Here is a 54,900-nt window from a genome sequence, read left to right as displayed (position 1 = left end):
ACCCCGGAGGAGTTCCGGAATCAGGCCCTCGCGGCCTAGTCGCTATTTAGGGCGTCCAAGATTTGGGACGCAGTTCAGTAGGGGATCGGGCTTATAGGGCTCAGTTAAACCAAACCTACACGGTCAAATGACCCGCAGGTTACATCTGCTCGGGCGCGGAAACGCCAACGAGGGTGAGCACCAGGGCGAGCGTCACGCGGACGGCATCGCAAGCGGCCAGACGGGCACGCGAAAGCTCGGGGTCGACGGGACGGCCCTCGCTCGGCAGCACCTGGCAGGCAGCGTAGAAGCTGTGGAAGTCACCGGCGAGTTCCTCGGCAAAGTGGGTCAGACGGAACGGGGCGCGATCGCGAGCACAGCTGGCGATCAGGTCGGTGAGCTCGTTGAGCTTGCGCGAAAGGGCGAGCTCGGTCGGGTCGGTCAGCAGCGAGTAATCGACGTTCTCACCGATGGCCTTGGCGGCAACGGCCTTCATGCCCATCTCGTCGGCCTGCTCGGCGGTAACGTCGGCGGCACGGCGCAGGATGGAGCACACGCGGGCGTGAGCATACTGCACGTAATAGACCGGGTTGGAGTTGTCGCGCTTCTTAACGGCCTCGATGTCGAAGTCGACCATCTGGTTGGAGCTCTTGGAGATGAGCGTGTAGCGAGCGGCATCGGAGCCAACCTCGTCGACGAGCTCCTGAAGGGTCACCATGGTGCCCTTGCGCTTGGACATACGGACGGGCTTGCCGTTACGCAGCAGGTTGACGAGCTGGCCCAGTAGAACCTCGAACTTGCCGGGGTAACCCAGAGCGTCGCAGACGCAGCGGACGCGCTCGATGTAACCGTGGTGGTCGGCGCCCCAGATGTCGATGACGTGGTCGACGCGCTGGAACTTATCCCAGTGATAGGCGACGTCGGAGGCGAAGTAGGTGTACTCGCCGTCGGACTTGATCAGGACGCGGTCCTTGTCGTCGCCCAGATCGGTGGAGCGGAACCACAGGGCGCCGTCCTTGGTGTAGAGGTAGCCCATCTTGTCGAGCTTCTCAAAAGCGCGGTCGACGGCGGAGGTGCCGGCGGTCTCGCCCTCGGTGTCCTTCACATACAGCGAGCGCTCGGAGTACCAACGGTCAAAGTCGCAGTTGACGGCGTGGCAGAGGTCGCGCATGTTGTCGACCATCTTCACGTAGCCGCGCTCACGGAAGCTCTCCATACGCTCCTGCGGATCGGCGTCGACCCACTTGTCGCCGTCGGTGCGCCAGAACTCGGCGGCCTCGTCGATGATGTAGTCGCCGCCGTAAGAGTCCTTGCCCAAGGTCTCGGCAAAGTTGTCCTGATACGGATGGGTCTCGGGGTGCTCGTCGTTCTCGTCGGCAACAAAGGCGTCACGGTCGGCGATCAGCAGCTTGTGAGCCTCGTCGATATCAACGCCCTGCTTGGCGATGATGTCGGCAAGCTGCATATAGCGCGTGCTGATGGAGTTGCCGAAGGTGTTCATCTGAGAGCCGTGGTCATTGATGTAGAACTCACGCTGGATGTCGTAACCGGCGTGGTCCATGACGCGGCAAAGGGAGTCGCCCAGAGCGGCCCAGCGGCCGTGACCAATGTGCATGGGGCCGACGGGGTTGGCGGAAACGAACTCGACCTGGGTCTTCAGGCCACCACCGACGTTGGACTTAGCGAAGTCCATGCCCTTCTCGCGAGCCTCGCCAAAGATGGCATTCTTGACGGCAACGGAGAGGTAGAAGTTGATGAAACCGGGGCCTGCGATCTCAACCTTCTCGATCGCGGGATCCTCGGGCATATGGGCAACGATGGCCTCGGCGATCTTGCGCGGGGCGCAGTGGGCCAGCTTGGCGGACTTCAGGGCCATGGTAGAGGTCCACTCGCCATGAGAAGTGTCAGCCGGTCGCTCGATAGCGCAATCGTCAAGTTCAAATGCGGAAAGGTCGCCGGCCTCCTGGGCCGCAGCAAGCGCAGCGCGTACCAGCTCTTCAATCTTCTCGGGCATAGATCCTCCTTGTGTTAAAGCCCCCCGAGCTCTTGGTCACTCGTAGGGCAAAAGCCAGAGTTTGTAGCACTCTATCACAAGCGAGGGGCACTGTCGCAGGGTAAAGCCAATCGAAATTGCATATGCACAAAATTGACTACAGCTTGTATGGAGTCACTCAAAGATGCCGGTCTGCCTGCAGATTATGCACGCGTTGAAAATGCATAAAGGTGTGAATGAGCTGTGTCTTTTATCGAATACTCTTACCTATCAGAGTTGTGTGCTTTTCCTGCATAAAGCGAGGATTTGCGCACGTCAGCGTGTTATTCTAGACATACGTAAATTCGTATAAGTTGGAGGTAGCATGTTCTCAATCGGTCAACACGTCATTCATCCGGGTCAGGGAGTCTGCACCGTCGTCGGTTTTAGGGACGACACGCCGCAGCCCATGTTGTTGCTCGAGGCCAAGCAAGGGCATGCGCAGACGATCCTTATGTACCCCGTGGCGCAGGCCGACCGTCTGCATGCCGCCATCTCTCAGCAAGATGCCGAGCATCTGCTGAGCCACTATGACGAGCTGGAGTGCGACACCTTTACCGAGCGCAACAGCTCGCTTGAAGAGACACACTTTAAGCAGCAGCTCAAGCTGGGCGCGCCCGAGACGGTCCGCGTGGCAAAGACCATGATGCACCGCATTCGCCAGGCCGAGGAAGCCGATAAAAAGCCCAGCTCTTACTATATGCGTGTACTCAAGGAAGCCAAGCGCCGCTCCATCGAGGAGTTCGCCGTGGCATTGGGCGTCACCGAGGAGGCCGCCGAAGCCCGCCTAGCCCAAGCCGCCCTCAACTAACCCATCCGCGCCAAAAACCACCACAAAGGGGACAGGCACCTTTGTGGTGGTTTTTTCGTTCTAGTCGTTCTAGTAGTATTCATTCTTAGCGATACCTGCGAGCACAAGGAGTCTTTTATGGCAGAGCCACTTTCCGCCGGAATCACCCGCGACCGTGCGTTCGAATTGCTCAACGAGCACAATAAGGACCCGTTCCACATCACCCACGGCGAAACGGTCGAGGGCACCATGCGCTACTTTGCGCGCGAGTTCGACCCCGAGAACGAGGAGTTTTGGGGCATCGTCGGTCTGCTGCACGACCTAGATTGGGAGGAGCATGAGGACGACCCCATGAACCACACCATCTATGCGGCCGAGATCCTTGAAGGCGAGGGCGCCTCTCCCGATCTCATTCGCGCCATTCAGACGCACACGTCGGACTTCAACACCTCGCTGCCCAAGCCCGAGCTGCAGATGGAAAAGATCCTGTTTGCCTGCGACGAGCTCACCGGCTTGATCGGTGCTGCCGTCATCATGCGTCCGAGTAAGAGCGTCATGGACTTTACGACCAAGTCGCTCAAGAAGAAATTCAAGGACAAGCGCTTTGCCGCCGGCTGCTCGCGCGATGTGATTACGCAGGGTGCCGAGATGCTGGGTTGGGAGCTCCCCGAGCTCTTCGACCGTACCATCGCGGCCATGCAGTCCTTCGCCCCCGACCGCGATACCTTCCAGGCCTAACCGCCCACGCCACCTAAAACCGTCACAAAGGGGACAGACACCTTTGTGGCGGTTTTCGTTTACGAGGGGTTAGGGGCGGACCTGACCGGTGCCGCGGAGCTTGTATTTGTAGGTGGTGAGGGCCTCGGCGGCAAAGGGGCCACGGGCGTGGAGCTTTTGGGTCGAGATGCCGATCTCGGCGCCCAGGCCAAACTCGCCGCCGTCGGTAAAGCGCGTGCTGGCGTTGGCGTACACGGCCGAGGCATCGACCGCGTCCAGGAAGCACTCGCAAGCATCCGTGTCCTCGGCAACGATGGCCTCGGAGTGCATCGTGCCGTAGCGATTGATGTGTGCGATGGCGTCGTCCTCGTTTGCCACGACTTTCACGCTCATCTCGAGCGCCAGATACTCGCGACCCCAGTCCTCCTCAGTCGCGGCAACGTAGTCATCGCCCTCGGCAAGCCCGGCGTCGGCGCATGCGGCGCACGTGGCCTCGTCGCCGTGAATGAGCACGCCGTGGTCATGCAGCACGGCCACGACCGCGGGCAAAAACGCATCGGCCACGGCACGGTCGACCAGCAGCGACTCGGCGGCATTGCACACGCCCACGCGCTGCGTCTTAGCGTTGACGATAATATTGAGCGCTTTATCGAAGTCGGCGGATTCATGCACGTAGATGTGGCAGTTACCCGTGCCCGTCTCGATCACCGGAACGAGCGACTCGCGCACGCAGCGCTGGATCAGGCCCGCACCGCCACGCGGAATGAGCACATCGACGACGCCGCGGAGCTTCATGAGCTCGCCGGTGGCCTCGCGGTCGGTAGACTCGATCATCGACACGGCCTCGCGCGGGAAGCCCTTGGCCTCGAGCGCATCGGCCAGCAGTTCGGCAATCATGGCACACGAGTGATAGGCCAGCGAGCCGCCGCGCAGAATGCAGGCGTTGCCGGTGCGGATGCAGATGCCCGCGGCGTCGGCCGTCACGTTGGGGCGCGCCTCGTACACCATGGCGACCAGGCCCAACGGCACGCTCACGCGGGTGAGGTCCACGCCGCTTGCGAGCACGCGGTGGTCGAGCACGCGGCCGACAGAATCGGGCAGCTCGGCGAGCTTCTCCAGGCCGGCGACCATACCCTCAACGCGCTCGGGCGTCAGCAGCAGACGGTCGAGGAGCCCCGCCGAGGTCCCCGCATCGCGCGCGGCGGACATATCGAGCTCGTTGGCGGCGACGATGGAGTCGATACCGTTGCGCAGCGCTGCGGCCATGGCGCGCACGGCCTCCTGGCGCTGCTCGTCGCTCGCCGTGGCAAGCGAGGCCGACGCTGCCTTAGCGGCAACGGCAAGATCGTGGACATACGTGGCTATATCGACCGACATGGGCGGCCCTTTCTCCTAGAAGTTTGCAACCATGGTAGCCGATTTGCGCATGGCCTCGCCCGCGGCGGTAGAATTGGTCAACCCGAAACACCGCAACGAACGGAAGACTCACATGGCCCTCATCACTTCGTACCACGTCCCCGGCCTGTATGTCGAGGACCACAGCATCGACGTCCCCCTCGACTGGCGCGGCCTGGAGCCGATGCTCCTGGCCGTCGGCAGCACCATGCGCCGCGGCGCTATACCGACACCCATCGCCGGCGCGCCCGAGAGCATCAAGCTCTTCTACCGCGTGGTTTGCGCACCCGACCGCATCAACGACGACCTGCCGCTCCTTCTCTTTTTGCAGGGTGGCCCCGGTGGCGAGAGCCCGCGTCCGCTGTCGCCCACAAGCGATGGCTGGATCGAAGAGGCCGTCAAGCATTTCCGCGTCGTGCTGCCCGACCAGCGCGGTACCGGGCGCAGCAGCTGTGTAGACGGGCGCACGATTGCCGCACTGGGCGAGCGCGCCGAGGCGGCCGGCTCCGATGCTGCCCGCTCGCAGGCGGACTTCCTCAAGCGCCACCTCGCCAGCTCCATCGTGCGCGATTTTGAGTACCTGCGCCTGGTGGGCTTTGGCGGCAGGCCCTGGGTCACGCTCGGGCAGAGCTACGGCGGCTTTTTGACGCTGAGCTACCTGTCGCTCTTCCCCGAGGGCGTGGCGGCAAGCTTTACCTGCGGCGGCATCCCCCACGTACCGGCGAGCGCAAGCGAGGTCTACGCGCACACCTTCCCGCGCATGGCCGCCAAGACGCAGCAGTATTACAACCGCTACCCCGCCGACGTCGAGCGCGTGGCGGCCCTGGCAGATGCCCTCGAGGAGCAAAAGCCCGTGCTACCCGACGGCTCGCCGATGACGGTCGAACGCCTACAGCTCATGGGCAGCGACTTTGGCATGAAGCCGAGCTTTGAGCGCATGCATTGGATTATCGATCACGCTTTTGTTGACGGCGACGGCACGCTGGCCTGCGGCGCCTCGGTATCTGACAGCTTTTTGATGCGCGCCTTCGAGCGCACCAACACGCGCACGAATCCGCTGTACTGGACGCTTCAGGAGTTCATCTACGCCGACGGCGACACCATGCCCATTCGCTGGGCCGCGGCAGAAGAGAAGGCCCGTCGTGCCGAGTTCGACACGCTCACGCGACCGCTCATGTTTACCGGCGAGGCCATGTTCCCGTGGATGTTTGAGCAGATGCCCGAACTTAAGCCCTTCAAGCCGGCGATGGATCTGCTTATGGAAGACACAAGCTGGGACAAGATCTACGACCCGCAGCGCCTGGCGTGCAACGAGGTGCCCCTGCAGGCCGCGGTGTACTTCGATGACATGTACGTGGACTCGGGCATGCAGCTCGATACGCTCAGTCGCGTGGGCAACTCGCATGCCTGGGTGACCAACGAGTTCGAGCACGACGGCTTGCACGGCAGCGTGGTGTTCAAGCACCTCTTCGACGAAGCCCTCAACCGCGGAGACCTGCGCCAGATCTTCTAGCAAAGGAGTGTCCCAAAGTGCCGGCACATAAGGAACGTCCCCAAGTGCCGGAAAAGGAGAGGCAGCACTGCTGGCAAAACGAGCCGCAGCGCTGCCTCTCTTTATGCAAACACTATCAAGTTGTCCCTATGGATCGCGGGCTTCTCGGCCAGGTCTGCGAGCAGGTGGTTGCTGGCAATCTGGTCCTGGCGGCGGCCGGCGGCAAGCTCCAGCACGTCCGAATCGGCCTCGGCGATACCACGGGCGACAACCATGCCGCTCGGGTCGCACACGTCGAGCACATCGCCCTCGGAAAACACGCCATCGACCTCGCGAATACCCACCGCGAGCAGCGACGAACCGCGGCTGACCAGCGCCTTCGCGGCGCCGTCATCGACCGTCACCGAGCCGTGCGCCTTGTCGCCCAGTGCGATCCACAGCTTGCGCGGCGCAATGTCCAGGCGCTCCGCCGGCGGATCGAACAGCGTACCCACGCTCTCGCAGCGGGCCAGACGCACGAGCGCATCGGGCTCCTCGCCCGAGCAAATCACGCTCTGAATGCCCGCCGTCATGAGAATGCGGCTCGCGCGGATCTTGGTAATCATGCCGCCCGTGCCCACCGATGTGGAAGAATCGCCCGCCGAGGCGATGATCTTGGCGTCGATCTTATGCACGACCGGGACGAACTCGGCCGTGGGATCCTCGTGCGGATTGGCGGTGTAGAGGCCATCGATGTCCGAGAGCGTCACGCACAGATCGGCAGAAACCAGGCAGCTCACAAGCGCCGCCAGCGTGTCGTTGTCGCCAAACTTGATCTCATCGACGGTGACGGTATCGTTCTCGTTGACGACCGGCACCACACCCAGCTCCACAAGGCGCAGCAGGGCGTCGCGCGCGTGCAGGTAGGACGTGCGGCGCGCCGTGTCGTGACGCGTGAGCAGCACGAGCGAGGTGAGCAGGTCGCGCGCATGGAACTCCTCGTCGTAGGCCGACGAGATGATGCACTGACCGGCCGAGGCGCAGGCCTGCAGGCTCGGCAGGTCACCGACCGGCTTACGGTCGAAGCCCAGCACGGGATAGCCGCAGGCAATGGCGCCCGAGCTCACCACGACCAGGCGCCAGCCAAGCTCGCGCAGCGCTGCGGCCTGATCGGCAAGCCCGCCGATAAAGGCGCGGTTGACCTTGCCGTCGGCGCCCACCACCGTGGACGAACCGATCTTTACCACCATCGTTTTATAAGAAGTCGTCATACGTCAAACCAATCAACTGTTCAGCGAACGGCCGAGCCGGCGGCCAGGGAAGCGTGACTCGCCCCTACCGCCCAAGGAATTAGTGAGCCCAGGGAAAGGCAGAGGCCGCGGCCATGTTCTTACGCACGAGCTCGTCGCGCACCTGAGCCAGGCCCTGCTCCATACCCACCACATAGGTCTGCGGGTACAGAAAGCGCTTGAAAGCTGCGTCCAGATGGTCGAGCGCCCAAGCACAGCGCTCGCGCGCGTCCTGGATGCTCTCACGCGGAGCCACCGCACTGCCATCGCGCACGATCGGCACCAGCAGCTCGCGATACTCGAGTTCGGACACGTCGGTCACCAGGGCGGCATCGTTCACGGCCACAAGGGTATTGCCGCGCGCGGCGCCCTCCCCCGCCAGATGGTCCTCGTCGTAGATCATGTCGCAGACCGGGCCGCCAAAGCCGTCGTAATAACGGCGCACGCGTTGCACACCCGGGATCGTGCGCTTGTATGGCTGCTCAGAGAGCTTGACCACCGGCGTCCATGGATCTGCCTCGCTCGCACGGCGGGCGGAAAGCTTGTACACGCCGCCCAGCGCCGGCTGGTCATAGCAGGTCGCAAGCTTGGTACCCACGCCAAAGCTATCGATGGGCGCGCCCTGGTCGAGCAGCGACTGAATCGTGTACTCATCCAGATCGTTAGAAACCGAGATCCCCACATAGGGCAGGCCCTCGGCATCAAAACGGCCACGAACATACTTGGAGAGCTTGGCGAGGTCGCCCGAGTCAATGCGAATAGCCGACAGACGCTCGCCCACCGCCTCCATCTCCTTGGCAACCGTAATGGCATGCTCGCAACCCTCGCGTACGTCGTAGGTGTCGATGAGCAGCGTGCAGTTCTTGGGACTCGACTTAGCAAAAGCCCGGAATGCCTCGAGCTCGGAGTCGAAGCTCATCACCCAGCTGTGCGCATGCGTGCCAAAGACGGGAATACCGTAGCGGCGGCCGGCGAGCACATTGGACGTAGAGGAGCAGCCGGCAACGTAGCTCGCGCGCGCGACGGCCAAGCCGCCATCGGGACCCTGAGCGCGGCGCAGGCCAAACTCGGCAACGGGACGGCCGTCCGCCGCCAGCACCACGCGCGCCGTCTTGGTGGCGACAAGCGTCTGGAACCCAACGATGTTGAGCAGCGCCGTCTCAAGCAGCTGGCACTCCAGCGCGGGGCCGGTGACGCGAACCATGGGCTCGCGCGGAAAGACGAGCTCGCCCTCGGGCACGGCGTCGATGTTCACATGCGCGCGGAAATTGCGCAGGTAGTCGAGGAATCCAGGCTTGAACATCGCGCCGCCGGCCGGGGCCTGGAGCGAGGCGAGGTAGTCGATGTCCTCGGGCGTAAAGCGCAGATTCTCGACCAGCTCGGACAGTTCGGCGGTGCCGCACATGACGGCATAGGCGCTGCCAAAAGGATGGTCGCGGTAAAACGCGGTAAAACAACCCTGCTCATTGGCCTTGCCGCTCTCCCACAGGCCCTGGGCCATAGTGAGCTCGTACAGATCGGTGAGCATTGCAATGTCGGTGGGATGCGAGATGTCGGTCAAAGCCATGGGGCGACCTTTCGGATGCGTTGTGCAGAGGTTGAGGGTTGGAAAAGGGCAGAGTGTTCGGGCATGGCACCCAGCGCGAATGGGCTAGAGCAGGCCCATGCTGGTCAGGATCGTGTAGCCCATAAAGATGACAAACGCGATGAGGGCAAGGACAATGATGATTTTTTGAGCCGGCGCCATGCCAGGGATCTCGTTCTCGCCCGTAGGCTCCTTGGAGGTGACCATGCGCTGGGCAAAGGTCATCTCGTCACGGCTCGGCTTGGGCTCGACGGACTTGGAACGAGCGACCTTTTTAGGCTGAGGTTTAGGTGCGGTGGGCGCGGGCTTCGCGGCGGCGGGCTTGGGCGCGGGGGCGACGTTCGCGGCGGCCTCCTCGGCCTTCGCACGCTCGGCACGCAGGGCGGCCAGCTCCTCACGCTCGCGGCGTGCCTCTTCCTGGGCCTCGCGACGAGCTTTCTCGGCGCGGAGCTCTTCCAACTCGGCGCGTTCCTCGGCAGACAGTGGTTGGGACTCAAGCTTGGCCATGGTACAGCCCTTTCTTTTAAAAAAAGCCGCCGACACAATGTCAGCGGCTTATCAAATCCAAGGGTGGAGACGAAGGGAGTCGAACCCTCGGCCTCTGCCATGCGACGGCAGCGCTCTCCCAACTGAGCTACGTCCCCAAGACAAGTTGATATTTTACCTACGGCTCGCCAACTGTCAACGCCCAATACCCAGTCTTTTTGGGACGCGGCTATTTTGACAACTTTTCGAGCAGGCGATCCTCTCGATGATTTTTTAATCCCCGTCCCAGAAAAATCATCGGCGAGCGCACTACTTTGCGCTGGTGAGGACGCCGGTGGTGTCGAACGCCGGTGTGAAGCTCTCGTCTACCGCTCCACCTTCTTGCCAAAACATCGTCGTAAAGCCCAGGTCGTCGGCATGGTCGAGCACCTGCTCGTACTCCTCGCGCGTCACGGCGCGCGCCAGGTCGCCGCCTTGTTCGCGCATGAGGGCATTGGGCGTGTACTGGTTCATGACCGAGATCGGCACGTCGCCCATCGTCTGCCACACCAGGTCCAACACGCGGCACGAATCGTCCGCATGCCCCGGCAGCACCAGATGACGCACGATTATGCCGCGCTTCATGAGCCCGTCCCCGTCTACCAGCTCTCCCCCGCGGCGCTCAATTTCGCGCGCCATCTGGGCCAGACCCGACACAGCCACGCGCGGGTAGTCCTTAATATGAGAGAGTGACTGCGCAAGCGCCGCATTGGCATACTTAAAGTCGGTAAGCCACACGTCGACCAAATCGCCGAGCGCCGCCACGGCACTCGCACGCTCATAACCGCTCGTGTTGTAGACGATTGGAATGACCAGTCCGCGCTCCCGAGCTGCGGCAATCGCGGCCGGCAGCAGGTGAGCATAATGCGTCGCCGTCACCAGATTGATGTTATTGGCACCTTGGTCCTGCAGCTCCAGCATAATCTCGACCAGGCGCTCGGGCGAAATCTCAAGCCCAAAATTGCCCGTCGAGATCTCGTGGTTCTGGCAATAGATACATTTGAGCGAACAGCCGCTAAAGAAAATCGTACCCGAGCCGGCCTCGCCCGAAATGGGCGGCTCCTCCCACATATGGAGCGCCGCGCGGGCCACCTTGAGCGTGTCATCGGCACCGCATACGCCGTGCGCACCCTCGTCGCGCACCGCACCGCAACGGCGCGGACACAAATGGCAGGCGGGCGAAAAAAGTTCGGTCAACGGCGTCGACATAAAAACATGCTCCAAAACAACGATTCAGCAGCTCAAACGTAAAGGGACCAACCGCACAGACGGCTCGAGCCCAAGGCGCCGTAATCGTCCGACACGATTTTTGTAATGTCAAGACTGGAATCGATAAAGTGCCGCTTTATGATGTAGGTATTCCGCCCCCCGCGGAGCAACTGGGTGAACCGTCGCGTTTATTTAGGGAGCCCACACAGTCGTACCTAGTACAGGTATCCTTCGTTGTTAAGGACGCTGGAACAGTCGATGAGGGCACCCACCTGTTTTAGGTGGGTTCATTTTCGTAACGTGGGGGGTGGTTTTTATTTGCCGAAAACCACCATTACAGCCCATATGGATCCCCGCCGGTATCCCGACAATCCATCGACAACATCCCAATATCTGGTAAGCGCGTGATTATCGCTGCGTGCAATTCCATGCACCCCCCTTGGTCGAGTATCATGGTTCGGCTATGCCCTTTGCGCTTAGCAACCTTTGACCTTTTCCTTCGACGCTTGGCGGTTTTTAGATTCATGGCTTCATCCCCGAGCTACATACCGTATCTATGCGTGGCAGCGGCGGCCTTTATCACGACCTTCCTCACGGTGCCCCTGGTCAAGCGCTTGGCAATTAAGCTCGACGCCGTCGACTATCCTTCTAAGCGCCGCATCAACACCAAGCCCATCCCGCGTTTGGGCGGAACGGCGGTGTTTTTGGGCCTGGTCGTTGCCTGTATTGTGCAAATCCTAGGCACCTGGTACCTGGGTTGGCCGCCCGTTTTGGTGCCCCACCCCCGTCTGCACATCAGCTACCCCATACTTGCGCTTTCTTTTACCGTCATCTTTGCGACCGGCGCTATCGACGACGTCTTCCAGCTCAAGCCCAAGCAAAAGCTAGCCGGACAGGTCCTCGCCGCGCTTATCGCCTGTATCGGCGGCCTGCGGATCGGCGTCATCGTCAACCCGTTTGCCCCCGGCGAAATCATGCTCGGATGGCTCGCCTACCCCATCACCGTGATCTATCTGGTGGCATTCACCAACATCATTAACCTCATCGACGGCCTCGACGGCTTAGCCACGGGCATCTGCGGCATCGCGTCGTTCACCATGTTTTCGATGGCCGTTCTCTCGGGCCGCATCGACGCCGCCGCGCTCTCCATTGCGCTCTTTGGCGCCTGTCTGGCCTTTTTGCGCTACAACTTCAACCCCGCAAGCATCTTCTTGGGCGACTCGGGGTCGCTGCTTCTGGGCTTTGCGCTGGGCTCCATCTCGCTGCTCAACGTGAGCCGCACCGCCGCGCTCACCTCGCTTATCATCCCGCTCATCGTTGCCGGCGTGCCCATCATCGACACGTTTAGCGCCATCGTGCGCCGCAAGCGCGCCCACATTAGCATCGGGCAGGCCGACAAGGGCCACATCCACCACCGCCTGATCCAAGAGGGCTACAACCAAAAGCAGGCAGTGCTCCTCATCTACGCCTGGTGCATCATGCTTTCGGCCGGCGCCGCCGCGATTAACCAGGTCGAGGTGCCCATGCGCGTGCTCATCTTTACCGTACTCGCCATTGGCTCGGCGGCCTTTGCCAAGCACCTGCACCTGTTTGAGCCCGTGCTGCGCCACCATTACAACAAGCGCACGCACGAGGACGAGCTCGTCACCCCCGACGATCCCGCCTTTAAGCAGGAGGAGCAGGCGGCAGAAGAACGCAGGGAGGAGCGCCACCACAGGCGCTAGGGTAAGCTGCCGAGGCTGCGCCCAGGCGCCGCCGGCCAAACGCGCAGCCACGCCGCGCCCATCGCACATACCGCCGCTCTCCCGCCCCTCGCGTACTTACGCCCCGACCCTCCAATAAACGCGTTATCATCTTGACCCATGAACATACGTTAGGAGCAATCATGCCAAACGAGAACAGCTACGAAGTCGCGCTGCAAAAGAGCAACGCCATTCGCGAGGGCCTGGCCAAAACGCCCGAGAAGTTCACCATGCTCACCGGCGACCGCCCCACCGGCCGTCTGCACCTGGGTCACTACTTCGGCACCCTCAAGGGCCGTGTTGAGCTGCAGAACATGGGCGCCAAGACCAACGTGCTCATCGCCGACTACCAAGTCATCACTGACCGCGATACGACCGAGCACATCCAGGACAACGTGTACAACATGGTCATGGACTACCTTGCCTGCGGCATCGACCCCGACAAGACCATGATCTACGCGCACTCCGCCGTACCCGCCGCAAACCAGCTCATGCTGCCGTTCCTGTCGCTGGTCTCCGAGGCCGAGCTGGCGCGCAACCCCACGGTCAAGGCCGAGATGGAGGCCTCGGGCCACGAGCTCACCGGCCTTCTGCTCACCTACCCGGTGCACCAGGCCTGCGACATCCTGTTCTGCAAGGGCAATGTGGTGCCCGTCGGTCGCGACCAGCTGCCGCACATCGAGCTCACCCGCACCATCGCCCGCCGCTTTAACAACCGTTACGGCAAGGTGTTCCCCGAGGTCGACGCGCTGCTGTCCGAGACCCCGCTGCTGCCCGGCCTGGACGGGCGCAAGATGAGCAAGAGCTACGGCAACGCCATCAACATCTCGATGACCGCCGAGGAGACGGCCAAGCGCATCAAGAAGAGCCAGACCGACTCCGAGCGCATGATCACGTTCGATCCCGAGAATCGCCCCGGCGTGTCCGGCCTGCTTTCAACCGCCGCCATCTGCACCGGCCGTTCCGAGGTCGAGATTGCCGAGGAGATCGGCATGGGCGGCTCCGGCCAGCTCAAGAAGTACGTGACCGAGGCCGTCAACGAGTACTTCGCGCCGATCCGCGAGCGTCGTCAGCGCTATGAGAACGATCTGGACTATGTGAAGGACGTGCTGCACGAGGGCAACCGTCGCGCCAACGAGATTGCCGAGCAGACCCTGGCCGAGGTTCAGGACGCCATGGGCATGGTGTACTAGCCGAGAACAATAAACAGCAGTCAAACAAAACCGCCGCGATGAGTACAATCCTCATTGCGGCGGTTTTGTTTTCTTCAGAGGTCGGTCGCCGAGGTATTCAGCCGCTCGGCAGAACCCCTAAGTCGCAAGAACCCTAAGACTATATTCTGTTAAGCAATGACGCCCTATTGTTTTAACATGCGGCAGCGTTTTACAGCAGAGCCGACCGACTGGAAGGAGCCCCATGAGCTCAGTTGCGTTTTGTACATGCAACGACCGGAAATGCCCGTTTAACCCTGTCAACCACGACAAGGGCTGCACGCCTTGTATCGCCAAGAATCTGCACGAGCACGAGATTCCAACGTGCCTGTTCAACGCGATTTCTCCCGATCGGCTTGAGGCCGATAAAGACGAGTGGTCGTGGCAAGCGTTCGCGCGGCATGTAGAGGCGTATCTGGGAAGCAACAGCCCAAGAATCCCCGCGAGCGAAGAGGCGCCGCAGGGGTTTACAAAGATCGGTTGCTGCAAGCGGGACTAACAATCAAAGTTTGTGCCGCCCTAAGGCCAAACGTCGGCACCTCATTTTGGGATAACGGACCTGATGTTTTGTCCCATGATTACAGGAAAGCGCCCGCCGGCCATGGCAGCCGGCGGGCGCTTTCCCGAAGTACACCGTTGAATCGCACAGAGGGGAGGAATGCGAATCAAACTCAACAGGGCAGGCTTTTTCATCGCCTATTGCCTGCTCCGTTGCTGAAAACAATATAGTTCACCGTGGTTTACTTTGTAGCGTCAAACCGCGCCGTCATACGTTCTCCATAAGTTAGCCCAGGTAAACCTGCAACGGAAAACCACCACAAAGGGGACAGGCACCTTTGTGGTGGTTTTGGCACGAGCGAGCTGCTAGAGCCCGGCCGGCCAACGGCTGGCAGCCAGGTCAACGCGCATGGGATCGGCAAACGCCACGCCCTCCCCCATTAAGAGCTCACGTTGAGCATCGGGACCGCCAAAGGCAAAGCCCTCACAGATACGACCGTCGGCAAACACCACGCGATGACAGGGAATCTGACCAGGGCGCGGATTGCTGTGCAGCGCATAGCCCACATAGCGCGCGCTTCGCGGGCGACCGGCGAGCAGCGCCACCTGACCGTAGGTGGCGACCATCCCCTCGGGAATCTGCTCGACTACCTCGTACACCCGCTCGAAAAAGCCCTCAGACGCCATCGCATGCTCCTTTCAACCGGAACCAGCATAAACCACCACAAAGGTGCCTGTCCCCTTTATGGTGGTTTTGACCGGAAAGCTAGTTGGCGGGGCGGAAGAAGGCTACGGCTACGGCACCGGGGCCCACGTGGGTGCCGATGGTGGCGCCAATGGTGTGGATGGGCAGCTCGCTCTCGGCATGGCCGGCCCACAGCGCGGCGCTGTCCTCGATGTACTTCTTGAGCACAGCGTCCGAAAGGCCCGTATAGCCCAGCGCCAGCGGCATGGAAAAGTCGATGCCGCCTGCCTTTTCGACCTTTTGGTTGAGCAGGTTACGGCCGTTCTTGGAACCGCGCGCCTTGCCCAGCTGCACGATCAGACCGTCTTCGGCGGCTACAACGGGCTTCACGTTGAGCAGCGTGCCCACGGCGCCGGCCGCAGCAGACAGGCGACCGCCGCGCACCAGATACTCCAGCGTCTCGAGCAGGCCGATAACCACCACGCGGTCGCGCACGGCCTCGACGGCCGCCGCGATCTGGGCCGCTCCCTGGCCCTCGTCCACCAGACGCAGGGCATACTCGACCAGCACGCGCTCACCCAGGGTGACGTTATTGCTGTCCACGACAAACACGTCGCCGCCCGGCGCCTCGGCAAGTGCGGTACGGGCACTCTGATTGGTGCCTGATAGCTTAGCGCCCACGGTAATAATCACAGCCTCATCGCCGGCTTCACGAACCTCGGCGATAGCCTGAGAAAACGCGTACGGGTTGACCTGGCCAGTCTTGGGCAGCTCATCGCGCTCCACGAGCATCTCGTAAAAGCGCTGGTGATCGATGTCGATGCCATCCATGTACACATCGGTGCCAAAGGTGACGGACAGCGGCAAAACACGCAGAGCGGGGTGCTCCGCCGGCGACATATCGCTTGCGGAATCGGTAATAATGCGGACGGTCATAACAAATCCTTTCTTGCGCAGGTCTCGCGCAGGGAATGTTGACAGCAATGCCCAGGCACGGTATACGCTCAAACGGGACGATGCAGTTGCTAGTTGGAAGAAAATGCTTTGGCGGTCTTAGATCTCGCGCAGGGTGTTGAGAATCGTACGCAGCGACGCATACATCTGCTCGCGCTGTTCCACGCCCATGGCCTTACCGGTGGTGTCGAGCACGTCGTGGATGATGCGGTCGGCCTCGTTCATGCTCTCGCCGCCAAGCGTGGTCAGGCGAACCGGGGCGCGGTACTTGACGGCAGCATCGCCCGAGTCATCAACCTCGACAAAGCCGCCCTCCTCCAGGTGCGCCAGCGTGCGCGAAACGGCAGCGCGCGTCACGCCGGCCACGCGAGCAAGGTCGGCGCCGGTCATGCCGTCCTTGCTGCGCTCCAGGTAGTACAGGCACATGACGTCGGAGCCCTTGAGGCCCAGCCTTGCGCCCTCGGACGTCTTGATACGCTGAATCTCCTTGTAGAGCCCGCCAATCAGTCCGACAAAATCCTCAAAACGTGTCTCGTCGTTCTGCTGCATGGGAGACGACCGCCTTTCGCTTGCATGATGCTAACGGGTAAACATCTTAGCCGTACTCAGCGACTGCCGCCTCCACGCGACCCATTTGTTAACCCATCAACATAAAAACCACCACAAAGGGAACAGGCACCTTTGTGGTGGTTTGGGGCATCAATAGGTTCTAGGCGCCGCTATAGCTCCACACAGGGATTGTTGCGGGTCACAAGCGTCTTAACGACAACCGTCGCTCCCAAATACCGCTCGAGCAGCTCGGCTAAGCGATCGATGGCGGCCTGGCAATCCCCCATGCGCTCGGGCTCAACACACTCAATCGCCAGGAACGCATCGGCCGAATCGTCGGACAGGGCCGTTCGAACGCCGTCGCGCCAGTTCCAGCAGCGGCACACGGCGCCTGCTTCGTCGATGTAGGCGAGCTCGCCGGGCAGCGTCGGGTCATCCGCTTCCTCGCCAAGCGGCAAGAACGCATCGCCACCGTCGGTCACCCTCAAGCGAAGGTCTCCCTCAATCGCATGCAAATCCTCGCCTCCTACGGGTAGCGCGTAAGTCAGCGACACCGTGTTGTAGATGTCCACCGCAGGCGTGATGTGGCCCACCGGCTTGCCCTTGAGCACGCGCTTGAGCAAGTTCTCGATCGAGCAGCGGGCGCCCTTTTTGGTCTTAAACAGACGATAGGCCTCGCGCCATGCCTTGACCGGCGCGTTCTCGCTGATAGTATCGCTGGTCAGATGACGCTCCGCATCGATGTTGGCGCGGTCAAGCAGCGCCGCAATGGCATCCACATCCTCTTGAGGAATCTGGGCCGCGGGCTTCATGCCCTTTACGACCACGACGCCGACCGCTGCCTGCGGAAACAGCTCCCAAAACGAATTCTCGGCAACAAAGCCCTTCATACGCTCTCCCTTCACTGTGCGCGCCCGAGCGAGGGCACCTAAACAAAAAGCGCTCTCACAGCGGCCACCTTCAAAGTCCTACGGTGCCGCCACAAGAGCGCTTACGCTGCCCCCATCCGGAGAAGGGGACGATATGTCAGGCGTATTGTAACCCGAGTCATCCGCCCAAGCAAAACCAACGCAAAGGTGCCTATCCCCTTTATGGTGGTTTTGGACCTGAGGCAACGCTAGTGGCGGAGTCCCAGCAGGCCGCGGCCGCGATGACGGGCCTCGGCGGACGCATGGGCGTGCGGGCCGGCGGCCTTAACGGACTCGGGCAGGTGCGAGTACTTCTTCTCGAAGTTCTCCTCGAACATCACCGCCAAGTTGTGCGCGGCCTCGTCATAGCGCGCGGTGCTCTGCCAGTACTGGCGCGGCACCAGGATGCCGTCGGGCACACCGTGGCACGTCGTGGGAATGTCGACATTGAAGATATCGTCGTGCACGAACTCGCTATCCTCGATGGTACCGTCAAGAGCGCGGGCCACCAGGGCGCGCGTGTAGGCAAGCTCGATGCGATGGCCCACGCCATAACCGCCGCCGATCCAGCCGGTGTTGACCAGATAGACGCGGGTGCGCCCGTCGGCGATACGCTCGCCGAGCATCTTGGCGTAGACCAGAGGGTCGAGCGGCATAAACGGCTCTCCGAACAGCGAGGAAAACGTAGGCGTGGGCTCGGTGACGCCGACCTCGGTGCCGGGGATCTTGGCCGTAAAGCCCGTCACAAAGTGATACATGGCGGCGTCGGCCGTCAGGCGCGAAATGGGCGGCAGCACGCCAAAGGCATCACAGGTCAAAAACAGCACGACGCTCGGAGTGGTACCCATGCCCTTGGTCCACGCGTTGGGAATATGCTCGACGGGATAGGCCACGCGCGTGTTGTGCGTAATCGAAATATCATCGTAATTGGGCTTGCGGCCCTCATCGAGCACCACGTTTTCGCAGATGGCGCCAAAGCGAACGGCATTAAAGATCTCGGGCTCGTGGAACGCATCCAAGCCCTCGCACTTGGCGTAGCAGCCGCCCTCGATGTTGAAGATGCCCATGTCGGACCAGCCGTGCTCGTCATCGCCGATCAGCAGGCGCGTAGGGTTGGCCGAAAGCGTGGTCTTGCCGGTGCCCGACAGGCCAAAGAACACCGCGGTCTCGTGCGTGACGGGATCCATGCTAGCCGAGCAATGCATGGGCAGCACGTCGTCCTCGACGGGCAGCAGGTAATTCATGACGCTGAAGATGGACTTTTTGATCTCGCCGGAGTAGCCGGTACCCGCGACCAAAATCACGCGCTCCTGGAAGTTGATGACCACGGCGGCGCTGGAGTTGAGGCCCTTGATGGCGGGATCGCACTGGTAGCCCGGCGCGGCGAGCACACAGAAGTCCGGCTCGCCGGTGCGCGCGATTTCGCGGGCAAGCGGGCGGGCGAGCATCTGCTTAATGAAGAGTGCCTGGCTGGCGCGCTCGCAGGCGACGAGCAGTCGGCGCGTGTGGTTGCGGTCGGCGCCCGCCATGCCGCGGGTAACGAACACATCGCGCTCGTTGAGGTAGTCGACGATACCAGCCTTGATGGTCTCGTAGCTCTCGATCGAAAGCGGGCGGTTGACGGCGCCCCAGGCGATCTTGTCGTGGACATCGGGGGTGTCGGCGATAAAACGGTCATTGGGCGAGCGTCCGGTACGCTCCCCCGTCTCGATCACCAGTGCGCCGTTGGAGGCCATGCGGCCTTCTTCACGGCGGATGGCGTGCTCGACGAGCTCGGCTGCCGGCAGGTCAACCAGCAGGCGGGGCTGGTTCTCGGCGGGGTCTTCGACCAGCGTAATGCCAAAGTTGGACAGAACTTCTGCAGGGGTAACACCAGGCATGGGGCCTCCTTTAAAAACGCGACACGTGGACGCGGCGCGCACTTTACTCACGTAAAGCCCGTTGTACCCGATATGCAAAAACGTTTTTGCGGCAACGACGAAGCGCCCGCCCAACGGTCAAAAATCGCACGCAAGCGGCCTAGTCATTGGGGACGTTCTTAAATGACCAGTCGTTGGGGACACTCTTGAACAGGCAACAAACAAGGAATGTCCCCAGATGCCGGCAAATAAGGAGCGTCCCCAAGTGCCGACGGCACGTTTACCGACAAATTACAGCCGCCTGCCGAAAATATTGAACAATCCGTTCAAAAACACGAGCGAACACCGTCGCGTCTATACTAGAGCGCAGCAATAGAAAGGACCCCGCTTTGAGCATCACGCCCCTCGATAGCATTCGCCGCGCCATCGCCCGCCGCAATGGCGTCGCCGACCCCGCCGTAGCGGGCAGCGGCACCGCAAGGGCCCAGGGCGGACGCATCGAGAACGGCCTGTTCCCCGCCTCCCACACGGCCGAAGAGCTCGCGCGCATCCAGGAGCTGAGCCAGCGCAACGCCGGCGGCCCCGACAGCAGCCAGGCCACGCGCCGTCGCCGGCGCGAACGCGATCGGGAGCCCGGCCCCGTCCGCCGCATGGTCAACGCTTGGTGGAACCGTCTGCTCGGCGCCGTCTACGGCGGCGGCTTCTCCATGCAGGAAGCGGAATACGAGGAGCACGCCACTAGTCGCGACTATCTTTGGAACACCCTCGGCACCGCCGTGTGGGGCTTGGCGTTTCCACTGCTCACCATCGTGTCTACGCAGCTCGTGGGCGCCGAAGAAGCAGGCAAATTCTCCATCGCCTTTGTCACCGGCACGCTCATCATGATCGCGTGCAACTACGGCGTGCGCAATTTCCAGGTCTCGGACATCGACGAAAAGACGTCCTTTGCCTCCTACCAGCTCAACCGCTGGCTTTGTGGAGCGCTCGCCCTAGGCTGCGGCCTCATGTACAGCAGCGCCCGCGGCTATGACGCGCAGATGGCGACGATCGGCCTGGGCGTCTACCTGTATAAGGTCATCGACGGCGTCGCCGACGTGTACGAAGGTCGCCTGCAGCAGGCCGACAAACTCTACCTGGCTGGCATGAGCCAAACGCTACGCTCCGTCGGCGTCATCGCGGTCTTCAGCGTGGCGCTGTTCCTCACGCGCAGCATGCCCATCGCGGCCATGGCCATGGGCATCGCCGCGATCGCCTCGCTCGTGCTGGTCACCGCGCCGCTCGCCCTGCTCGAGACCGAAAAATCGCGCCGCGTGAGCCTTCGCGAGGTCGGCCACCTGTTTGTCCAGTGCGCTCCACTCTTTGGTGCACTGTTCTTGTTCAACCTTATCGAGAGCATGCCCAAGTTTGTGATGGAAGGCACACTGGCATACAAATATCAGCTGTACTTTAATGCCCTGTTCTTTCCGGCGCAGTCTATTTTGCTGAGCATTGGATTTATCTATAAACCGCAGCTCCTGCGCTTGTCGAGCATTTGGGCTAATCCTCGCAAGCGTCGTCGCTTTGACCTGATTATTGTTGCCGTTATGGCGCCGATCGTGGTCATCACCGGCATGTGCGCCGCATTTATGGCAGGTCCCGGTATTTCCCTCATGAGCTTTATGTACGGCCTCAGCTTTGAACGCTACCGTACGCTGGCGCTGCTGATGGTCGTCGCCGGCGGCGTCACCGCGGCCATCGACTTTATCTACGCCATCAACACGGTGCTGCGCCACGCTGGAGACGTCACCAAGATCTACCTGATCTGCTTCGCCGTAAGCGTGGTGCTGCCGGTGATCCTGATTAAGCTGCTGGGTCTGATGGGCGCCGTCGTGAGTTACCTAGCCATCATGGCCCCACTGCTGGTACTGTTGATTATCGAGTACGCCCACATCCGCCAACGCATAGAACGAGCCCGCAACCCATACGGCGCCTAATTAGCTGCCCCCGGAACCGGAATTTGCGATGGAATCACCCCGGCTGCAGTCTTGTTGCGGACAATATGCATCATGCAAAACTAAGTGAGTAGACTTTTACCGAATCCCCAACCACACCGACAAAGCACAAGTCTGCGACCTGCGGTTTTATTGAGGCAAATATGTTGGGTGCTCGGCATTTCCAAAAAAGTCTACTCACTTAGCCAGTGGGCAGCCAAATGATTATTTAATCCCCGTCCCAGAAAAATCATTTGATGGGCAGAAGGGCAAGTAGTCAAAAAGGCTCCGTCCCAAATTAGCTACCCCTTGCGCCATCATTCTCCAGGATTGATATTCGCGTAGAACTCAGCCCCATCATCCAGCCGCAGGATACCTACGCGGCCAAACTCCGACCCAGTGGCGGCGGCGCAGTCGATGTCGATGCGATCGGGCACACCGGCGGTATCCTCGCCGCCCAGGCGTACAATCCGCCCGCGACCCGACTCCTCATCGAGCCCCGCCAGGCCGCCCACCTCGCAATAACGTCCGAGCGACACCGTGGGCGTGTGGCCGCTCACCACGACCGGGCCCTTGCCGTCGGCAGAAAGCAACCCTGTCGGCACATCCCAATAGCCGTGACGAATCCACAGCAGGTCATCGGACGACTGCACCGCGAGCATTTGCTGCAGCAGCTCGCAATCGGCACCCACCGCTCCGACGCCATCGGCACAATCGACGCCATGCTCAAGCAAAAACGCGCGCGCCGCCTTTATCTCGATTCCAGCATGTACCAGCAGATACGGGCGCTCCTCGGTCTCGACCACCGCGTAGAGCGGCAGCGCGGCCATCCATCGCACGAGCTCCTCGTATGCCTCAAATTCCATGTCGTTGAGCTGCTGACGGGTAGTCCAACCGCCGTTGATATCCCAGGTCTCGGCATCGAGCGGATCCTGGCCAATGATGGCGTCGAGCATGATCTGCTCGTGATTGCCCTTGAGCACGCGAGCGTTGGGTAGCGAGCGCACGAGCTTAATAACGCCAACCGGATCGGGCCCGCGATCGATCATGTCGCCCAGCACGTACAGCGTATCGTCGGACGTCAGCGAAATCTTGGACAGGGCCTCGTCAAGCGCACGCACGTGCCCGTGAGCATCGGATGTCACATAGATCGCCATGGAACGCCTCTCTTTACATTGCGACCGAAGCCCGGAGCCGCAACTAAAACTTCAAGTTGAACTTAAACGTTACCCATTGTACTCCGTTGCAATAAAGCTGGAAAGGGTTGCATACCGTCAACGGTCGCCAGCGCACGCCTGCCAACCCGCGCCGCCCACGCCACGCCGTCTGGCCCAGCGCCCCGACCAGCGACGCTCGCATCGCAGCCTCGTGTCGAAAATGCGCACGCCCGCAATCCGCCCCCATAAACCCACCATCTTTGGGTACAAATAACCGCAGACAACTGACCGTGCCACGCAAACCACCCAGGAGCGGACACCATCCATGAACCAGATACTTCTCTTTATCGGGCTCGTCATTATTCTGTGCCTGACCATCAAACCCGTCGGCAAAAAGCTCCCCTTCCCCACCCTGCTCATCTTTATCGCGCTCGGCATGCTGCTGGGCGTCAACGGCCCGGCGCACATCGACTTTAGCGACTATGCACTTACCGAAACCGTCTGCAGCACGGCGCTGCTGTTCATCATGTTCTACGGCGGTTTTAACACTAACATCGACCGTGCCAAACCCGTCGCCGTGCCCGCGGTGCTACTGAGCACGCTCGGCGTCGTCATCACCGCTGGCATCACGGGCGTGTTCGCGCACTTTGTACTGGGCTTCGACTGGATCGGCGGCCTGCTGCTGGGATCAGTCGTGGCATCGACCGACGCGGCGAGCGTCTTTAGCGTGCTGCGCGAGCACAGCCTGTCGCTGAGAGGTGGCACCGACTCGCTACTCGAGGTCGAATCGGGCTCCAACGACCCCGTCGCCTACATGCTCACCGCCGTGCTCGCGACCCTCGCGGCGGGCGGCAACATCGACATTCCCGTGCTGCTGGCCAAGCAAATCATCCTAGGAGTGGGCTTGGGCCTTGCCATCGGCTGGATATCCAGCCGCCTGATTGAGCGCGCGCACGCAACGGCCGAGGGCGCGCAGACCATCTTTTTGTTTGCCGTGGCCATCGTGGCATATGCGCTGCCGAGCTATCTGGGCGGCAACGGCTTTTTGGCCGTATACTTGGCAGGCATTGTGCTGGGTGCGAGCGACATCACCGGCAAGGTCGAGATGGCGCACTTCTTCGATACCCTCACCGAAATGGCCGAGATGACCATCTTCTTTTTGCTCGGCCTGCTCGTGACGCCCGCCCGCCTGCCGCAAATGCTGCTACCGGGCCTGGCGCTCATGACGTTTATGCTCTTCGTGAGCCGCCCCATCGCCGTTGGCGTGCTGCTGGCGCCCTTTAAGACGAACCCTCGCCAGGTTGCGCTCATAAGCTGGGCGGGTCTGCGCGGCGCGGCTTCGGTCGTCTTTAGCCTCTTTGCCGTGGTGACCGGTATTCCCGGCGGTCACGACCTATTTGACCTGGTGTTTGTGATTGCCGTATCGAGCATCGTGGTGCAGGGCTCGCTGCTGCCGGCGGTGGCGAAAAAGCTCGACATGATCGACGCAGAAGGCGACGTGCGCCGCACGTTTAACGACTACCGCGACGAAGACGGCATGTCGTTTGTTAAGCTCAAGGTGGGAGCTGGACATCCGTTTGCCGGGCGCTCGCTTGCCGATATTGGCAGCGCTACGAACATGCTCGTCATCCTGGTGCGGCGCGATGGCGCGCACCCGGTGCTGCCCAACGGGGATACCGTGATCGAAGAAGGCGACCTTCTGGTTATGGCCGCGCCGACGTTTGAGGAGCGTGCCGAGGTTACGCTGCGCGAGGTCACCGTGACGCCCCATGGACGCCTAGCCGGTCAGCGCCTGCGCGACGTGCCGCAAGGCAAGCACCCCTTTATCGTCGTGATGCTCAAGCGCGACGGCCAAACGATCATCCCCGACGGCAACACCCAAGTCCACGCCGGCGACGAAGCCGTCATTGCCACGCTGGCGTCGTAGCGGCCAGGGACAGCCGTCCCGTATTGGCTACATTTGAGCATCAATCGCCCCGACAGGGGTCTCGTTGAGGACAGTTAGTGTCTCTCGAGACTAAGTGAGTAGGCTTTTGTCGAATCGCCGACTACGTCACCAAAGCACAAGTCTGTGACCTGCGGGTTTGTTGAAGAAAAGACTTCGGGTGCTCAGCATTTCCAAAAAAGCCTACTCACTTAGCCAGCGGGTGGCCATAATAGAACCGCCGCGACGTCGTTGGACTCCGTTACGACGGTTTATCATGCATTTTCGCACAGCCGTGGGCACAAACACCCCGTCGCCCCATATGACAAAGGGGCAGTCCCTTTGTCACATTAAATAGAACTTCAGCAAGAAGCTGAGGAAAAAGAAGGCCGAATGAGCCACCGCTCGCATCGCAACCATGGTATAAATGGATTGCGCTCCTTTATGGAGGGCAGTCAAGGGCCGGGGGATCCCCCCGGCATTTTTGTTTTTAGGTCAACAGGAAATCGAGCGAAATGTCTCGTGTAGACCCGACATGCGGTTTCTGTTATAAAGATGTCGGTACCCTCGAATAGAGGGGCCTCCAAGAGCCGGGGTCTTACCTCCGGCATTTTTTATGCAATACGAGGCCTGTCCATTAGACGACAGCCTTCTTTCTTATTTCTTTTAGTAAGCCTTTTTTAAACGCAGTACTACCACCAAAAAACTTCTGGTCAGTATTAGTCTGCTTATTCGCCTGATATTTCAGACTCGTGAACTCAATGGTACAGATATAGTCCGCAGCCTGAGCCAAATAGTAATCCGATGAAGTTGTTGGCTTATAGATAACTGCATTTTTAGCCAAAGCGTAATCGATTGCCTTGTGAAGCGCACTCGAAACCGAACCCTGTCCTCCGTCGTAGTAAATCTTCACAGCATCAAACTGCTGAAACCAACTCAAATTATCGAATATGAAATCGATGATTTCACGCCGCATCGCATCAGCGATCTGTTTGAGAGTTCGATACCGATGCGTCTTGAATACAAACACCTTGTACGAGATGGGCAAATGTCGAAACATAACTCGAAATAGTGAAAACAGCCTTTTTCTCTCACAGATGTCCAAGTCTTTGAACTGATCTTTTCCATTCATGAGAGGAGAAGCATGGAACGGAAGGAGCGGCAATCCGCTATCGGCTACCGCCCTTTCATATTTCTCTATTCCCTCAGCGATGGGAATATTTTGTTCATGAAAAACAAAGGCAACAAGATAGTATTTTTCACGAAGATCATCGCTTCCAGATTCATCAATAAAGATACTCAGCTCTCGCATGGGCAATCCTTAATAAAAAAGCCGGGGAAAACGTCCCCGGCACTTGGAAGCCCTCTCTTAAGAGATGACCACCTAATTTATACCATGAAGTTGGGCGTATATTCAAGCATGAGTATAAAATACAAACATATGTTCGTCAATAGCAAAGGTGGCCATCATTCAGCGTCGTCATCGACGGCAAAGTCGCGGAGGTCGAGGCCTTCGCGTTCGGCTCGGGCTAGGAGCTCTTGAGGTGACTCGTCCTCGATATCCATCACGTCGAGCATGGCGGCCGGAAAGCCCACGCCGGCTGCACTCCCCGCACGGTCGATCATACTCTCGCGCAGCTGGTCAACATTAATGTCGATTTTCATGGTGACCCCCTACCGGATCAGGCCCCTACTCAGCAGCGCCGAGCGCATTCACAGCGGCAACAAAAGCCGCAACCTGCTTGTCATCCATCTGCGTGGCTAAACGCCCCACGGGCTCGTCGTAAGCAAACTGCACCTTATCGATAAAGCAATCCCAAGCACGCTCGTCCACACGCACGGCGGCCTCGCAGTACTGGCTGAGCTTTTTGAGTCCATACCAAAACGCATTCACATGGCGCGCAGGATCCTCATCCAGCACCCCATCGTAGCGCCGTCCGTTAAACTCACGCATGCGCGCCACGGCAACCTCGAGCGAGTCGCCGCCGTCGGCCGAAGCCTCGTCCACAAGCTCGGGAATCGCAACCTCGCGCCGGACATTGTGCCTGGTAGCACCGTCGTACTCGCCCACCAACACGTCTTCGTCAAACCGATCATCGTAGTCGAAATAACTGCTACCCCGGCAAATCCCATGCAGCGAACCGGTGCCAAAGGCACGGAACAACCCGCCATCGGCAACAACGCACCTATAAGTCTCAAACGACTTCTTAACCTGAGAGAGCAACTCGGAAAGCTCTCCGGCATCGCACCCCGTCTCGCACGCGACGCAAGCAGACTTCGGCAACGATACCGGCTCCACCGTGCTCCCTGCAACGCGGGCAGCGCGCTCGGCCCGATACGCTTGAGCTGCCAAGCGCGATCGCTGCGCAGCGCCACGCACATTCGCAAGCTCGCGCTCCAGCGCCACATCGCCAGTGACATCGCCAGCCACATCGTTCGCAAACCTGTCAGCACCCTGCGGGCCGGTCGCACTCAGCTCGGACTCAAACGTCGCCGTGATCATGCCGGCAAGGTCCGTTGCGTCGGCGGCACAACGCAGCTGCTCCAACTGCGTGCACAGCAGATCGGCATCCAGGGGCACCGCATCCACAACGCACACGTCACTCAGACGCGCCGCGCCCTGCAGCACCAAAGCCCCCGCAGCATCGTACGCCGCACGAACCCTGTCCGCCGTATTGGCACGCAGCTTTACCTCGATAAACGCAAGCGTCTGCTCCAAGTGGGCCAACAGCTCGGCCTTGTCCTCCATACGCAAAAAGGCAGCATAGCGCCGCTCCATCTGCAACGGGCCCACAACGCCTACCTGCTTGCGAGCGCGCGCAAGAGAATCAAATTCAACGCGGCTTACATACCCGTCAACGGCCCGCACGGCAGACTCACGCGCAGCACGCTCGGCAGCCTCGACGCCCCCGATCACGGCCAGTAGCTCGCGGGAGCGCGCCTTGCGCAATAACTCCCCGCGATCGTACTGCTCAAGCGCCGTCTGACGCTTGGCTACCGACTCAAAGCCAAAGAGCTCATCGAGCAGCTCGCCAACAGAACGTTCTTCCGCCATGGCAAGGCCTCCTCACGCGCAGCGCGCCAACATGCCCGCGGGCTCACGTGCGCATCAAACACCTCGCGCACGCAAGCCCCCACGCTCGCATCCCTATAGATCCAACGCCTTTTTCGCAGCATCGACCGGGTCGCCATCCATGTAGAACACCGGGCTCAACCCCGAAATAATCTCGGACGAAACGCTCTGCAGGCCCGCGATGGCGCTCAGCGGCAATATCACGCGCTTGGCGCCGGCGTTTTTGGCCACGCGCATAATGTCCTCGAGCCCGCGGATCTCGTCCATAGAGCCCGACATGCGCAAGATTCCCGGAATCGCAAGCGCAGGCATCACCGGGCGGTTGCACGCAGCAGAGCAAAGTCCCACAAACTCGGCGAGCGAAACTTCCTCGGACAGGCCCTTGCTCTGCAGGTCGTTGTAGAACAGCAGGTAATCCTTGGAGCCAATGTGCATGCCCGGCGCCACGCGGTTCGCCAGGTTCACAAAATTGTCGAACGCGGCCTCAAGCGTATCGCGCACCGGCTTGTTAAAGGCCACGCCCTCGTACTTAAACTTGCACTCGCCGGCAACGGCCTTGTTCTCCAGCTTGTATACGGCAACCTCGCCGCCCTGCGACCTGCCCACGCCAAATACGTGGCCGGACAGCAGCGGCCCGTCGGGAATCAGCGTGTCCTCGGTCTGCTCGGGCACGCGCACCACGTGCACGTCCTGCGGGTTGTCGGCATCCATATAACCCAGGTTGACGTCGATAAACTCGACGCCCGCCATAATCTTGAGCTGTTCCTTTACACGGCGACGGCCCTCGATGGCGTAGTCCAGCAGCCAGTGCACGTCGTCCTTGTCCATAGCCTCGTCGGGGAACAGCAGCTTGGCCAGGCCGCTAAAGGTCTTGCGCACGGCGATCTCGTCACGCTTGTTAAAGTCGCTGTTAAAGCGGAAATACCGGTCGATATGGTGCGTAAAGTCCTTGCGACGCATCTCCTTGCAAAACTCCGACAGGCAGTCGGTGATTAAGCCGTAATGCCCGGTCAGCAGGCTCGAGCGCATCTTGGGAATCTCCCAGCCCGGCAGGTAATAGTGGATACGGTCGAAGAAGGCCGAATCGTTGTTAAACTCCGGCGGGAACGGATCAAACAGGTGCGTGGTCTTAAGGACGTTTTGCACGGTGTCGTTGATGTTGCCCTCAAAGACCATGGAGGCATCGGCGTTAATCTGGTCGCGGCCGCGCGCGTAGCTGCCACTCGCCATATAGTCCTTCATAATCTGCACGGCGTTGGTGTCCTTAAAGCGCATGCCGGCGACCTCGTCGAACGTCACGCAATCCCAATGGCCCACCAAGCCCACGCGATCGGCGCGCATGGAGTTCATACGGCCGAACAGGTTGGCCGTGGTGGTCTGCCCGCCCGAAAGCAAAATGGCGTAGGGCGAAACCTCTTTGTAGATATGGCTCTTGCCGGTGCCGCGGGGACCAAGCTCGCACAGGTTATAGTTGCGCTCGATCAGCGGCACCATGCGCTCGATAAAGTGCAGGCGCTCCTTCTCCGAAAGCTCGCTGGGCTCATAGCCGGCAGAGCGCAGCAGCATGTTGAGCCACTCGTCGCGCGAGAAATACTGACGCTCCTCGATCATGGCGTCCAGGTCCAGGTTGGGCATCTGGATGGGCGTGAGCGACGCCACGCTAAACGGAGAGTCCTCGGGCCCGCGCTTTTTGCGCTTGGCCTTGGAGCGGCGCGGCGCATCGTCGCCAAAGACCTCCATGCCAAACTCATCTTCCTCTTCCATGGGACGACGATACTCGATGCTCATAATGCACCAAATACCACCCTGGAGAATCTTGGAATAGTCGCGCACGTATTCGGCCGGCATCACAAACGGCTCAATGGTCAGGTTGGCAAACGACGCCACGTAGATGTCTTTGTACTCGTCGAGCTTGGCCGTCACCTTATCGATGATGGTAAAGCGACCCAGCTCGCGGATCTTGGACTTAATGCGCTCGGACTCGTCGGGACGCACGTAGTTATCGGTGAGGATCTTGCGGATGCGCCCCAGGCCCTCCGCCACGGCGTCCTCGTCGTCGGTTGAGCAGTACATGCCCAGCAGGTACTCCAGCACAAAGGTGGGCACGTTGGCGCCGCGCTTCATAAGGGCCGTCAGGTCCTTGCGCACGATCTTGCCGCCAAAGTGCTCGAGCAGCTTACCGTCCAGCACATCCATGTCGTAACCGTCGTCCTCGGGAGCCTCGGCCGCGGCCTGGGCATAGCCATCGGTCGAGGACTCGTCCTCGACGGGCACCTCGGCCTCAGCGGGCGCAGCGGTCTCCGTCGGCTCCGGGACAAGCGCGGAAGCCACGGCCTCCGCGGCAGTCTCAGCCTCCGGGGCAGGCACGGCCTCCCCTGCAGGCACCGCAGCCTGCGCCGGCGCATCCGCATCAATCGAGGGAACTTCCCACAGATCGTCGTCATGGCTATCAAACATAGGGCACACTCCTAAAAACCAAAGTCAGCAACAGGGGCAAACGAAACAGCGATGGTATACGTCTCGCGCCAAACGATCTTGCCCGTCTCGCGCTCGCGGCAAACCAGATAGTACGGACCCTTGGCCGAGAATCCATCCGCCGCATGCAGCGCAAACTTGGCATGCACCACGCGCTCCTGCGAGTTAACAGAAGTCTTGTTGGCATGCGCCTTGACCGTATCGCTCACCTCGTTGCCACTTGCATCGGTAAACACCAGCTCGTACTCGCACGGCAAGACCTTACCTTGGGCAGGTTCTTCCTGGATCAAGTTGACCGAGAAGAGCGAGTTGGTCACTCGGCGTCCCTCACTTAGCACGCGCAGCGTCGCCGCGCGCGTGTCGACAAAGTCCTTGGAACCCGAGCGCGCACGCCAAAAACCGATAACGGGCACGCAGAGCTCCTGCAGGCTCATGCCGCCGTGGACGTAGTTGTTAGTGCCGCCGGGACGCTTGAAGTGCACGTTCTCGCGCGGGGCAAACCCCTCAAAACCGGCGCCCAAACGTCCCATGTCAACATTAACAAACACGCCGCGCACCTCGTCCGAAAGCTCGCCCACGGCCTCGTTGGGCACCACCAGATGACGCTTGCCGTACATGACGGGAGCGTCAAGGACGGGAAGGTCCGGTTTGCCGAGCATCTGGCACTCGCTGAGCTCACGACGCGTGTAAATAAAGCCGTGGTCCGCCGTTATGACAACACGCGCGCCCGGGGCGTCGGTGCACACGCGGCGCGCCAACGCGGCAAGTTCCTCCACGGTGTCCGCGCAGGCATCGAAAACGTCATCCTGCGTAGCGGCCTTCTCGCCCGTGGCATCGATCTTGTTGTGGAAGAGATAGACGAGCCTGGAGTCCTTGAGCAGCGCTTTGCGCTCGGTTCCCGCCATGTTGAGGTATGCGCTCGAGCGCAAGGCGCGGGCCGTGGACTCAACGTGGGTAAGCACAGCCTCGCGCTGCGGAGTCGTCGCAGCGGGCATGCCGTCAGCCAGCACAAACGAGCCATCCGCTGCAAGCTTAAGCGCTTGGTGCGGCAGCAGCGCGGGCATACCCACCTCGGTAATGGAGGGAAAGACCGCCTGCATGCTAGAGACCTTGACGTTGCCGCCGCGCTCGCGCTCGAGCAGTGCCGCAACGTCGCGGGCCACCTCATAGCGCAGCGCGTCGCTCACGATAACGACCGTCGTTTTGGCAGAGCCCACAAAGGTGGGCAGCACATGCCAGTAGAACTCATCCTGTCGTTCGGGACCCTCGATGTAGCCGCAATCGGCCCACTCCCCTTGCGCAGCGGTCGCCCAGCAGGCATTGGCGTCGGCCAAGAACCAGTTGCTGTAGAGATTCTCCGCCCAGTCCGCCACAGCGCGGGCAGGCTCCTCGAGCGTATCGCACTCGACGGAGCGCGCCCGCAGATACGCGGTGCACATATGGCGATAGGCAGCATCCATGGAATACCAATCGGACGTATAGGCATCCCACACCTGCTGGGGCTGCGCCAGATGGAAGCCGCCCGCGTGCGCCTGTCTAAACGCGCATATATCGGCCACAGCGGCAAGCAGGTCAAAGTAGCTCTCGACACGACGGTACCAGCTTAGGTCGCAGCGACGCGCAGCAAATGCGCGCGCATCCTCAACACGGTCCGCGCTCTGGGCAAACGAGCAGAACAGCTGCGAGAGCACGGCCTCATTGACGCACGGAAACACATCAAGCGAGGTCAGCACATCGATCGGCAAGGTCTCGAACCGTGCAAAGAGTCCGCGGGCGTCCTCAACCAAACGGCAAATCTCAAATAGGTCCTCGCTCGATGCCTGGGTATCGGCTGTCTGGTCCCACGTACGCACCGCCTCAAGGCAATAGGGCCCGTAGGCGGGAGCCACATGGCTCTCAAGCCCCTTGAGCGCTCCCTCGGGAAGCGCGGTGGATGCCGCCGTAAGGAGCACATGGGATGCAAGCATAAGCAATGAGTCACGCTCGTAAAGCGGCCCATCAAACCCATAGCAACGCACGATGAAGGCAGAGAGCACATCACGCACGCAGTACTTGTCCACCAACTCGGCCAGCGCCTCGGGGCCCTCGTGCAGCAGCGTGGTCATACAGCCGCGCAGTACAAACGCGGGCCGCGCGTCGACAAACTCTTTACCGCCAAATATCACCGCAAGGATGCCGAGTTCGATATCGGATGCGCCCGAGACATGCGGAACACACGCGGCAAACTTAGCACAGCGGGTCTTGGCCTCAAAGAACGTCTTGTGCTCGCGCAGGCTCTCGCGCACGGCGTCGATATTCTCGATGCCCAGCTGATCGGCCAAAAGCGAAAGATAGTCAGCCTGGAACTGATCGGCATACAGCTCAACATCGGCAAGCCAATCACCCTCAAGCCTGCCGCGCGGGCAACGGCGATACAGCAAGATATCGCTCGCAAGGTCATCGCGGTTGATGAGCTTCTTGACGGCAAACATACGGCCCTCGCAGGCCTCAACAAAGCGCACCGGGCGCTCAAAGTCACCGTGAGCAGGCATTACGCCGGCATCGGCCCCCACGCCGTCGAAACCCTCGGCAGCCAATCGCTCAAACTCAGGAGCAAACTCGCCGTCTGCATCGTGCCAAACCACCACACGGCGCGGCGCGCATGAGGACAACGGCTGCAAAAATCGCAGCCTGAGCTGTTCTTCTACATCGATCTTGGGCATGAATATCCTTACCGTATCTGCAGTTACTTAATCTTCGCCAGCACATCCTGAAACTTGGCGTAGTTGACCTTGACGCCGTCATCCAGGTCGATCTTAATCATCTGGTCTGCCAAGTGGTGCAGTTTCTCCTCGTAGGCAATGGTCTCTTTGAGCTGGTCGTTGAGCTTTTTGATGCGCTTATCCAAGCGCACGCGCTCGCCGCGCTCGGCACCAGCAAGGGCATCGTTGGCATACCCGATCTGGGCACGATAGCGCTCCTGCTGCTCATGCACATAGTCGGTGCGGATGCGAGCCAACAGGTCGGGCTGGTAGCGATGCATGTAAACAAGGCACTTGAAGCCGTTCTTCTTGCCGCTGTCGAACAGCCAGTAGATGGGGCGCTTCTTATAGGTCTGGCAGTGGTCCTTAAAGAAGTCCTTCAAAAAGTAGGTGCGAATCACCTCGCGCGAGGTGCCCTTGCCGCCGAGCGCCTCGGCAATAAAGGCCAGGTTCTGCTCGAGCGTTTCCTCGCCGTACGCGGTGCGCACAAAGTCGATAAAGTAACGCACGGTGTCGTCGTCAAAGTACTCATCGTCGGTAATGGGCAGCACGTTGTCACCATCGGGCATAAAGGTCACGTGATCGGGATCGGGCATCTTGGCCAGATAGTCGTTGACCGTGGCGCCTTGATCGGCCAGAATCAGCCCGTCCACATCCAGTGAATAGCGGCCAAACATGCAGCCCACGGCATAGCTTATGAGCGAGGTGATCTCGTCGCGCTTGGTGCGCACGTATTTGTTGCCCTTATAGCTCTCGGGGATCTCGTCGGCGGTATCAAAGATGCGCGCCACCGAGACGTACTTATCCTCGACCTCGATGGGCACTTCGCCCTCCATGTTGTAAATTTTGGCGAAGATGCGGTTGAGCTCCTCCTCGTTAGCACGGAGCTGCTCAAAGCGAGCATTGACCTCGGCCTTACGAGCCTCGTATTTATCAGAAAGTAAGATTGACATTAGTTACCTCTTAATGAATGTATAAGACGTTGTCAACAACAGGAAATTGAAGAAACACGGCTATACCCCATTCGGCTCTTCTCCAGCGCAAACGGTTTCATCGATGCCGACGGAGCTTTCTTCAGCGGTTGTGTTTCCTGTTTTTCCCAAGCACTCACTTGCTCATCAATTGTTTGAACCAAGTCCATTGAGCATTCCATCCAAATCCGAACTTGAGCAGATTTAATAGGTCTTGTTCGGCTCTTTCCACTTGATTCGTCCTGCATTAAATCAACTTCGTGAACAACCTTGTGCCTTCGCTGAATTAGCGCATCTATTTCAGCTTGTCGCTTATAAGCACCGAGCGACAAGCCTATCTTTTTAAGGCGACTATCAATATCTTTATAGCTGTTGAAACTCATTCGCGAAAAATGCTCACGCACAGATTCGGAAATTACTTCATCGACGGTTTTGCCAGAAAAGGAAGCAAATCTATCAAAGCTGTACTTGGATGTTCTTCCATCACTGCCAGCTAGCGAGACTTCGCTCAAGGCTTTCGAATCAGCCTTTATGGGATACCAATGAATGAGTATATTACGAAAATAATCCTCTTCCGCCGAATGAAGCAAAACGAGCGCAGCGCGCAAGATATCCGTCGGTCTTTTTTCCTTCGACGTTCTAGCAGATCCTTCTATTTGCAGGCTGTCATACAGTGCCAAAAGACTAGAGACCCTGTTAACACCTTCGTCGAATTGATTCTTCTCTACGGTCATAAAAACACCTAAATCAGTGGATGACGCTTGAAATCCCAAGAGGTTTCAAACGAGTCCCAGTCGATTTTGGAAATGTCTACGTTGCTGTCGACCAGACTATTAATTGCCGGTTGAAGCTCAGCGGAAATAAGCGTGGGAAGAGCTTTGATGTCTCTCACTTGCATGTTAAGAGTGGGGTTAAGCATGCTGAGGACATCGGCAGCGATGGAACAATTGAGGAAGCCCAACGCCCAGTTCTTGTTTTGGCCCAGATTGCAAATACATGGGCCGGCCATGTCAAATCCGCCCGTCGGTGGAAATAGCCTGAAACTCGGCTTGCCTGATGTCAGCATTGTGTAGCAAATGCCTTCACTGTACCAATATTTCGACGCCAGCAAATTGGAGGTCGGATTACTCCGGTAAAACTCAATTGCGTCCTTCTTGATCGAAACCAGCCAATGAAGATTGCCAAACCATCGACGAAAGTCACCGCCCTTTGAATAAGTGGCCCACGAGCCCTTACGCCCAACCGAATGTGCATCAACCTCCCAAAACAAGCGCAAATACAAATTGTTATCACCTGTTTTGTTTTGAGACCCTGTGTAGTCCGAAAAATCGCCAATGGAGCCACCCAGCGAGAAAGCAGAAAGTAACCCCTCGCCGGCCCAGTAGGCTATGGGGCTGCCGGGGATCTGCTTGAAGGTCTCGGCGTCGCGGCGATAGAACCAGCCGCAGTCGGGGTTTCGGATCGCCTCGAGGGCCTTGGGAGCCTGGACAGCGGCGCCAACGAAGTCAGAAAGGCGCACGTAGCCTCCCTTGTAGCCCTTGATGAGTGAGTTGTGAAACGTGTAGGTGCAGATGGGCACAGTCGCGCCAGCGAAGCCCGAGTACTCAAGTTGAATGAGGGAGGTAAGCGTTCTGTTGTCGATAATCTCGTTGCGGAGCTTCTCATAGCTTCCGATGAACATCCAGACGAAAGGCGACATGACTCCGCACTCGCCGTGGTCCTTGGCGAGACTGAACATGCGAACGACAAAGCTGGAGAAGAGGTCGCTCTTCACGTCGGGGTAATTCTTCTTGACCCACTTGCTCATGACGGGGTTAAAGCTACTGCTGCCCATATACGGAGGATTCGCAACGGTGCAGGTAAAACGACGGGACAGCTTCTCGCAGATGGCGGCAGCGCTTTCGAGCTTAGTTTTGGCCGTAGCGGCAAAAAGGTCATCGGAACAACTCGCGGCGGCAGCCTTGAGCTCGTCGATCTCGTCCTCTGAAGGATTGAGCAGCGAACCGATCTCGCCCAAATGACTCAGCTCCTCGGCGAGCTTCTTGTTACCCGGCAGCTCGTCCTCCCCTAGCGGGATGCTCGAGAGCACGGTAACGTCGGCGCGAACGTCACGCCTAAAGAAGCGACGGTCGTGCTCGCGGGCGCACATGGCAAGCGCCAGCTCCGCGATCTGTGCCGCGCGGGAATCGATCTCCATACCTGCAAGGTTTTTAGTAAGAATGAGCTCGGGAATCTCGCGCTCACGATAGCCACGCTCTTCGTACATATGAAAGAGCAGCTCAAACGCATAGACCAGGATATGGCCCGAGCCACATGCGGGGTCACAGAGGGTTATCTCCTCGGGGCTCGAGATGCGGATGAAGTCCTCATGCTCAGCATCGGGCTCGATGTAATATTTCATGCGCTCGCGTAGCGAACTCCCCGGATTGTTGAGCATCCACAGACGGCCGAGCGAGTTCTCGACCATATAGCGCACGATCCACTCGGGGGTGAAGAGCTGCGTGGCGGGCGCGATGTCCGCCGCCGCTGCCTTGCGCTTGGACTTGAAGAACTCGTCTTTAACGTCAGCATTGTAGTACTGATACATCCAGCCCAGAACGGTCACGCCCTCGCGCCAGTCCTCGTCAGTGAGGACGGCATTGAGTTTGCCCACCACACTGTCGGCCATCATGAGGCCCTGGGGCAACAGCAACTCCATGGCTCCGCCCACGCGCTCAAAGACACCCGGCAGGCAATCGGCAAGCTCCTCGCACTGAGCCACAAACAGGTAGCGCCACAGCGGCTCATCCAAGCCCGCCATCTTGAGCTCGGCTATGCGATCGGTATCGGCCGTCGCTATCTCCACGTCCAGCGCGTTCTCCACGGCCTCGCTGCCATGGCTGCCGTCCGCACGACTTAGCATGCGCATACGGCTGGGGAGCCATCCGCGTGCATCCATGAAGCGAATGGCCACGATGCGGTTGAACCAGGTGTAGGCCGCTCGGTCGCGCAGCGCCTCGTGACCCACCTCTGCCTGCATGCGCAGTAGTTCGTCGCGTTGCTCAATCTCAGCCGGACTTAGGGGCAGGCCGTTGACGGTCTCGGACCCAACGGGCGCGGGTGCAGGTTCGGTGATGCCGTAGCGCACCATCTGCGCCTCCACGCCTTTGATGAGCTCCGTACGGGCCCAGGTGCAGAAGCTCTTAAGAGCAGAATCGTTCATGGTTGATGAGCCTTTCTAAACGCCATAAGCCACCGGTGCGCGCTTTGGCACCGGTGGCTCCGCGGGTTAGTTGATACGGATCTCGTCGTTTGCAGCGAGCGCCTGCATAAGGCGGGAGCGCAGGTCGTCCACGTAGCGCTCCACGTCCCCTGCGGACAAGAGACGACTCGGCTTGGCCAGATCGGCGCGGCGCACAGTCTTGATCTTGCGCTGGGGCACGGGTGCAGGCGTGGGCGCTGACGACGCAACGGCCTTGTTGGAGATCTTCTTGACCACCTCACCCGTACTCGTGACCTCGGTGGTGCGGCGCTCGTTGTCCATACGCATGCGGGCCGCATCCACAGCGTCGTACATCCCGTTGGTTGCTGCGCTGAGCCAGTTGGCCCAGTTAGTCGCGGCAACACTCAGCTCGTTGAGGCTTTGAGCACTGTGGGCACGGTTTTTGAACGACTCGTATTTGGCGCCGGCGTCTGCTATGGCATCCTTGGCTTGATTGACAAAGCCCTTTTGACTCTCAGCCTGTGCCTGCAGGTCTTGCAGATCGTTCTCGATTCGGCACAAAAACTCATTGCGGCGGATGCCCAGCAGCTTTTTCATGTCGTCCTCGACGGGATCCATAAGCGGCTGCAGGTCTTTAATGCGGCCGTAGGGCTTGGGATCTTTGAGAACCTCACGCACCTTTGCCACATTCTCAACCGCGCTGGAAATGTCATCGGAGGCATACTCGATACCCTCGGTGCGGCTCAAGAAATCCTTGGCGTGGTCAAACGCTGTTCGCTGGTTGGACTCGAAGAACTCAACCACCTTATCAAAGTCTTCCTTGGCATCGAGCAAGCGGTCCTCATGCTTGGTGAACGTGGTCAAGAACGCCTCGGCCTCGTTCTGGTCCTTAAGGACGTCGGCCACCTCCGAGCGCATCTTCTCGCACTCGTCCTCACCGGGATACGGGTAGGCCGGCTTGATGCCCGTGTAGCAGTCGCGTGCCATGGCGAGGCACGCCTCGCGCAAGCCCTCAAGGCGCTCTTTGAGCTCGGCCACGAGCTTATCCTCGTTGGAGGGCACGGTCTTGAGATCAAACAGATCACGCATGAGCTCGCCCGTGGCGCGCAGCAACCGGTCGCTCATGCGCACGCGCAAGCGCACCTGGGCCTTATCGGCATCCTTGCGCAGGAGCGCCACCATGCGGCTATCGTTAGCTTGAACCGTCTGGCCGCCAAACAGCACCTGCGCGCGCTGCTCCACCACAAGTTGCGCCACCACATTGGCGATGTCGACCTCGCGCCAGCCAAAGGGCCTTTGCTGGTACTGGCGCTGGATATCGCCCATAGTGGTATCCAGATGGCGCTGGTGCTGTACTTTGAGGTAGTCCTCAACCTCCTTGAGCGCACGCGTGTTACCCGCGTTCATGCCAGCGAGCCCCGCTTGAACGTTGCCCGCCAGAGTGGAGCGGATATCGGAATCGCTCGTGACCGGCGCGCCGATATAGCCGGCCTTTTCAAAGACCACATCGCACAGCTGCGCCAGCACCTGCTCAAAGACCTGGGCGGGTTTGGCAGCACGGATCTCAATCATGCGCCCGTTGACGGCGCATCGTGCATGGAGCACCGCCTCAGCCAAAAGGGCGTCAGCCTCTTTCTCGTTAAAGTCCTTCTCGCGCATTTTGGCCTCGACGATCTGGCGGGTACTCGGCGGTAGCTCCTGCAGGTTGCGCGTCTGGGCGTACATGCGAATCTTAGCGGCGTTGACGAGTGGGGCCCAATAATCCACCTCGTCGCTCAAGGCCACGATGGCCTTATCCACGGATTTCAATGCCAGCTCGGCATCGTCCGCACGGCCCAGATCGCTGGCCATGGTCACCACGGATAGTTCCATGCCGCCCATGTTGGATCCATGAATCGAGCCATCCACGTAGCGGTCAAAGGGGAAGTCGTTGGTCCCGCGGTTGAGTTTGCGCGCAGTGTAGATGCTTTCGAACAGGCGCTTCTTGATGTACTCAATCACCTTCGCGTTGTCGATCGGGGTGCGTGCGATCTCCTGCGCTATCTCCTGCTCCTCGTCGGTGAGGAAGCTATAGGTATCGCCCTGGCGTGCCACGTAGCTCTCGCGCTCCAAACGGGCGAGGGATTCCTTGACGCGGTCCTTAAGGGCGCGCTTGTCCACGTCCAGGCTATCGATCATAAGGATGGAGATGTTCTCGACCGTGGCCTTGACGTAGCCGATGTAGCGGATCAAGTACAGGAGCTTAAGCACCTGAACGTCGTAGGGTTCAAGGCCCTCCGCGTTCTCGGCCGCACGGACCGCGCGGTCGACCACCAGGCTGATGCCGTGCTCAAGATCTTTGGAGATAGTGTCGAAGAAGCGCCAGAACGGCACGAGCGCACCGGTCTGGTCATGCTGGATGACCTGAGCGCTCTCCTGGAATGCGCTCAGCATGGAGCGCTCGCCCGTGGACATGTGCTTGGCCTTGACACCGTGCTTGCGCACCTCGGTCATCACGTCGGGCAGGAGCTTAAACTGATAGCCCACAAACGGGTAGCTGGCCACAAAATCCTTGGAGTTGGCGTAGCCGGCAAGGTCGGAGCGCGAGCCACCCTCAAAGGTAAAGTTGTTTTTGAGGACGGCGGCGTCTTGCTCGTAGACCTTTGCAAGCATATCGGCCGCCGGCGCGGTCTTCTCGAGCACACGGCGTTGGATGACCTCGTCTACGCTGGAGCTGGAGAGCGAAAGGCGGGTATTGAAACGGCCCTGGATCTTTGAAAAGTCGTTGCCCACGGGCAGGCTCAGGTTGTCGATGGCCTCCTGGCTCGTGACCATCACCCACACGCGGCCACCGCAGGCGGCACCCAGCTCCTCGACGATGGTCTGAAGGCTCAGCATAAGGCTTGGGTCCTGGTCGTTTGTAATAAACTGACCCATCTCGTCGACCATAAAGAGCAAACGGAAGTTGCCGCCGTGGGCCGCTGCCTGAGCGTCCACGTAGTCCTTGACCTTTTTGGCAAAGACATCAGGGGCCAAAACCTCGTCCTCAGAACCCTCGAGCCAGTTCCATGCGGCCTTTTCGCTCATGCCGAGCACGCTCTGCAGCACCTCGACGACGTCGTCCTCAAAGTAGCTGTAGGTGTCGCGGGTCTGGAGCCAGGACTCGCCGTTGACGCGCTCAAAGGCCTCGCGGAACTCCTGGGTCTTGCCCAGGGAATCGATGTGATCCTCGAGCTTTGCAAGCTTGAGGTCCTCGCCGTAGAAGCCGCGTGCCTCGTAGAACATGCGCTCAAAGCCGCGAAGCAGCGCCGTGGGAGCCGTATCGCCCTGCTTCCACTGGCCCGCCTTGCTATCGATGTTAAAGAGGATGGCTTGCGTGGGCACCGAGCAGGCGCGCTCCATGGCAGCCGCGACCATGGGGTCGACGATCTTGCCATCAAAGTAGCGGATGGCGCTCTTACCGCCAATCTGGCGATTCTCGAGCAGGTAGCTCAGCATCTTGAGAAAGTGCGATTTACCGGAACCGAAGAAGCCGCTGATCCACACGCCGATCTTGTCGGTGCGCACATCGATGGCATCGCCGTAGGCCTTGAAGAACGTGGCAAAGTGCCCCTGCAGCTCGCGCGTCACCACGTACTCGTCAAGCTCCTGACGGATGGACTCGTCTTTTGAATCCTGGACCTTGACCACGCCGTTGATGGAGCGGTTGATGTCTTTTGCAAAGAGGTCGCGAATGATCGTGTTGTCCATGGGTACTCCTTTGGGTTTGGGAACGTTATGGCAAAGGGTTGTTACCGGCGGCAGGGCCTTGTATGCGGGGAGCCGTGCTTACGAGATATCGATGGCGCGGTAGTAGTTATCGGCCGGCAGACGGTTAAAGAGCTGGAAGGAAGAGCCGTTGAAGCTGCCCGGATAGGCGGCGATCACCGGCACATTATCAAAATCCGCGAGCATGCAGTGGAGAAGCGTGTGCATGCGAAAGAACGGGAAGACCTCACCTGCACCGGTGAGGAGGATGACGTCTCTGGGCACGTGCGGCTCGGTTTGTTCAAGGATGCACGCGGCGACTTTCTCGGGCGAGGCGAACTTGGCCACGTCCTCGAGCACGCGCTGGGTACCGCGACGCTCCTCTTGGCGCGGGATGGTCTTGAGGACGCGGCGCTTTTCGAGAATTGCCAGCACGGCGTCGTAGAGATTCACGACCTTGAGCGTGCACGGGAGCTTGCCGGCCTCGGCATCGCGTGAAAGGACGTCAAATAACGCACGCGCCTCAAACTCGAGCGCAGGGTCGTAGCAGAAGGTATGGAAGCCGATCTCGTTACCTATGCCCTTGTTGGCCAAAAAGTCCTCGCTGCACAGGCACTCACGCAGGAGCTGCGCGCGGCGCTCAAATTCTTGGCGGGCGCGCTCGGAGCGGGCATGCGCCGCCACGACACTCTGGCGGGAATGGATGCCGATATTGGTGGTGAGATCGGTCGCCGGGGTGACTACGGAATCGGAAGCGCTGTTGACGGAAGCCACGCTACATCACCGCCCTGCCGGTAAGGGCCGCGATAAGAGGCTGCTCGCCCAGCTGGACCAGGCCCTGCTCGACCTCGGGGTCGAGAAAGAGCGGGGACAGGCGTTCGGACTCCGGGCCCTGACCCTCGCCTATAAGGCCGGCGTGGCGGAGCGTCTGGCGCAGCGAGCCCTTAATGCGCTTGACCGTGGCCTCGGTCCAGCGGGCCGCGTCCGGATACTCCGTGGTAAAGCGCGTCATAAAGGCGTTGAGGTCAGCCGCCGTGAAGGCATAGTCGAAGTTTTGCAGGCGCTCCCCCACCTCGACGAGCACGAGCTCGCGCACGATGTCGTAGCGGCAGATCATGCTGTAAAAGATGGCCTGGTCCGCCTGCGTGGGAGTACCAGATGCCATAAGGCCGGTTAGGGATAACGCAGCCTCGGCGGCAGTATTGGGGTCGATGCCGCGCGCGGCGCACGCGGCGTCCGTGGGCATCATGGCGTCGAGGCGGCGAAGGCACACGGTTGCGCGGTTGGCAACCATGCGCTCCGTAGGATATTGAAAGAGGTTATCGCTCTTTACGCGTACAATGACCTGCTCGTCGCTTGCGCCCTGCGTGCGCAGAACAGCGACGATGCGCATCTCATGCGGGAGGAATTGCTCGCGGGTGAGCACCCCCCCCCCGAACGCTTTTTGTGGTTACATCCACAGTGCACGCTCCAAGGGTGTCAAAGGCTGTCACAAGTGCGCCGCAGCCCGGCAGGCAGGCGCGGCGCACATGACAATAATCATACCTGTTGGTAAAAAAGTTACCACGACCAGCGTGTCAAATGTTGAGCAACAAAATTAAATCCGGTTAACGGTTATTTTCGCAGCTCAGCAGCTTTGACGAGATCGCCCCAAATCACACTTGCCAGATAAACGCGCTTGCGAATGCAGACACGCACACGCCCAAAGCCACCTCGCATCGGACCCCCACCCTCCACTACACTCAACATTGAGTTATACATATGATTCCATGTAAGGAGCTTCATATGCCAGACGTAAAGCCTATTTCCGATCAGACGGGCGCACTAACCGCCATCCAAGAACGCGAGTATCGCATTCAACGTGCCATCACGCGTGGCTACGACGATCTGGTAAACGGTCGCATTCGACCCTGGAAACAAGCGAAGATCGAGGCGGATCAGATGCGAGCCTCAAGACAACCCTCCCCCATGTAACCATCCTGTAAATCATAGCGGCGCACTCGAGTTTTACCGTGATGCGGTCGCGCCTGGCGCTCCACTGTGCTAAAGTATCCCGAACGTTCAAACGACTACGAGGGGGACCTAGAAGATGGCACGTGTGCACAACTTCTCAGCAGGCCCGGCCGCACTGCCCACCAGCGTGCTTGCCGAGATCGCCGACGAGATGATGGACTACCGCGGTTGCGGCATGTCTGTGCTCGAGATGAGCCATCGATCTAGCATGTACCAGCAGATCATCGACGACGCCGAGGCAACCCTGCGCCGCCTGCTGAGCATCCCCGACAACTACCGCGTCCTGTTTTTGCAGGGCGGCGCCACGCTGCAGTTTGCGGGCATCCCCATGAACCTCATGCGCCGCGGCCGCGCCGGCTACGTCGTGACCGGCAACTTTGCCAACAAGGCGTACAAGGAGGCCGCCAAGTACGGCGAGGCCGTGCTGCTCGCGAGCTCCGAGGACACCAATTTCGACCGCATTCCCAACATGGCCGACATCAACGCGCGCATTGCCGCCGAGGCCGCGGGCAAAGGCCTTGACTACGTATACATCTGCCAGAACAACACCATCTTTGGCACCATGTACCACGAGCTGCCCGATTGCGGCGACGTACCGCTGGTCGCCGATGTCTCGAGCTGCTTTCTGTCGCAGCCGCTCGACGTTGAGCGATACGGGCTCATCTACGCCGGTGCGCAGAAAAACGCCGGTGCCGCGGGCGTAACCGTGGTCATCGTGCGCGACGACCTGATCGCCGACGGTCCGGCCTTTGCGCAGACGCCGCAGTACCTGGACCTTAAGACCCAGGCCGCCAAGGGCTCCATGCTCAACACGCCCAACACTTTTGGCATCTACGTGTGCGGCAAGGTGTTCCGTTGGGTTGAGCAGACCGGCGGACTTGCCGCCATGGCCGAGCGCAACTGGGCCAAGGCCAACCTGCTCTATGACCTGCTCGAGCACAGCGAGCTGTTCCATGGCACCACGCAGGCCGACAGCCGCTCCATCGCCAACGTCACCTTCCGCACCGGCGACGCCGAGCTCGACGCTGCCTTTGTCGCGGGCGCGGCCGAGCACCAGATTCAAAACGTCAAGGGCCATCGCCTCGTCGGCGGCATGCGCGCCAGCGTGTACAACGCCGTCACCATGGAGGACGTGCAGGCACTGGCCTCGTACATGAAGGACTTCGAAGCGCAGCATAGTTTGAGCCCGCGATCTAACTAGCCCGCAACCCGCGGGCCGACCAGCCACTTCAAACCACTTGTAATAAACAAATCCGCTAAGGAGTTTTTCATGCGCAAGATTAAAACCATCGACGACATTACCAAGGACGGCAAAGTCGAATTTGGCGAGGGCTACGAGTTTGTGGGCACCGCCGAGGAGGCCGATGCCATCCTGATGCGCTCCACCGACCTGCACGGCTACGAGCTGCCCGAGGGCATTCGCGCCATCGCCCGCTGCGGCGCCGGCGTCAACAACATCCCCGTCGAGGAGTACGCCAAGAAGGGCGTCGTCGTCTTTAACTCCCCCGGTGCCAACAGCAACGCCGTCAAGGAGCTCGTCCTGGGCATGCTGGTGCTCTCGAGCCGCGGCGTGGTGCAGTCGATGAACTGGGTGCGCGACAACGCCGACGATCCCGAGATTCAGGTCGACGCCGAGAAGGCCAAGAAGGCATTTGTGGGCCGCGAGCTCAAGGGCAAGCGCATCGGCGTCATCGGTCTGGGCAACGTGGGCTCCAAGGTCGCCAACGCCTGCGTCGAACTGGGCATGGACGTCTACGGCTACGATCCGTTCATTTCCGTCGAGCATGCGTGGGTGCTGAGCCGCGAGGTTCAACGCGTGGGCACGCTCGAGGACCTCTGCCGCGGCTGCGACTACCTCACCGTGCACGTGCCCAGCAAGGCCGACACCATCGGCATGATCAGCACCCAGCAGATCGACCTGCTCGCTCCGGGCGCCGTGCTGATCAACTACGCACGCGAGACCATCATCGACGAAGACGCCGTCGACGCCGCCCTGCGTGAGGGCAAACTAAGCTGGTTTAGCTGCGACTTTGCCACGCCCAAGACCGTCAAGATGCCCAACACGTTTATCACCACGCACTCGGGCGCCGGCACCGGCGAAGCCGAGGCCAATTGCGCCGACATGGCCATCAGTGAGCTCAAGGATTACCTGGAGAACGGTAACATCGCGCACAGCGTCAACTACCCCGCCTGCAGCATGGGCAAGGCGCGCGCCGCGAGCCGCATTGCCTGCCTGCACGCCAACGTGCCCAACATGATCGGTCAGATTACGGCAATCCTGGCCAAGGACAACGCCAACGTACAGCGTATGACCAACGAGTCCGCTGGCGAGAACGCCTACACCATGTTCGACACGGACGAGCACCTGAACAGCAGCACGATCGAGGCGCTTAAGCAGATTCCGTCGATGTATCGCGTGCGCGTGATTAAATAGCGCCGGCGCCAATCCTGCCAGACAGGCCACGAAGCCCATTCGGCCCCCGTTTTTCACGAAACGGGGGCCGATTTCATTGCTCCGGACGGCTTTAAAATAATACCCAGAACAAGTTTTTTCGGATAATCGACAGTGAGGCCTCAGTCGCTAAGCACAACTGCTTTTACAAACAGCTTTATCAGGGGTTTTAGTAGGTAAAAATCGATCTCTATATGCCAAATTAAGGTTGACTGTCCATTTTCCGAAATAACTTGTTCTTGGTAGCACTTTTAGAGCAAATTCCGGGGTGCAATTGAACCCTTTTCGCAACTAAAACCCTGGTTCCCGCGACCGTTTTCCACCCGCGCGGCTACATTCCCGCCCAATCGATAAAAATCTCCTCACGAAGCCGCCGTTCGAGCTCCTGCTGCCGCGGCGTCTTGTCTTTCAACGGCATATCGAAGTAGGACATGATGAGTTCCATCACCACGCGGAAGGCATCGGAGTCGGCCAGCTGGCCATAGGTCATCAGAACGACGGGATATCCCATCGCTTGCAGCGCGGTCGTTCGATCGGAGTCCGAGATCTTGGATTCTATGGATCCGTGAATGGCTTTACCTTGGCATTCAACCAGGCACTCTCGGCTGCCGTCCTTATTTGCCAGCAGAATATCGGCATAGCGCCTATCGAGTCCCGAAATCAGGCGGGCACCGCGCGTCATGCGAATCTCGACGTTATTGGTAAGGCGCAACCCTTCGCCGCCGCGCAATCTTGTAAGGCCAAACAGCATCGAAGCCTGGACCTCGAGCGGCGATGCCGCCACCCCCGTAATGCATTTCGCGGCACGCGTGAACGATTTAGCGCCGCGGAGTCCCGGGATCTTATCGACGTATTCGGTAAGTTCAGAGAGCTCGATCAAGGGAGGTCGTTTCCACAAGTCCGTTGGATTCCCCGAGACATCCTTTACGTTTTCCCAGCCCAGCCGCGCGTCGCCCCACCGGTCCCCGTATGCCTGCTCAAGTGCCGACTTTACCTGAGGCGCAATCTTGCACACGGCGAAGGTGCCACACATCTCATACATGCACACGATCAGACGCTCGTTTGAGACCGAGGAAGCCAGGGTCAGCAGGGTAAAGAGTGGGGACGCAACATCGAGGCCAAACTCCGTCTGCCGCACGGAATCAAACGGCCTCTCCCCGTTCCAAACATGCCTGACAATGCGATCGCCCTTGCGCCCGTAGACGCCCTGCGCCAACACGTGTAACGGGGTGCCCAGGAAATGCTTGACGAGTGGGTGCTCACAAAGATGCTCCCTGCGCGGATCGTCCACAGAATCGGGCAGGTCCGGCATTATCGCCAAGACCTGTGGAGGTATTCGGTGATACCGAAAGGCAGATATGTCGCACAGCATGTCGTCCATGAAGGGTACGTACCCACCGCGTCGTTTGCAAACCCGCCTGGACGGCAAACGCGCTGGCTCGGCCTGCGAACGGTAAATGCTGCCGCGCGCGCGTCGCGGATCCCTTAGGAGGCTTACAATCGGTTTGGAAAGCAGACTGATTGTGAGGTTGCATATGGTTGATGAGGACTTTGCCTGGCGGCTTGCGCAGGACCTTGTGCGGATCGACAGCTCAGACCCGGGCGCGTATGAGGATGAAATTGAGCGCTTCATTAAGAGGCTCATTGAGCAGCAGCTGGCACAACTTGATAGTTCTGCGCTCGATGCCGTGCAGATTGAGGAGCTCGAAGTGCTGCCCGGGCGCCGCAACCTTAAAGTCACCGTGCCGGGCCAAAGCGACAAGCCGCGGCTGATCTATATCTGCCACATGGATACCGTCACCTTGGGCGATGGCTGGGACGCAGACATCGCACCGCTTGGGGCGGTTGTGCGCGACGATAAACTCTATGGCCGCGGTGCCTGCGATATGAAGGGTGGCCTGGCCTGCGCCATTGCCGCACTGATCCATACGCTCGAGCGCGTAGCGGCGGAGGGCGAGCTGCCCCACCGCGGCTTCTCGCTCATCTGCTCGGTCGACGAGGAGGACTTTATGCGCGGCTCCGAGGCGGCCATCGATGCTGGCTGGGTCGGCTCGCACGAATGGGTGCTGGACACCGAGCCCACCGACGGACAGATTCAGGTGGCACACAAGGGTCGCACGTGGTTCGAGATCGAAATAACCGGCGTCACGGCGCACGCTAGCCAGCCCTGGAAGGGCGCGGATGCCGTCGCCGCCATGGCCGAGATCACCTGCGCGCTGCGCCATGCGTTCGCGGCGCTGCCCGTGCATGATGAGCTGGGGCCATCGACCATCACGTTTGGGCAGATCGAGGGTGGCTACCGTCCCTATGTCGTGCCCGACCACGCCAAGGTCTGGGTCGATATGCGCCTGACGCCGCCGACCGATACGGCCGCCGCAACGCGCATGGTAGAGCAGGCCATCGCCGACGCCGAAGCCGCGGTCCCCGGCTGCCATGGAAGCTATACCGTGACAGGCGACCGCCCCGCCATCGAGCGCGATCCGGCCTCTCCCCTTCTAACCGCACTTAAGCGCGCGGCAGACGATGCGACGGGCGCGGACACGACCGTCGGCTTCTTTACCGGCTATACCGACACTGCCGTCATTGCCGGCAAGACGGGTAACCGCAACTGCATGAGCTATGGCCCAGGATCGCTCGCGCTCGCCCACAAGCCCAACGAATATGTGCCCCACGCCGATATCGTTCGCTGCCAGCAGGTGTTGATCGCGCTCGCCGACAACACGCTCTGGGGCGCGGATAGCCAAGTTGGGGCATAATAAGCCGCGAACAAACCGACTCGCGCGTTAGGACCGTCCATGAAAGCTCTTCCGTTTCCCTGCATCCGCCCGGCTCAGGACCGCGTGCTCGAGGCTCTGCCTGCGATGGGCAGCATTCTGAGTGACAACGAAGCCCTGCGCGGCGCGATTGCCGATGGGCTCATGCTTAAAGATCCGGGCGCGGCGTATTACGTGTACGAATGCTCCGGAGAGCCGGGACGCGTAACGGGTGTCGTGGCGATCTGCCCGGTTAACGTGCTGACGGGCAGCGACGAGGCTGCAGCCGAGAGCATCGACGCACTCGCCGCCGCGCGCGCGATCGCCGAGCTCAAGGTGCAGCCGCGCCCCGTGTCGCTCGCCTACGAGGCGTCGCCCGTCATGGATATCATCCTGGGCGCTGCCAAAGAGGGCGCATCACTCTACGCCGTCACCGACCCCGCCGGCATTTCACATCGCGTGTGGGAGGTCAAGCGCGAGGACGCTGTTGCCGCCATCCGAGCCATGCTCGACCAGGCACCGGAGCCGACGCCGGCAGACGACCCCACCTACGCTGCCGCGCTGGCTGGGGCATCGCAGATTCTGGCCGACGAGGCCCGCACTGCCGGCGCCTACTCTGGCAAAGAGCCGTTCAACTTTGCTGTAGCCGTGCTGTTCCCCACCGCGCAGGTCAGCGGCGGCGCGCCGCAGATTCCGACGGGTCTGCTCACTCACCAGATCTCACGGTTATAACAGAGCCTAAACGCCCAGCACAAAGACTCGGCAGCTCAACAAAAAAGGGGGCGGAGATGCAACGCCAGCGCATGCATCTCCGCCCCCTTTCGCATCGAGCAAGTAAGTCGGCGACCCGCACCGCCACGCCCAAACTACCCGCGCTGCGGACCCGCGGCAGCCACGAGCGGCTCAAGCCCCAGCTCGCGCGCGTAGTCTTCCTGCGTAAAAATCTCAACCAGTTCAAACGTATCGGTCGTATCGTCAAACACGAAATGCAGCACCGAGCAGTTGCCCGGCACGCGCTCGCGCTCGTCGGCCGCCGCTCCCCTCACGTGGTCCAAAAACTCCTTGATGGCCGATCCGTGGCTCACCGCAAGGACGCACTCGTGGTCCGGGCGTCGCATAAGATCGGTCAGCGTCGTCACCATGCGCTCGCGCACCTGCATCTGGCCCTCACCGCCAAACTGGCGATAGAAATCGCGCCACGGGCGCTCGGGCATAAGCATCACGCGCTCGGCCTCAAAGTCGCCAAAGAACCACTCGCGCAGACCGTCCAGGCGCTCGTACGTCATGCCCGACCACAAGTTGGCGATAGTCTGCTCGGTGCGATGAAGCGTGGAGGTGTAGGCATGATCGGGCTCAATGCCGCGCGCACGTAAAAACATGCCGGCGCGCGCCGCCTGGTCGCAACCCAACTGCGTAAGCGGCGAGTCACTCCACCCCTGAATGATACGCTTAAGGTTGAATATCGTCTGTCCATGACGGACCAGATACAGATCTTTATTCATAGGGGTCCTTTCGTTCGTTACCAACCCAAGAGCGAAAACGCCCCATCGCAATAGCCAAAATGAAGCACGGCACCGTTGTCGGGCAGCTCTCCCCCGCCAGTCACATACTCAAGAAACTCCTGGCAGGCTGAGCCGTGGGAAACCGCCAGCACGCAGTCGTGCTGCGGCCTGGCCATGATGCGGGACAGCGCTGCGACCATGCGCGACTGAAGCTGCACTTCCGACTCGCCGCCAAAGGCCACCGGATAATCGCCCCAGGGCTGCGGCGGCATCTCGCGATTTGATGTGCCCTCCAGCGAGCCAAAATGCCACTCACGCAGGTCATCGACCAGCTCAATGGAACGGCCCTCGCCAACGATAAGCTCGGCCGTATGCCGCGCCCGGCCCAACGGCGAGGAATACACATGATCAAAGGCCACGCCACGCGCCGCAAACGCCGTACGCGCCGTCAGCGCCTGCTCGCGCCCGCGCGCCGTAAGCGGCGAATCGTGCCAGCCCTGCAAAATGCTCTGCACATTGAGCTCAGTCTGCCCATGCCGCACCAAATACAGATCTGCCACACGCCCTCCCCTCGTACCACCACAAAGGGGACAGGCACCTTTGTGGTGGTTTACCGTCTGATCACGCCGCGGTGACGCTCAGCTACACCAGCACGTCGGCGAGCGAACGCTTGGGTACGTGGTGCACCTGTGCCTCGTCGCGCCAATAATTGATGGAGCCATCGGGGTTGGAATCGATCGCATCGATCACCTGTATCTCGGCCGGAACGCCAAAGGCCATGATCAGCTTGAGCTCATACTTGTCGTTATCGAGCCCCATGGCATCGATCGCATGGGGCGTAAAGGCCTTGAACATGCAGGCTGCCACCTCGGGCGTAGCGCTGCGGGCGGCGAGCATCATCGTCTGCGCGGCAATGCCCGTGTCGACCTCGGTAATGGGAGCGGCAGGCTTGCCCGGAACGGCGCGCTCAGCCAGAATCGCGATGTAGCCGGTCGGGCGCTCGCCCTCGGCAGGACCCGGCCAATCCTTAAGTGCGCCGGCCCATGCGAGCTCGTCAAATACACGCGCGCAATCCTCGGCACCGCTCACCACGTGAAAGCGCAGACGCTGAGCATTGGCGCCGCAGGGAGCCAGGTGCGCCAGTTCCGCCAGCTCGAGCAAAAACTCGCGCGGCACGCGCATGGACTCGTCAAAACGGCGGCACGTACGGGCACGACGGACCAGCGCATCAAACGCTTCCAGACCGAGCTTTTCGCAACCTTGCTTTGCCATCGATTCGACACTCGACGGTGCCTCGGGAACTGCTTCGTTCATAGGGACCCCCAATACAAGCCAATTGTCCTTAGGAAAATCTAACCTAAAACGTAGGCAATAACGAACAGGGCTGCAATGTTCTACACCTGTTGAGTAGAAAATCGCGACGTGGGGAACAACGGAAACAATTCGGGGCCTTTGGGTTACGTTTCGCCCTCCCCGACCCATACGCCAGCGCCTTTAAGCGATACTGGTTGTAACGATCAAGGCTTACGCCGCACGGAAAGGAGACGTTATGGGTATCTTTAGGAACGATGACCAAAAATCGAGCCAGTTTGGATTTGACGAGAAAAGCATGGCAGGCAAAGCCGTCAAGGCCGTGCGCTGGATCTACGCCATCACGGGCGTCGTGGCGCTCATTGCTGGTATCGCGCTGCTTTTTGCACCCGCCAAGTCCCTCGTCTTTTTGACGACCGTCCTGGGCTTCTACTTTGTGATTACGGCAGCCATCAGGCTGTTCACTGCCATTTTTGAGCCGCTGCTGCCCACCGGCTGGCGCGTCACGAGCATCATCTCCAACCTACTCATTATCCTGGGCGGCGTCATAATCCTGCGCAACCAGGCCTTCTCGACCGCGACGCTCACCACGATGGTGGTTATCGTGGCCGGCTTTGGCTGGATTGTCGAAGGTGTCATGTCCATTCTGGAGTCCGAGCTTTCGTCCAACCGCGCCCTCGCTATCCTGAGCGGCGCACTTTCCATCATCGCCGGCATGTTCGTGTTTATCTATCCGCTGTGGTCGGCCAAGATGCTCGTCATCTTTAGCGGCGCCGCGCTGCTGGTGTTTGGCGTAACGCTGATTGTTCGCGCTATTCAATTTGGCAAACTGGTGCACTAGATGCCGCGAACGCTCTTTATTGATGCCGACGCCTGCCCGGTCACGCGCGAGTCGATTGAGTGCGCGCGGCGGGCGGGCGTCGCCGTTGTTATCGCCGGCAACAGCACGCAAAACCTGGAACGGCACATTCGCCGCGACGACCCGCGCGATGCCGAGCACGCGCGTCGCGGCTTTTGGGTCACGACGCTCGACGTGAGCGTGGGCGCCGACAGCGCCGACTTTGCCATTGTCGAACGCCTGCAGGCGGGCGACGTGGTCGTGACGCAGGACATTGGCTTGGCGAGCATGGTGCTCGGGCGCGATGCCGCCGCCATCGGTGTGCGCGGGCGCGTGTACGACAAGGCGACTATCGATATGCAGCTGTTTATTCGCCACGAGGAAAAGAAGGTACGCCGCGCCGGCGGACGCACTCGCGGTCCGGCAGCATTTACCAGCGAAGACCGCGCCCGCTTTAAACGCAACCTCACCGAGTTGCTGCACTAACCAAGGTAGATTTTTGAGACATGCCTAAAATCTACCTTTTTGTTTTGAGCGGTGTGAGCGCTCGGAATCCATGGCTCAACAAAAAACGGGCTTCAAAATGCCATGCGTCGCCGCATTGCGCAGGCGCTGAGCATGGCTATTTGAAGCCCATTTTTTAGGCCTACTTAGAGGCCAACGGCGGAGAGGATGAGGCCCCAGCCAGCGCCGATGACGTACATCATGATCAGGAACACGGCATTTTCGCGGGCGCTGCGGTTGGTGCGGAACAGCACCAGATAACCCACGCCGGCGGAAATGAGCGTGCCGGCGAGCATCGGCGCCAGTTGCAGCGCGCCTTCCAGATACAGCTGTGTAATGACCACGCTCGCCGAGCAATTGGGAATCAGCCCGACAAGCGCCGAACCCAGGACAGCGAGTGTCTCGTTGCCGCGCAGGAACTGCTCGATCGCGGACTCGCCGAACGTCTCGAGCACGGCGACCAGAATCAGCGTCACCAGAAAAATGAATACCGAGACCTGCACGGTGTGCGAAATCGCACTGCGGATGATCGACAGGACAGGCGTCCCTTCGTGGGAGTGAGAGTGACCGTGACCATCATGGTGTTCATGTTCGCCCTCATGACCGTGATCGTGGCCATGTCCGTGTTCGTGCTCGTCCTCGTCTTCATCACAACCGCAATGGTCGCGCTCGCACAGCTCGTGGATGTGGTCGGCGCTCACGCCTGCCTCGGCCACCTCGTCGATGATGTCACCGCCGCTGTGGTCGTCATGCGCGCAGTTAACGTGCGCCGGATTGACAGTGGTCCCCAACACGGTACGACGAATCGCCGCATGCGCGCGGGCGTTGCGACGCAGACCGCGAATGGCGGCATCTACGATAAAGCCCGTGACCAGTGCGATAAGCGCTTTCGAAGCCAAAAGCATCGCCATAGTCTGCACGGGAACCTGCTCGGCAAGCAACAGCGGCAGCATCTCATCGGAGGTCGAAAGGAACACCGCCACCAACGTGCCCAAGGTCACGACACGGCCGGCGTACAGCGTTGCTGCCATGGCCGAAAATCCGCACTGCGGCACCATGCCCAGCAGCGAGCCAACCACGGGACCCGCAGCGCCGGCGCGCTTGATAGCGCCGTTGACGCGGTCGCCCGCAACGTGCTCAAGTGTCTCGAGAGCAAGATACGTCACCAACAAAAACGGCACCAGCGACAGCGTGTCCTTGCCGGCGTCGAGCAGAATATCAATCAGTAAATCCATGACGGATGGAACCTTTCGTGTCTTTCGGCAGCATTGTAAAAGTCCTAGCGGTCAACTAGGGTATTGTAGTTGTCCCGGGCGCGGTGCCAATAGTTGCCTATGGTAAACTATCATCTCGCCATAACTCAGTAGCCTCGAGCCGCACAACGCGGCCCGTCCAAGGAGTAGCATATGAACGTATCGCAAGCACTCGAATACGAGCGCCAGCCGTTTATCCCCATGTTTATCTACGGCGACCACGGCGCCATGGAGTCCGAGCGCCAGAAGGGCGAGGAGGCCCTCAAGGTGCTCGAGACCGAGTACTTTACCGCCGAGGGCGACCCCGGCTTCGACTTTGCCACTGTGCGCGACCTAGCCGACCGTAACCGCGACCTGTGTGACCAGATTGGCGAGGCGCGTCTGCGCAACGTGACGCCCGCGACGCTCTCGCGCGGCCTGTCCGATGCCGACACCTGCGCCGCCATCGGCAAGATGCAAAAGCGCGCCGCCGCGTCCGTTATGCGCGAAATCCGCGGCGACCGCGACGCGCTCGGCGTGGCCTACGCCCGCAAGCCCATCCAGGGCACCGTGCTCGGTATCGACATCGAGACCACCGGCCGTGCACCCGAGCGTGGTTATATCATCAATGTGGGCTGGGAAATCATGGAGCTCACCAGTGACGCCGTCCCGCATGACGCCGAGGCACACTACTGCGGCCTGCCCGACATCTACCGCGGCGAAGATGTGCCGCTGTCGAATATCCACCACATTACCTGGGACGACATCGACGGCAAAACGCCCTTCCGCGAGAACAAGGAGCTGCAAAAGCAGCTGCTCAAGCTTATGAAGAAGTACCCGTACATGGCGCATAACGCCGCCTTTGAGGACAGCTGGTTCAAGATCCACCTGGACGGCTACGCCGAGGCACGCCGCGCCGGTAAGATCATCGTCATCGACTCGCGCCAGATCTGCCGCAGCCTGGATGCCGACGTCCGCTCGCTCCCCCGCGAGTCCGCCCCCGCCGCGCTCGAGAACTGGGCACGCCGTCGCGGCACCCTCGCGCCCGACGCCAACGAGCAGCACCTGGGCCTCGACGACACCGACCTCATGCTCCGCACCGTCCAAGCCGAGTTCAACCTCAAGAACCTATTCGCGAAATAACCGATCCATCTGCGGGAGCGCCTGCCAGGCACAGCGCAATCCGTCTGGGCACACCGGCACGCAGTAAACTAGGGCGCAGCCTTATGGCTGCACCCTAGTTTTCATCAAAACGAGCAAATACGCGTGCTTCACATAGTCGGCAGGTTGGCCCACCTACATTTTTCGAGTTGTTCGGCCAGCTGAACCACTAGTCAAGGCCCCTTGAACCGCAATCGAGCGCTATAGTCGCCCCAATTTCGCAACCAAGCCCTATAAATCTATCTGAATCAATTCGAATAGGACGTTGCGATCGCACCATTCGTATAGGATAAGGCCGAATAACTCAAATTATGTTGGTGAGGCATCTGAGCGGTCGGCAAAAACGCTTAGAAGCTACGAATCCGCAACTAAAGTTCACCAAAATGGGGCAGCCGACAGAAACCTCCCCAGCCGAAGCTGCCCATTACAGTCTGAAGTGGGCCACCGATAAATTTCGATGGCGAGCATTCGGCGCATTGCCTACGATACGGGCAAGC

Annotated in this window: 44 protein-coding genes and 1 tRNA gene; 16 read left to right on the top strand and 29 right to left on the bottom strand. The window is 60.2% G+C overall.

Features of this window, described 5'->3' with window-relative positions; translation table 11 throughout:
- Positions 1-139: 139 nt before the first annotated feature.
- Entirely contained in the window at positions 140-1,993 is a 1,854-nt protein-coding gene (gene argS, locus PMX72_RS06755) for an arginine--tRNA ligase (RefSeq protein ID WP_117757736.1), read from the bottom strand.
- Positions 1,994-2,336: 343 nt separating this feature from the next.
- Between argS and PMX72_RS06750 the strand changes: the two genes are divergently transcribed.
- Complete coding sequence (locus PMX72_RS06750; protein WP_089572030.1) at positions 2,337-2,822, top strand: CarD family transcriptional regulator; 486 nt, start codon at positions 2,337-2,339, stop codon at positions 2,820-2,822.
- A gap of 117 nt (positions 2,823-2,939) precedes the next feature.
- Positions 2,940-3,539 carry an HD domain-containing protein gene (locus tag PMX72_RS06745; RefSeq protein ID WP_055252329.1) on the top strand — a complete coding sequence of 200 codons (600 nt, stop codon included), beginning with the start codon at positions 2,940-2,942 and terminating at the stop codon, positions 3,537-3,539.
- Positions 3,540-3,608: 69 nt separating this feature from the next.
- On the opposite strand, the gene PMX72_RS06740 is transcribed toward PMX72_RS06745, so the two are convergent.
- Entirely contained in the window at positions 3,609-4,895 is a 1,287-nt protein-coding gene (locus tag PMX72_RS06740) for a glutamate-5-semialdehyde dehydrogenase (protein ID WP_271729172.1), read from the bottom strand.
- Positions 4,896-5,007: 112 nt separating this feature from the next.
- On the opposite strand from PMX72_RS06740, the gene PMX72_RS06735 reads away from it, so the two are divergent.
- The gene (locus PMX72_RS06735) at positions 5,008-6,426 is read left to right on the top strand and encodes an alpha/beta fold hydrolase (RefSeq protein ID WP_117772983.1); all 1,419 of its coding nucleotides are present in this window, start codon (positions 5,008-5,010) and stop codon (positions 6,424-6,426) included.
- 101 nt (positions 6,427-6,527) lie between these two features.
- On the opposite strand, the gene proB is transcribed toward PMX72_RS06735, so the two are convergent.
- From proB to PMX72_RS06710, 5 genes are all read right to left on the bottom strand, one after another.
- Positions 6,528-7,655 carry a glutamate 5-kinase gene (gene proB / locus PMX72_RS06730; protein ID WP_271729173.1) on the bottom strand — a complete coding sequence of 376 codons (1,128 nt, stop codon included), beginning with the start codon at positions 7,653-7,655 and terminating at the stop codon, positions 6,528-6,530.
- Positions 7,656-7,734: 79 nt separating this feature from the next.
- On the bottom strand, positions 7,735-9,240 hold the full coding sequence (locus tag PMX72_RS06725) for a nicotinate phosphoribosyltransferase (RefSeq protein ID WP_271729174.1): 1,506 nt from the start codon (positions 9,238-9,240) through the stop codon (positions 7,735-7,737).
- Positions 9,241-9,324: 84 nt separating this feature from the next.
- Positions 9,325-9,765 carry a hypothetical protein gene (locus PMX72_RS06720; protein ID WP_117635034.1) on the bottom strand — a complete coding sequence of 147 codons (441 nt, stop codon included), beginning with the start codon at positions 9,763-9,765 and terminating at the stop codon, positions 9,325-9,327.
- Positions 9,766-9,829: 64 nt separating this feature from the next.
- Positions 9,830-9,902 (bottom strand) — tRNA-Ala (locus PMX72_RS06715).
- A gap of 151 nt (positions 9,903-10,053) precedes the next feature.
- The gene (locus PMX72_RS06710; protein ID WP_117637806.1) at positions 10,054-10,992 is read right to left on the bottom strand and encodes a radical SAM protein; all 939 of its coding nucleotides are present in this window, start codon (positions 10,990-10,992) and stop codon (positions 10,054-10,056) included.
- A gap of 524 nt (positions 10,993-11,516) precedes the next feature.
- Between PMX72_RS06710 and PMX72_RS06705 the strand changes: the two genes are divergently transcribed.
- From PMX72_RS06705 to PMX72_RS06695, 3 genes are all read left to right on the top strand, one after another.
- On the top strand, positions 11,517-12,716 hold the full coding sequence (locus PMX72_RS06705; protein ID WP_117646362.1) for an MraY family glycosyltransferase: 1,200 nt from the start codon (positions 11,517-11,519) through the stop codon (positions 12,714-12,716).
- Between the two features lie 161 nt (positions 12,717-12,877).
- On the top strand, positions 12,878-13,927 hold the full coding sequence (gene trpS, locus PMX72_RS06700; RefSeq protein ID WP_089572045.1) for a tryptophan--tRNA ligase: 1,050 nt from the start codon (positions 12,878-12,880) through the stop codon (positions 13,925-13,927).
- Between the two features lie 223 nt (positions 13,928-14,150).
- Positions 14,151-14,444 carry a DUF6485 family protein gene (locus tag PMX72_RS06695; protein WP_271729175.1) on the top strand — a complete coding sequence of 98 codons (294 nt, stop codon included), beginning with the start codon at positions 14,151-14,153 and terminating at the stop codon, positions 14,442-14,444.
- Between the two features lie 365 nt (positions 14,445-14,809).
- On the opposite strand, the gene PMX72_RS06690 is transcribed toward PMX72_RS06695, so the two are convergent.
- The 5 genes from PMX72_RS06690 to pckA all read right to left on the bottom strand — a co-directional run bounded on the left by PMX72_RS06690 (position 14,810) and on the right by pckA (position 19,419).
- Positions 14,810-15,130, bottom strand: coding sequence for an MGMT family protein (locus PMX72_RS06690; protein WP_271729176.1), 321 nt, complete (start codon positions 15,128-15,130; stop codon positions 14,810-14,812).
- 79 nt (positions 15,131-15,209) lie between these two features.
- Positions 15,210-16,064, bottom strand: a complete 855-nt coding sequence (locus tag PMX72_RS06685; RefSeq protein WP_271729177.1) for a DegV family protein — start codon at positions 16,062-16,064, stop codon at positions 15,210-15,212.
- Positions 16,065-16,181: 117 nt separating this feature from the next.
- Entirely contained in the window at positions 16,182-16,631 is a 450-nt protein-coding gene (locus PMX72_RS06680) for a MarR family winged helix-turn-helix transcriptional regulator (protein WP_271729178.1), read from the bottom strand.
- Positions 16,632-16,801: 170 nt separating this feature from the next.
- Positions 16,802-17,521, bottom strand: coding sequence for a B3/B4 domain-containing protein (locus PMX72_RS06675; protein ID WP_271729179.1), 720 nt, complete (start codon positions 17,519-17,521; stop codon positions 16,802-16,804).
- Positions 17,522-17,748: 227 nt separating this feature from the next.
- Complete coding sequence (gene pckA, locus PMX72_RS06670) at positions 17,749-19,419, bottom strand: phosphoenolpyruvate carboxykinase (ATP) (RefSeq protein ID WP_271729180.1); 1,671 nt, start codon at positions 19,417-19,419, stop codon at positions 17,749-17,751.
- Positions 19,420-19,787: 368 nt separating this feature from the next.
- Between pckA and PMX72_RS06665 the strand changes: the two genes are divergently transcribed.
- Positions 19,788-21,371 (top strand): lipopolysaccharide biosynthesis protein, encoded by a 1,584-nt coding sequence (locus PMX72_RS06665; protein ID WP_334203743.1) that lies wholly within the window; start codon positions 19,788-19,790, stop codon positions 21,369-21,371.
- Between the two features lie 314 nt (positions 21,372-21,685).
- Here PMX72_RS06665 and PMX72_RS06660 read toward each other — a convergent pair whose 3' ends face one another.
- Positions 21,686-22,525 (bottom strand): metallophosphoesterase family protein, encoded by an 840-nt coding sequence (locus PMX72_RS06660; protein WP_271729181.1) that lies wholly within the window; start codon positions 22,523-22,525, stop codon positions 21,686-21,688.
- A gap of 325 nt (positions 22,526-22,850) precedes the next feature.
- Between PMX72_RS06660 and PMX72_RS06655 the strand changes: the two genes are divergently transcribed.
- The gene (locus tag PMX72_RS06655) at positions 22,851-24,452 is read left to right on the top strand and encodes a potassium/proton antiporter (protein WP_271729182.1); all 1,602 of its coding nucleotides are present in this window, start codon (positions 22,851-22,853) and stop codon (positions 24,450-24,452) included.
- Between the two features lie 634 nt (positions 24,453-25,086).
- On the opposite strand, the gene PMX72_RS06650 is transcribed toward PMX72_RS06655, so the two are convergent.
- The 11 genes from PMX72_RS06650 to PMX72_RS06600 form a co-directional block, all read right to left on the bottom strand.
- A complete protein-coding gene (locus PMX72_RS06650; RefSeq protein ID WP_271729183.1) occupies positions 25,087-25,761 on the bottom strand; it encodes a DUF3800 domain-containing protein in 675 nt (224 codons plus the stop codon).
- A gap of 155 nt (positions 25,762-25,916) precedes the next feature.
- Positions 25,917-26,114: a hypothetical protein gene (locus tag PMX72_RS06645; RefSeq protein ID WP_271729184.1), complete on the bottom strand. Its 198-nt coding sequence runs from the start codon at positions 26,112-26,114 to the stop codon at positions 25,917-25,919.
- Between the two features lie 25 nt (positions 26,115-26,139).
- Entirely contained in the window at positions 26,140-27,504 is a 1,365-nt protein-coding gene (locus tag PMX72_RS06640) for a hypothetical protein (protein ID WP_271729185.1), read from the bottom strand.
- 93 nt (positions 27,505-27,597) lie between these two features.
- Positions 27,598-29,979, bottom strand: coding sequence for a protease Lon-related BREX system protein BrxL (gene brxL, locus PMX72_RS06635; protein WP_271729186.1), 2,382 nt, complete (start codon positions 29,977-29,979; stop codon positions 27,598-27,600).
- 11 nt (positions 29,980-29,990) lie between these two features.
- Complete coding sequence (gene pglZ / locus PMX72_RS06630; RefSeq protein ID WP_271729187.1) at positions 29,991-32,699, bottom strand: BREX-1 system phosphatase PglZ type A; 2,709 nt, start codon at positions 32,697-32,699, stop codon at positions 29,991-29,993.
- 23 nt (positions 32,700-32,722) lie between these two features.
- Positions 32,723-33,691: a BREX-1 system adenine-specific DNA-methyltransferase PglX gene (locus PMX72_RS06625; protein WP_271729190.1), complete on the bottom strand. Its 969-nt coding sequence runs from the start codon at positions 33,689-33,691 to the stop codon at positions 32,723-32,725.
- Between the two features lie 32 nt (positions 33,692-33,723).
- On the bottom strand, positions 33,724-34,443 hold the full coding sequence (locus tag PMX72_RS06620) for a HEPN domain-containing protein (protein WP_271729192.1): 720 nt from the start codon (positions 34,441-34,443) through the stop codon (positions 33,724-33,726).
- Positions 34,444-34,451: 8 nt separating this feature from the next.
- Complete coding sequence (gene pglX / locus PMX72_RS06615; protein ID WP_271729194.1) at positions 34,452-36,911, bottom strand: BREX-1 system adenine-specific DNA-methyltransferase PglX; 2,460 nt, start codon at positions 36,909-36,911, stop codon at positions 34,452-34,454.
- A gap of 66 nt (positions 36,912-36,977) precedes the next feature.
- Positions 36,978-40,640 carry a BREX system P-loop protein BrxC gene (gene brxC / locus PMX72_RS06610; protein WP_271729196.1) on the bottom strand — a complete coding sequence of 1,221 codons (3,663 nt, stop codon included), beginning with the start codon at positions 40,638-40,640 and terminating at the stop codon, positions 36,978-36,980.
- A gap of 78 nt (positions 40,641-40,718) precedes the next feature.
- On the bottom strand, positions 40,719-41,411 hold the full coding sequence (locus PMX72_RS06605) for a DUF1788 domain-containing protein (RefSeq protein ID WP_271729198.1): 693 nt from the start codon (positions 41,409-41,411) through the stop codon (positions 40,719-40,721).
- A gap of 1 nt (position 41,412) precedes the next feature.
- Entirely contained in the window at positions 41,413-42,063 is a 651-nt protein-coding gene (locus PMX72_RS06600) for a DUF1819 family protein (protein ID WP_117786734.1), read from the bottom strand.
- Positions 42,064-42,422: 359 nt separating this feature from the next.
- Between PMX72_RS06600 and PMX72_RS06595 the strand changes: the two genes are divergently transcribed.
- From PMX72_RS06595 to PMX72_RS06585, 3 genes are all read left to right on the top strand, one after another.
- Entirely contained in the window at positions 42,423-42,611 is a 189-nt protein-coding gene (locus PMX72_RS06595; RefSeq protein ID WP_271729201.1) for a hypothetical protein, read from the top strand.
- A gap of 115 nt (positions 42,612-42,726) precedes the next feature.
- Positions 42,727-43,851 (top strand): 3-phosphoserine/phosphohydroxythreonine transaminase, encoded by a 1,125-nt coding sequence (gene serC / locus PMX72_RS06590; protein WP_271729203.1) that lies wholly within the window; start codon positions 42,727-42,729, stop codon positions 43,849-43,851.
- 69 nt (positions 43,852-43,920) lie between these two features.
- Complete coding sequence (locus PMX72_RS06585; protein WP_271729205.1) at positions 43,921-45,084, top strand: phosphoglycerate dehydrogenase; 1,164 nt, start codon at positions 43,921-43,923, stop codon at positions 45,082-45,084.
- A 349-nt stretch (positions 45,085-45,433) separates the two neighbouring features.
- On the opposite strand, the gene PMX72_RS06580 is transcribed toward PMX72_RS06585, so the two are convergent.
- Entirely contained in the window at positions 45,434-46,414 is a 981-nt protein-coding gene (locus PMX72_RS06580; protein ID WP_271746191.1) for a hypothetical protein, read from the bottom strand.
- A gap of 223 nt (positions 46,415-46,637) precedes the next feature.
- Between PMX72_RS06580 and PMX72_RS06575 the strand changes: the two genes are divergently transcribed.
- A complete protein-coding gene (locus tag PMX72_RS06575; RefSeq protein WP_271729208.1) occupies positions 46,638-47,858 on the top strand; it encodes a M20 family metallopeptidase in 1,221 nt (406 codons plus the stop codon).
- 39 nt (positions 47,859-47,897) lie between these two features.
- Entirely contained in the window at positions 47,898-48,587 is a 690-nt protein-coding gene (locus tag PMX72_RS06570; protein ID WP_271729209.1) for a DUF1015 family protein, read from the top strand.
- A 134-nt stretch (positions 48,588-48,721) separates the two neighbouring features.
- Here the strand turns inward: PMX72_RS06570 and PMX72_RS06565 are convergent, their stop codons facing one another.
- From PMX72_RS06565 to PMX72_RS06555, 3 genes are all read right to left on the bottom strand, one after another.
- Positions 48,722-49,357, bottom strand: a complete 636-nt coding sequence (locus PMX72_RS06565; protein WP_271729210.1) for a histidine phosphatase family protein — start codon at positions 49,355-49,357, stop codon at positions 48,722-48,724.
- Between the two features lie 17 nt (positions 49,358-49,374).
- Positions 49,375-49,917 carry a histidine phosphatase family protein gene (locus PMX72_RS06560; protein WP_055252053.1) on the bottom strand — a complete coding sequence of 181 codons (543 nt, stop codon included), beginning with the start codon at positions 49,915-49,917 and terminating at the stop codon, positions 49,375-49,377.
- Between the two features lie 82 nt (positions 49,918-49,999).
- Positions 50,000-50,671, bottom strand: coding sequence for a nitroreductase family protein (locus tag PMX72_RS06555; protein WP_199570658.1), 672 nt, complete (start codon positions 50,669-50,671; stop codon positions 50,000-50,002).
- A gap of 235 nt (positions 50,672-50,906) precedes the next feature.
- On the opposite strand from PMX72_RS06555, the gene PMX72_RS06550 reads away from it, so the two are divergent.
- On the top strand, positions 50,907-51,509 hold the full coding sequence (locus PMX72_RS06550) for an HdeD family acid-resistance protein (RefSeq protein WP_055252055.1): 603 nt from the start codon (positions 50,907-50,909) through the stop codon (positions 51,507-51,509).
- On the top strand, positions 51,510-51,992 hold the full coding sequence (locus PMX72_RS06545; RefSeq protein WP_271729211.1) for a YaiI/YqxD family protein: 483 nt from the start codon (positions 51,510-51,512) through the stop codon (positions 51,990-51,992).
- Between the two features lie 164 nt (positions 51,993-52,156).
- Here the strand turns inward: PMX72_RS06545 and PMX72_RS06540 are convergent, their stop codons facing one another.
- Positions 52,157-53,245, bottom strand: a complete 1,089-nt coding sequence (locus PMX72_RS06540; RefSeq protein ID WP_271729212.1) for a putative manganese transporter — start codon at positions 53,243-53,245, stop codon at positions 52,157-52,159.
- Between the two features lie 171 nt (positions 53,246-53,416).
- Between PMX72_RS06540 and PMX72_RS06535 the strand changes: the two genes are divergently transcribed.
- Complete coding sequence (locus tag PMX72_RS06535) at positions 53,417-54,385, top strand: 3'-5' exonuclease (protein WP_271729213.1); 969 nt, start codon at positions 53,417-53,419, stop codon at positions 54,383-54,385.
- The last annotated feature ends 515 nt before the right edge of the window (positions 54,386-54,900 follow it).

Origin of the sequence: Collinsella aerofaciens (genome assembly GCF_028207065.1) — a bacterium.
Classification (GTDB): domain Bacteria; phylum Actinomycetota; class Coriobacteriia; order Coriobacteriales; family Coriobacteriaceae; genus Collinsella; species Collinsella aerofaciens_AR.
Note: the sequence above shows the minus strand (reverse complement) of the source record. Positions and strands in the feature narration are given on the sequence as shown.

Bases quoted from the DNA above. Each gene is read 5' to 3' on its own strand.
- argS (WP_117757736.1), bottom strand. From the start codon at position 1,993: ATGCCCGAGAAGATTGAAGAGCTGGTACGCGCTGCGCTTGCTGCGGCC.
- PMX72_RS06750 (WP_089572030.1), top strand. From the start codon at position 2,337: ATGTTCTCAATCGGTCAACACGTCATTCATCCGGGTCAGGGAGTCTGC.
- PMX72_RS06745 (WP_055252329.1), top strand. From the start codon at position 2,940: ATGGCAGAGCCACTTTCCGCCGGAATCACCCGCGACCGTGCGTTCGAA.
- PMX72_RS06740 (WP_271729172.1), bottom strand. From the start codon at position 4,895: ATGTCGGTCGATATAGCCACGTATGTCCACGATCTTGCCGTTGCCGCT.
- PMX72_RS06735 (WP_117772983.1), top strand. From the start codon at position 5,008: ATGGCCCTCATCACTTCGTACCACGTCCCCGGCCTGTATGTCGAGGAC.
- proB (WP_271729173.1), bottom strand. From the start codon at position 7,655: ATGACGACTTCTTATAAAACGATGGTGGTAAAGATCGGTTCGTCCACG.
- PMX72_RS06725 (WP_271729174.1), bottom strand. From the start codon at position 9,240: ATGGCTTTGACCGACATCTCGCATCCCACCGACATTGCAATGCTCACC.
- PMX72_RS06720 (WP_117635034.1), bottom strand. From the start codon at position 9,765: ATGGCCAAGCTTGAGTCCCAACCACTGTCTGCCGAGGAACGCGCCGAG.
- PMX72_RS06710 (WP_117637806.1), bottom strand. From the start codon at position 10,992: ATGTCGACGCCGTTGACCGAACTTTTTTCGCCCGCCTGCCATTTGTGT.
- PMX72_RS06705 (WP_117646362.1), top strand. From the start codon at position 11,517: ATGGCTTCATCCCCGAGCTACATACCGTATCTATGCGTGGCAGCGGCG.
- trpS (WP_089572045.1), top strand. From the start codon at position 12,878: ATGCCAAACGAGAACAGCTACGAAGTCGCGCTGCAAAAGAGCAACGCC.
- PMX72_RS06695 (WP_271729175.1), top strand. From the start codon at position 14,151: ATGAGCTCAGTTGCGTTTTGTACATGCAACGACCGGAAATGCCCGTTT.
- PMX72_RS06690 (WP_271729176.1), bottom strand. From the start codon at position 15,130: ATGGCGTCTGAGGGCTTTTTCGAGCGGGTGTACGAGGTAGTCGAGCAG.
- PMX72_RS06685 (WP_271729177.1), bottom strand. From the start codon at position 16,064: ATGACCGTCCGCATTATTACCGATTCCGCAAGCGATATGTCGCCGGCG.
- PMX72_RS06680 (WP_271729178.1), bottom strand. From the start codon at position 16,631: ATGCAGCAGAACGACGAGACACGTTTTGAGGATTTTGTCGGACTGATT.
- PMX72_RS06675 (WP_271729179.1), bottom strand. From the start codon at position 17,521: ATGAAGGGCTTTGTTGCCGAGAATTCGTTTTGGGAGCTGTTTCCGCAG.
- pckA (WP_271729180.1), bottom strand. From the start codon at position 19,419: ATGCCTGGTGTTACCCCTGCAGAAGTTCTGTCCAACTTTGGCATTACG.
- PMX72_RS06660 (WP_271729181.1), bottom strand. From the start codon at position 22,525: ATGGCGATCTATGTGACATCCGATGCTCACGGGCACGTGCGTGCGCTT.
- PMX72_RS06655 (WP_271729182.1), top strand. From the start codon at position 22,851: ATGAACCAGATACTTCTCTTTATCGGGCTCGTCATTATTCTGTGCCTG.
- PMX72_RS06650 (WP_271729183.1), bottom strand. From the start codon at position 25,761: ATGCGAGAGCTGAGTATCTTTATTGATGAATCTGGAAGCGATGATCTT.
- PMX72_RS06645 (WP_271729184.1), bottom strand. From the start codon at position 26,114: ATGAAAATCGACATTAATGTTGACCAGCTGCGCGAGAGTATGATCGAC.
- PMX72_RS06640 (WP_271729185.1), bottom strand. From the start codon at position 27,504: ATGGCGGAAGAACGTTCTGTTGGCGAGCTGCTCGATGAGCTCTTTGGC.
- brxL (WP_271729186.1), bottom strand. From the start codon at position 29,979: ATGTTTGATAGCCATGACGACGATCTGTGGGAAGTTCCCTCGATTGAT.
- pglZ (WP_271729187.1), bottom strand. From the start codon at position 32,699: ATGCCCAAGATCGATGTAGAAGAACAGCTCAGGCTGCGATTTTTGCAG.
- PMX72_RS06625 (WP_271729190.1), bottom strand. From the start codon at position 33,691: ATGTCAATCTTACTTTCTGATAAATACGAGGCTCGTAAGGCCGAGGTC.
- PMX72_RS06620 (WP_271729192.1), bottom strand. From the start codon at position 34,443: ATGACCGTAGAGAAGAATCAATTCGACGAAGGTGTTAACAGGGTCTCT.
- pglX (WP_271729194.1), bottom strand. From the start codon at position 36,911: ATGAACGATTCTGCTCTTAAGAGCTTCTGCACCTGGGCCCGTACGGAG.
- brxC (WP_271729196.1), bottom strand. From the start codon at position 40,640: ATGGACAACACGATCATTCGCGACCTCTTTGCAAAAGACATCAACCGC.
- PMX72_RS06595 (WP_271729201.1), top strand. From the start codon at position 42,423: ATGCCAGACGTAAAGCCTATTTCCGATCAGACGGGCGCACTAACCGCC.
- serC (WP_271729203.1), top strand. From the start codon at position 42,727: ATGGCACGTGTGCACAACTTCTCAGCAGGCCCGGCCGCACTGCCCACC.
- PMX72_RS06585 (WP_271729205.1), top strand. From the start codon at position 43,921: ATGCGCAAGATTAAAACCATCGACGACATTACCAAGGACGGCAAAGTC.
- PMX72_RS06580 (WP_271746191.1), bottom strand. From the start codon at position 46,414: ATGCCGGACCTGCCCGATTCTGTGGACGATCCGCGCAGGGAGCATCTT.
- PMX72_RS06575 (WP_271729208.1), top strand. From the start codon at position 46,638: ATGGTTGATGAGGACTTTGCCTGGCGGCTTGCGCAGGACCTTGTGCGG.
- PMX72_RS06570 (WP_271729209.1), top strand. From the start codon at position 47,898: ATGAAAGCTCTTCCGTTTCCCTGCATCCGCCCGGCTCAGGACCGCGTG.
- PMX72_RS06565 (WP_271729210.1), bottom strand. From the start codon at position 49,357: ATGAATAAAGATCTGTATCTGGTCCGTCATGGACAGACGATATTCAAC.
- PMX72_RS06555 (WP_199570658.1), bottom strand. From the start codon at position 50,671: ATGAACGAAGCAGTTCCCGAGGCACCGTCGAGTGTCGAATCGATGGCA.
- PMX72_RS06550 (WP_055252055.1), top strand. From the start codon at position 50,907: ATGGGTATCTTTAGGAACGATGACCAAAAATCGAGCCAGTTTGGATTT.
- PMX72_RS06545 (WP_271729211.1), top strand. From the start codon at position 51,510: ATGCCGCGAACGCTCTTTATTGATGCCGACGCCTGCCCGGTCACGCGC.
- PMX72_RS06540 (WP_271729212.1), bottom strand. From the start codon at position 53,245: ATGGATTTACTGATTGATATTCTGCTCGACGCCGGCAAGGACACGCTG.
- PMX72_RS06535 (WP_271729213.1), top strand. From the start codon at position 53,417: ATGAACGTATCGCAAGCACTCGAATACGAGCGCCAGCCGTTTATCCCC.